The organism is Phenylobacterium sp., from assembly GCF_037189685.1.
GTDB lineage: Bacteria > Pseudomonadota > Alphaproteobacteria > Caulobacterales > Caulobacteraceae > Phenylobacterium.
In genome coordinates this window covers 329,824-387,114 of sequence record NZ_JBBCIT010000007.1, presented here as the reverse complement: position 1 = coordinate 387,114, position 57,291 = coordinate 329,824, and the positions used below count along the sequence as shown (strand labels likewise).

Genomic DNA, 57,291 nt, shown 5'->3' with positions numbered 1-57,291 from the left:
GATCGCGGCGGCCGTGGCCAGCACGCGCCACGGCAGGACGCCGGCCACGGCCAGGCCGATCAGGCCCCAGCTCCACAGCCAGCAGCCGATCTCCTGGGCCAGCCAGGGCGCGCCGCGGGCGCGGTCGAAGTCCTCGCGCGCGAACCCCGGGTTGATGACCATGCCCGAGGCCCGCGCCACAGCGAAGCGCCGCACGGCCGGTATCAGGAACCCCGCCGGCGCCAGCACCGCAAAACGCAGCACCGTCCCCACCGGCGCCAGCAGGGCTATGCCCAGGAACACCGCCAGTTCGTACAGAGGCCGGCGCGCCAGCGGATGATACTCGGGGTCGCGGGCGGTGCCGTAGCGGTCCTTGGCGTGATGCAGGATGTGGACGCCCTCATACAGCAGCGAAGGCGTCAGCCACGGCACGCCGATCGCCGCGTTCCAGGCGAAGTGGAAGAACGGCACGTCGTCCCGGCGCAGGTGCGTCAGCTCGTGGATGAAGCTGATCCCGCGGTAGAGCGCCAGGACGCAGACTGCACCTGCGATCCAAGACCAAGCGGCCGAGGTCGCGGTCGCCGCGATCCAGAAGCTGAGCCAGGTGACGGCCGCCGTGACGGCGAGGTCCGTCCAATAGACCTTCGGATCGGCCCGCGTGAGGTCGCGGGCGATGTCGTTGGCCTGGCGGGCGAGGCTCTGTCCGGCGATGTCGGCGTGCGCGTTCAAGAGGCCCGATGTAAGCCGCCGAAGGCCACCGCCCAAGCCCCAATGCGGGGCTGCGACGCCGGGGCCGTCCGAGGGCGCCCGCCCGACACTCAGCCGCGGGCGTAGACGGCGCGCTCGAAGGCGTCGAAGACGTCCAGGACCTGCGGGTCGGCGAAAGGCAGGAGCTGGGCGAACAGCACCCCGGCCATCCGGCGCTCGGGGTCGGCCCAGTAGTAGCAATTGGCCAGCCCGGCCCAGGCGAGGCTTCCGGCCGATCGGCGGCCCGGCAGCGGCGCGAGGTTCTGCAGGAAGCCCAGGGTCCAGCCGCGCTCGCCCTCGGGCAGGGGCGAGAAGTCACGGCTCATCATCGGCAGGACGCTGCGGATGTCGCCCAAAGTCGCCCCGCGGCGGACCGGCGTGCGCAGCCGGGCGCGCGTCTCCGCGGAGAAGACCCCGCCCCCGTCGTCGGCCAGGACGGCGGCCAGGAAGCGGGCGTAGTCCTGGGCCGTCGAACACAGCCCGCCGCCGCCCCGCATGTCGGGCGGCATGGCGCCCAACGGGTCCAGGGGCGCGAGGCCCCCGTCGGGCAGGCGCGCGTGCAGTCCGGCGCGACGCGCGACTTGCGCCGCGCCGGGATCGAATGCGGTGTCGGCCATGCCCAGCGGGGCGAAGACGGTCTCCTGCAGGTGCTCGCCAAGGTCGCGCCCGGCGGCCGCTTCGATCACAAGGCCCGCCGCGTCGATGCCGACGCCGTAGCGCCAGTCGTCGCCCGGCTCGAACAGCAGCGGCAGGCTCCGGCAGCCGGCGGTCATCAGGTTCAGCCCGCGCGCCTCCAGCCAGCGCACGATCTCGGCGCTGTTGAAGTCATAGGCCAGGCCCGAGGTGTGAGAGAGCAACGCAGCCAGGGTGATCGGGCGCGCGGCGGGGCGCAGGCGCGGCGTCCCGTCGGGGTCGAAGCCCTCCAGGACCAGAGGCGCCGCCAACTCGGGCACGAGGCGCCCGACCGGCTCGTCCAGCGCAAGCCGGCCCCGGGCCACCAGCTCCAGCGCCGCGGCCGAGACGATCGCCTTGGTGCAGGAAGCGATCCAGAAGACCGTGTCGGCGGTCATGGGCGCAGGGTCCGCCACGCCGCGGCCGCCCGCCTGGAACGTCGCGACCGTACCGTCCTGCCCCACGACGGCGGCGGAGAAGCCCGGCGCGGCGCCGGTCGCCACACCTTGGGCCAGCACGGCCTCCACATCCCGCGGCGTCATGGCGTTTCCCCCGTCCCCAGACCGTACTTCCCAGACCGTACTTCCCAGATCGTACTTCCCAGATCGGCCGTATTTCCCAGGCCGCGCTTGAGACGGCCGCGGCGGCGTCCTACGTTGCTTCCCGGCGGGCCCTGCTGCGGCTCTCGTCGAAGGCGAACATATTCCAGCGACCTTAATTCACTCATAGGGAGCTGTCCCTGCCGGGGATCGTGGTCCTCGGCAACACGGCGCCCACCTGGTCTATCCAGGTCGAGGGAATTGAACTGACCTTCACGGCTCTTCGCGGCGCCGCCACCCATTTCCCGTTATCGGCCGGTCCTGTTGAAGGCCGGTCCCGCCATAGGCCAGTCGTGGACCCCAAGGCCGAACTCCGATCCCGGATGCGCGCCCTGCGCCGGCGACTGGCCGCCGAAGCGCCGGACGCCGGCGGCCGCGCCGCGGCGAACCTCCCGGCCGGCTGGCCCGGCCGGCCGGTGGGCGCCTATGGCCTCTATCACCCGACAGGTTCGGAACTGGATCCGTCCGGCATCGAGCTTGAGGGCGTGCGCGCCCTGCCCGCCGTGGTCGTCCGCGACGCGCCGCTGGTCTTCCGCCCGCACGCACCCGGCGGTCTGCTGGCGCCCGACGCCCTGGGGATCGCCGCGCCGCCGGCGGCGGCGGGGCAGGTCCGGCCGGATGTGCTGTTCGTCCCCGTGCTGGCCTTCGACCGTCTGGGCGGCCGATTGGGTCAGGGCGGCGGCTTCTACGACCGCACCATCGCCGCCCTCCGCGCGGGAGGGCCTCTGCTGGCCGTGGGTGTGGCCTTTGCGGGACAGGAGCTCCCAGAAGTTCCCCTGGAGCCCCATGACGCCCGCCTGGACGCCATTCTGACGGAGACGGCCTTCATCCCCGTCGCTACAGGAACCTGATGCGTTTCGCCTTCTTCGGAGATGTGGTCGGCCGCTCGGGCCGCGACGGCCTGGCCGAACACCTGCCGAGCCTGCGTCGCCGGCTGGGCCTGGAGTTCGTGATCGTCAACGCCGAGAACGCCGCCGCCGGCTTCGGGATCACCGAAGCCACGGCGCGCGAGCTGTTCGACGCCGGCGCCGACTGCCTCACCCTGGGCAACCACTCGTGGGACCAGAAGGAGGCGCTGACCTACATCGTGCGCGAGCCGCGCCTGATCCGGCCGCTGAACTATCCGCCCATGGCCGCCGCGCCGGGCCGCGGCGCCCAGCTCTTCGACACCCCGGACGGCAAGCGCATCCTGGTCGTGAACCTGCTGGGCCGGGTGTTCATGGACGCCCTGGACGACCCGTTCGCCGCGGTTGACAGAGAGCTGGAGGCCTGCCCCCTGGGCGCCGTGGCCGACGCCGTGGTGGTCGACATGCACGCCGAGGCCACGTCCGAGAAGATGGCGATGGGCCACTTCTGCGACGGCCGCGCCAGCCTGGTGGTGGGCACCCACAGCCATGTGCCCACCGCCGACGCCCAGGTCCTGCCCGGCGGCACGGCCTACCAGACCGACGCCGGCGCCTGCGCCGACTACGACAGCGTGATCGGCAACCAGAAGGAAGAACCGCTGCGCCGGTTCACCACCCGCATCTCGGGCGGCCGCTACAAGCCCGCCGAGGGCCCGGCCACGGTCTGCGGCGTCTTCGTGGAGACGGATCCGGCGTCAGGCCTCGCCCGCCGGATCGAGCCCATCCGCATCGGCGGCCGCCTGAAGGAGACGGTCCCCAGCCCGGAACAGGCCACGGCGTCCTGAGACCGCCCGGCCCCGTCTCTGCGCAAGCGGATGGGGTCTTGGATTCAAACCGCTTCGCGGCGCCCTAAGCCGCGGCGTCCGCGCCTTCCGCCCGGGCGCTTCGGCCGGCGAGCGCCAGGCTGATGGCGCCGATCAGGGCCGCCGGCTGGACAGGCTTGTGCTGAAGGGCGTCGAAGCCCATCGCCTTCAGCCGCGCCTCCTCGCCGGCCATGGCGTCGGCGGTGAGCGCGATCACCGGCACGTCGGAGCGTCCCGCCTGGCCGTCGCGGATCCGGCCCACCGCCTCGACCCCGTCCATCGTCGGCATGTGGACGTCCATCAGCACCACGTCGAAGGCCGACAGGCGCAGGCGATCCAGCGCCTGGGCGCCGTCGGCGGCCGTCTCGACCACCGCTCCGGCCGCTTCCAGCACCGCCCGCGCCACGGTCTGGTTGATGGGGTTGTCGTCCGCCACGAGGATGCGCAGCGGCGGCAGCGACTCGGCGTTCGCGTCCGTGGGACCGGCCGCGACCTCGGCCTCGGGCAAGGGCAGCCAGACTCGGAACGTCGAACCGGCGCCGGCCGCGCTCTCGACCGTGATCTCTCCGCCCATCATCGAGGCCAGCTTGCGGCAGATGGAAAGGCCCAGGCCCGTTCCGCCGTAGCGCTTCGCCGTCGCCGCGTCGGCCTGGGCGAAGGGTCGGAAGATCTGGCTCACCTGATCGGGGCTCATGCCGATCCCGGTGTCCGCGACCGTGATCAGGACGCCCCCGTCCCCATCCGCCCCCGGCGCGGGGGTCAGATGGAGGCGCACCTGCCCATGCTCGGTGAACTTCAGCGCGTTGGAGACGAGGTTCTGGAGAATCTGGCGTACGCGCGTCTCGTCGCCCAGCACGCGTCGCGGCAGGCCGGGCCCGGCTTCGCACGTCAGCCCCAGGCGCCTGGCCGCCGCCGCCTCGGCCCAGAGCTCGACCGTCTGGTCGCCCAGGGCCGCGAGGTCGAAGGCCGCGACCTCCAGGTCCATCCGGCCCGCCTCGATCTTCGAGATGTCGAGCACGTCATTGAGGATGGCGAGCAGGCCGTCGCCCGAACGCAGGATCGTCTCCACGAAACCCTGCTGCTTCGAATCGAGCGAGGTCCGCTGGAGGGCCCGGGCCATGCCCAGAACGCCGTTCAGGGGCGTGCGCAGTTCGTGGCTCACCATCGCCAGGAACGCCGACTTGGCGTCGTTGGCCGCCTCGGCGTTGCGCTGGGCGTCGGCCAGGATCGCGGCGGTCCGCAGATTGGCCCGCGCCGAGGCCGCCACATAGGTCAGGAGGAGGAAGAGGCCGATGGTGAGCGTGACCAGGGGCGCCCCCGAATAGCCGCCGAACGCCACCGGCAGCACGAACCACAGCAGCGCCGGCAGGACGCCCAGGGCGACCAGGGCCACGGGAGAGCGGAACGAGAAGCCCTGCGCATGGACCATCATTCCGGCCAGGATCGCCATCGCCGCCAGGCGGAAGGCCTCCTGCCCGTCCAGCCAGTAGAGCGCGGCCAGCGCGCACCAGGTGGCGCTGGCCGACAGCATCGCGCCGGCATAGGCGACCCGCGCGCGCGGGCTCATCGCCCGCCCCAGACCGACGGCGCGGGTCGAGATCCGGGTCCAGGTCTCGGTGAACAGGAAGGCGGTGAGCCAGCCGGCGCCGATCGCGGGACCGTAGATGTAGCCCGTCAGCAGGGCGGCGGCGGCGCCCACGACGAGCCGCACGGCGAAGATCTGGCGCGCGGTGGCGGCCACCGCGTCCAGGCGTTCGTCCAGCAGGCTCTTCGCCTTCGCGCTCACGTCGTCCCGCCCCCTTCAACGGTCCCGACAGACAACGGCCGCGCCTCCCCCGATGCGACGGCCTGCCGCAGGACGGTGCCTCAGAAACATGAACGGAGCCTTTTCGGACCGCCGCGGGCGGGCTTCCCCCCGGCGCGCGGCGCGGTCTAGGCTCTACCGACGGCCGGTCGGAGGAGGATGGGCGGCATGGCGAAGTTCCTGATCCGGGCGGTGATCGCCGCCCTGGGCCTGTGGGTCGCGTCGAGGTTCGTGCCGGGCGTGCACATGGACGACACGGGCACGCTGGTGCTGGCGGCCCTCCTGCTGGGGATCGTGAACGCGATCGTGCGCCCCGTGGTGGTGATCCTCACCCTGCCCCTCACCCTGCTGACCCTGGGCCTGTTCCTCCTGGTGGTGAACGCCGCGATGATCGGCCTGGTGGCCTGGTTCCTCGAAGGCTTCCGGATCGACGGCCTGATCCCCGGCGTCCTGGCGGCCGTCATCACCGGCCTCGCGAGCTGGATCGGCGGGATCGCGCTCAGGGACGACCGGCGGTAGGGGCGGACCGGGCCTTAGAGCAGCCCGGCCAGCAGGTTGATGGTGAGCGCCAGGATCAGGGTGTTGAAGACGAAGGCGATCAGGCTGTGGGCCGTGCCCAGCCGGCGCAGCGCCTTGCTGGTGAACGCCACGTCCGCGGTCTGGGCGGCGACGCCGATGACCACGGCGAAATGCAGGAAGTCCCAGTAGTCGGGCGCCTCCCCGCCGGGAAAGGCCAGGCCGCCGCGGTCGGCCCCGGTGTCGGCGTGCGGCGTGTAGTATTCGTGGGCGTAATGGACGGCGAAGACGGTCTGCATCGTCAGCCAGGAAGCGGTGAGCGTCACCACCGCCCCCGCGATCCGCAGGAGGCGGCCCAGCCCCGGTTCCTGCCGCGCCTGCGACAGCTCCAGGGCGACGGCGGCGAGGCTGATGACACAGGCGGCCAGGATCAGAAGCAACACGGTCAGCCGGCCCTGGTCCTGCTGCGCGGCGCGGACGCGGATTTCCGCCGGCCCCTGGCCCGCCACGGCGTGCAGGGTCAGGCCGAGGTAGGCGAAGCAGAAGGCGTTCCAGCCCACCAGCGCCGACAGGGCTGCGCCCGGTTCCGGAGCCAGGACGGCGCAGGCGCCGCCGGCCGCCGCGCCCAGGGCCATCGCGGCCGCCAGGCGGGGCCTGGCCGAGAGCGCCGCGAACGGATGTCTCATGCCAGCGCCAGTTCGAGGACGACCCGGTTGCGCCCGCCACGCCGGCGATAGCCGGCGATGCGACACCAGGCGCGGATCAGTTCCAGGCCGGCCCCACCGCCCCTTTCCAGGTTGGGGCCGTCGAAACAGGCGCCCCGAGGATCGAACGGGCGCCCCGCATCGGTGAACGATAGCCGGACCCACGCGGCCCCGCGCACGAACCGCAGGCCGATGCGGCTGCCGGCCGGCGGCGCGCCGTGCTCGACCACATTGGCGATCCACTCCTCGACGACGATGGCCAGCCGGTCGGCCGCCTGGAGGTCCAGCGCGCCGCCGCCGGCGAACATGCGGGCGAGGTCCAGCGCACGGCGCAGCCCCGCCTCGTCGGCCGAAATTCGCGCGACAAGTGTATGGAATTCGGCTGTTGGGCGAAGCTGGTCTATGACGGGGCCTGGTTCGGAGGACTTCCATATGCGCAGAGCGCTGATCACAGGATTGCTGATGGCCGCGGGCCTGTCGACGCCGAGCGTGGCCCTGGCCGAGATCGGGCGTATCAAGAGCGTGGCAGGGACCGCCACGGTGATGCGCGACCGCGCGCCCCAGCCGGCCGCGCCGGGCTATCTGCTCCGGGTCAGCGACGTCCTGGTCACGGGCCCGAACGGCCGCATCGGCATCACCTTCGCCGACAACAGCCGCTTCTCCATCGGCCCCAACAGCCGGGTCGCGGTCAGCCAGTTCGAGTTCGACGACACCACCCACAAGGGCCGCTCGCTGACCACCGTCGACCGCGGCGCCCTGGGCGTCGTCTCTGGGCAGATCGCCAAGGAGAACAAGGACGCGATGAAGGTGCGCACCCCCACCTCGCTGCTGGCGGCGCGGGGCACGACCTTCGTGGTCGAGGTGCCATGAGCGCGCGGACGGTTCTCGCCGTCACGCTCGGGGCCGGCCTGCTGGCCGGCTGCGCCTCGTCCAGCGTGAGCCTCCTGCAGGACGCCGGCGGTGGCACGGGCGCCGTGGCGGTTCTCGACGCCCAGACGGAATCCGAGCTCGGCGCGCTCACCGAGGCCAATACGCAGGCTCGCCTGGGCGGCGGCGCGCTGTCGGTCCGGCCGGCCGACGCGTCACGCTACGCCGACCTCATGGCCTGGCTGCCCGCCCCGCCCCGCGTCTACGTGATGTACTTCAAGCTCGGGACCACGGAACTGGACCCCGGCTCGCAGCCGGTGCTGGCGGCGCTGCGCGAGATCGTGAACGAACGGTCCGACGTGCAGATCACAGGCCATACCGACACGGTCGGCGCCTCCGACGCCAACGACCGGCTGTCGCTGGACCGGGCCGTCGAGATCCGCGCCGCCCTCACCCAACTGGGCCTGCCCCTGTCCAACGCCAAGGTCAGCGGTCGCGGCGAGCGCGAGTTGCTCGTCCCCACCGCGGACGGCGTGGCCGAGCCGGCCAACCGGCGCGTCGAGGTGATCGTCCGCTAGGGTGGAGCCGCCGCGAGGCGGCCGGAGATCGTTCAGGCGACCTCGCGCCGGCGCACGGCCAGGACGGTCAGATCGTCGCTGGGTTCGCCTCCGGCTTCGAACGCGCGCACCGCCGCCACCAGCGCATCGACCGCCGAGGCCGCCGATCCGGCCTGCCCGGCCTGCGCCACGGCCTCGATCGTCCGCGCACGGCCGAACAGGTCGCCCGCCGGGCTCTCGGCCTCGGTCATGCCGTCGGTGAACGCCACCAGCAGTTCGCCGGCCTCCAGCCTGTGGGTCTCGATCGCATAGGGGAACCACGGCGCCGCGCACAGCGGCGGGCCGCCGCGCAGCTCCAGCTCCCGCACGCCGCCCCGACCATCGGCCACCAGCGGGTTCTCATGCCCTGCGCAGCATAGCTCCAGCGTCCCGTCGCCGGGGTGCAGGACGCCCACCAGCACCGAGACCGCCATCGCCTGGCGGTTATCCCGTGACAGTTCGGCGTTGATCTCGCGCACGGCCAGATCCAGCGGCGTCGCGGGCCGGACAAGAAGGCTGCGGGCCAACGCCTTCGACAGCGCCATGAAGAGCGAAGCGGGCACGCCCTTGCCCGTCACGTCGCCCACCAGGAAACAGACGCGGCCGTCGTCGAAGGGAAAGGCGTCGTAGAGGTCGCCGCCGACGGTCTTGGCAGGTTGCAGCACCGCGTCGATCTCGACAGCCGGCGAGATGCGGTCCAGTTCCACACGCGGCAGCAGCATCCCCGACTGGATCTCGCTTGCCGCGGCCAACTCGCCCGAGATGCGCGCCGCCGACAGCCGCTCGTCGTCGAGAGCGTGGCGCAGGCGGGCCTGGACGCGGCGGCCTTCCACGAACAGCAGAGTGACCACCACCGCCGACGTCGCCGCGCCGGGGACCAGCATCGGATAGGGGTCGATGATCAGGTTGTTGAGGAAGGCCAGCCAGCTCGCGCCGAACGCGGCGGTCACCTCCACCGCCGCGCCGGCCAGCACCATCGCCAGAGAGGCGCGCGGGACCGCCAGCCACGACAACAGCGCCAGGGCCAACCCCAGACCCCACTCGAGCGCGGGCGCCCAGGCCGGCCGCGCCAGGGCGGCGCTGCGCAGGATGGCGTCCACCGCCTGGGCCTGGACGAAGACGCCGTAGGTCTCGGAGTCCCGCGGCGTCGCCACCACGTCGGAGGTCCCCGCCGCCGTCAGGCCGATCAGGACGATGGAGTCGCGGAAAGCGTCGCTGGCCACTCCCTGACGGAGCAGATCCGCCGCCGACCAGGTGGGGTACGGCGACCGCGGCTGGCCGTCCGCCGCGGGCGGGCGGCTGGCGAAGCGCAGCTCCACCCGCCCGCCGGCGTCCACCTTGACCCGATGATCGCCCACCCGGATGGCCGTCAGGCCCGCCGCATTGCCTTCGAGCCGGATCTCGGAGACATCCTCGGCCACCCGCACGAGGTCGAGCGCCAGACTCGGGGTCAGCGCCCCGGCCGCCCGGCCCAGGAGCGGCACCCGGCGGATGAGGCCGTCGGCGTCGGGCGGCCCGTTGGCCAGGCCGTGCCCGAGGGCGCGGCTGTCCAGGACCTCGATGTTGGCCACCACGTCCGGATAGGCGGGGATCGCCTTCGGCTCCGGCCCGGAGAAGGTCGCCTCGGGCGGAAGCGGCGGCGGGCGTTCGGTCTCGTCGTCCCGGTCGAAGGAATCGGCGTCGACGCCTGCCCGGGCCAGGACGACCGGCTGGCGCGCGATCACCTCGCCGAAGACCGCGTCCATCGAGGGCAGCGCCGCGATCTCACCCGCGGCGGCCGGCGACAACTCGTGGCGGAAGATCGAGACGAAGTCATCCGGGGCCTGGCGGTCAGGCTCGGCGAACAGGAAGTCGAAGCCGATGGCGACCGCGCCCCGGTCGGCGATCTGTTCGGTCAGGCGGGCCAGGGCATAGCGTGACCAGGGCCACCCCCCGACGGCCGCCAGGCTCTCGGCGTCGATGGCCACGACATGGACCCGCGCGCTGGGCTGAAGGGGCGGGGACACCCGCTGGTAGGTGTCGATCAGCGGCTGGCGCAGCGCGGGACCCGCGAGCAGCAGCAGCAGCGCCCCGGCGAGCGCCGCCAGCAGCCCGGCCGCCCGCACGCGCAGACGCGCGCGAGGCTCCAGTTCGCCGAAGGGGTCAGACCTCGACGACGAGTCCGTCATAGGCGCAGATCACCGACAGGGGCGGACGTTCGCCGCGGACCAGTTCCTCGTAGCGCACCGTCTCGGCGTGCATGCGCTGGATGTCCTCGTCGGTGTAGGTCGGCTCGTGGTGGAAGAGCGCCAGGGTCCGGGCGCCCGCCGCCTGGCAGAGGTCGACCGCGACCACGTTGGACGAATGGCCCCAGTCCTGCTTGAGGCTGACGGTGTCGCCCAGGGAATACATGGTGTCGCAGACCACGAGGTCGGCGTCGGCGAAGAAGGCCTCGAACGCCTTCTCGGCGTCCATGTTCTCCACCTTGTGCTCGGAATCCGTGGAGTAGATCACCGCCTTGCCGTTCTTCTCGAACCGATAGCCGTACGAGTCGTGGCTGTGGTGCTGGGCGGCCAGCGTCACGGTCAGGCCCGCGGCCTCGAACGGGACGCCCGGCTCGTGGACCTGGAACTCGAACGTCGCACGCAACCACTCGAACGGCACCGGAAACGAGATCTCCTCCTGCTGGCGGCGCAGCGCCGTCTCGGCGTCGGGGTGGCCGGAGTGGATCACGATCGTCGCGGCGGGATTGAAGGCCGGCCCGAAGAACGGGAAGCCCATGATGTGGTCCCAGTGCAGGTGGGACAGGAAGAAGTGATAGACAGGCGGATGGCCGCCGGCGATCCGCCGGAACGAGTCGATCCCGAACTCGCGCAGGCCCGAGCCCATGTCGCAGACGATGAAGGCCCCGTCGGCGCCCTCGACCTCGACGCAGGAGGTGGCGCCGCCATAGGTCCCGTAGGTGGAGAACGGCAGCGATTCGGCGGCGAACCGTGCGGCCTCGGCCGTGTCGGCGAACGTCCGGCCTCCAGCCGCCGCGAGCGCCGCGGCGATCTTGGCCTGTACCGATCCGGCGGTCAGGGCGACCGGCAACGACCCGCGGGTTCCCCAGAATCGCACCCGCATCGTCAGACCTCGTCCACGATCTCGAACAGCATGTCGTAGCGGCTGATCTTCAGGATCTCGCGCATCTGCGCATTGGGGTTCGCCAACCGGATGGGGACGCCGTCCCCCGCCTCGCGCTGGGCCATGGTGAGCGCCCTCAGTCCCCGGGAGGCCATGAAGTCGAGGCCCGTGAGATCCACCACCAGAGCGCCGACGTCGCGCGCCTCGCGCGCGGCGGCCACGATCTGATCGGTGAAAGCATCGGCGGTGGCCGCATCCACCCGACCTGTCGGTGCGAAGATCAGACGGCCGCCAGCCTGGCGAGCCGTGGATGCGAAGCTCATTGGACATTCCGCCACGCGCGCACGGCCGCGACGGTCCCCGATATCCCGTTTCTGCGCGCCAGACTGAAGGCGCCGCCGCGGTGGGCGCAACAGGATTCGCTCGGGCGACGCCAAGTGGACGGGAACGGGCGGGTGCGTCGCATGGGACCGAGCCATTCCCTTAGGTCAGCGCATGTTGCGGCGAAGCCTCGTTCTTCGACCTTAGTTGGATGAACGTCGAGATTTGTGTAGCGGAGCCGCAACAAACGCCGCCACTATGCGCCAACTCAGGCTGGCCCGTTCCTAGAGGCTGTCGAGGGGAGGAAAGTAATGACGAAAAGCAGATTCTTCTGCGGGGCCTCTGTGCTGGCCGCGATCGTGGCGTACGGCATGCCGAACGTCGCCCTGGCCCAGGCCTCTGCGCCATCCGAAGTCCAGGAAGTGGTGGTCACCGGGTCGTTCATCCGGGGCACGCCCGAGGACGCGGCCCTGCCGGTCGAGGTGATCGGCATCGACGAGCTTCAGCGGCGCGGCTCGCCGAGCACCATCGACCTGATCAAGGCGCTGCCGGTCAGCGGGCCCGTCCTGGGCGACACCAACCAGTTCTCCACCGCCGCCCAGGGACAGGTGGGCGCGGGCACCATCAACCTGCGCAGCCTGGGCAGCCTGCGGACGCTGGTTCTGGTGAACGGCCGGCGCGTGGTCGCCTCGGCGGGCGCCGGCTCGGGCGGCGTCGACACCAACCTGCTGCCGGTCTCGGCCATCGGCCGTGTCGAGGTGCTGAAGGACGGCGCCGCGGCGACCTATGGCTCCGACGCCATCGCCGGCGTGGTGAACTTCATCACCCGCACCAACTTCGACGGCCTCGAGGTCAGCGGCGACTATCGCCTCGTCGACGGCTCGAACGGCGACTACAACCTGAACGCCATCTATGGAAAGCGCTTCGACAACGCCAGCTTCCTGGTCTCGGCGGGCTACCAGCACCGGTCCCAACTCAAGACCACCGATCGCGACTGGTCCTACCTGCCCTATCTGACCAACCCTTCCGGCTGGTCGGTCCTGGGGCAACCGCCGTCCTTCCTGCCGCTCAGCGCCGCCGGCACGCCGGTCGCCGGCGTCCAGCGCGACGCCAACTGCGACGCGGTCGGCGGCTATGCCGGCTTCACCGGCGCGACGCCGGCCTGCTACTTCACCTACATCCCGTTCGACAACCTGGTCGAACACGAGAACCGCTATCACGTCTTCGCCCAGGTCGATGTCGACCTGAACGAGACCACCAAGTTCCACGCCGAGGCCTACTGGGCCAAGACCGACATCCCGCGGATGCGGTTCTCGCCGTCGTTCCCGCCGATCCAGGGGCCCAACGGCCCGGGCAGCACGGGCGTCTTCTCCACCCCGGTCACCAACCCCGGCGCGCTCACCGCGCTCCAGCAGGCCGGTCTTTCGCAGGCGGTGATCGGCGCGACGAACCGCGTATCCCTCACCTTGTTCCGTCCGCTGGGCGCGGGCGGCAACCCGCTCTATGACGACGGCGGCCAGATCGGCTACCGCAACTACGACATCTACCGCGTCTCCGCCGGCCTGACGGGCGAACTGCCCTTCGCCGGCATCGGCTACGACCTGGGCGTCACCTACTCCCACACCCAGAACCGCCAGCACACGCCCGACATCTTCATCGACCGCCTCCAGCGGGCGCTGAACGGCCTCGGCGGCGCCAACTGCCGCACCAACACCCCCGGCGCGAACGGCTGCCTCTGGTTCAACCCGTTCTCGAACGGCTACGCCGGCAACCCGTCGCTGGGCCTGACGAACCCGGGCTACGTCTCGGCCAACGCCAACAGCGTCGAGCTGCTGGACTGGCTGTTCGAGCGCGGCTCCGAGACCCGTCAGCGTCAGGACCTCTTCGTCGTCGACCTGGTCTTCAACGGCGAGCTGGGCATCGAGCTGCCCGGCGGGACCATCGGCTGGGCGGCCGGCGGCCAGTATCGGACCACCGACTTCCAGTCCGTGCTGCGCAGCCCGTTCCAGGACGTTCGGGTCAACCCCTGCCCCGTGCCCGGCGTGACCACCTGCGCGCTGGCGACCGGCCCCTACATCTTCCTGGGCCAGGGCACGCCCCAGCAGCTGGACGACACGGTCTACGCGTTCTTCGCGGAAACCAACCTGCCGATCACCGACACCCTGAACGCCCAGGCGGCCATCCGCTATGAGGACTACGGCGGCCTCACCGGTTCGACCGTGAATCCGAAACTGGCGGTCAAGTGGCAGGTCGCCGAGGCCTTCGCCCTCCGTGGCTCGGTGGGCACCACCTTCCGCGGCCCCACCCCCGGCAACCGCTCCAGCAACGCCGTCACCGGCCTGTCGGGCATCCAGGCGGCGGGCAACAACTTCAAGTCCGTGGACTTCAGCGGCAATCCGGCGGTCGGGCCGGAGGAGGCGTTCACCTACAACATCGGCGCCATCTTCCAGACCGCCGGCCTGCGCATCATCGCCGACTACTGGCACTTCAACCTGAAGGACCAGATCACCACCGTTCCGGCCCAGATCGTGGCCACGGCGGTGGGCGGGGTCGGCAACGGCACCCAGTTCGTCAACTGCGCCAGTCCGCTCCGGGACCTGATCACGTTCAACAACAACAACGCCTGCGTCCAGGGCGTGACGGTCGGCAACGACATCCAGCGGGTTCGCTCCGACACGGTCAACGGACCGCGCACCAAGGTCACCGGTATCGACGTCAGCGTCGACTACAGGATATCCGACGTGCTCGAAGGCGACGTGACGGTCGGCGGTTCGTTCAGCCGGCTGGTGAAGTACGACATCGGCGAGTTCACGCTCAACGGCGTCTTCGTGTCGGGAGCCTACAAGGCCCTGGGCTTCACCAACTACGACCGGTTCCCCGGCACGGTGTCCAAGCTGCGCGGCGCGGCCTACGCCGAGTACGCCCGTGGCGACCACAACCTGCGGCTCGACCTCACCTACATCGGCGGGGCCACCGACAACCGCGGGCCCACCACCGTCCAGACCGGATCGTCGACGAACTGCAACGTCGCCAACGCCACCGCCGGAATCGCGACGAACTGCCAACTCACCACCATCGGCAACAAGGTGAAGGCGTTCTACACCCTGGACCTGACCTATCGGATCCAGTTGCCGTGGGACACCACGGTCACCGCGTCGGTGTTCAACATCTTCGACCGCGACCCGTCTGCGGCGCGCCTCGAAGCGGGCTACGACCCCTTCATCGGCAACCCTTACGGCCGCACCTTCAAGATCGGCGCGCGCAAGCGCTTCTGAAGGATCGACGTTAGCTGAAATGGCGGGCGCCGTCGGGGAACCGGCGGCGCCTTTTCCTTATGTCCTTTGGGATTGCTGAATTTTTGAGACACCGTCGTTTTTCCAAACATGGGTATCTTTTTACGGCAGACCGGCGGAGTATGACTTCGTATCCGGATGACGGACCCACGCCAGAGACGCGGGCCGGCCATCACGGGACGGGGAAGGAACGAAGTCATGAGAAAACGCAGTCAGTTCTGCGGCGGGTCGATCGTGGCCGTCGCATTCGCCATGGGCGCCGGCGCGCCGGCCCTGGCCCAGACCTCCGCGCCATCCGAAGTGCAGGAAGTGGTGGTCACCGGGTCGTTCATCCGGGGCACGCCCGAGGACGCGGCCCTGCCGGTCGATGTCATCGGCATCGACGAGCTTCAGCGACGCGGTTCGCCGAGCACCATCGACCTGATCAAGGCGCTGCCGGTCAGCGGGCCCGTCCTGGGCGACACCAACCAGTTCTCCACCACCGCCCAGGGACAGGTCGGCGCGGGCACCATCAACCTGCGCAGCCTGGGCAGCCTTCGCACCCTCGTGCTGGTGAACGGGCGCCGGGTCGTATCGTCGGCCGGCTCCGGCTCGGGCGGCGTCGACACCAATCTGCTTCCGGCGTCCGCCATCGGCCGTGTCGAGGTGCTGAAGGACGGCGCCGCGGCGACCTACGGCTCCGACGCCATCGCCGGCGTGGTGAACTTCATCACCCGCACCAACTTCGACGGCCTCGAGGTCAGCGGCGACTATCGTCTCGTCGACGGCTCCAAGGGCGACTACAATCTCAGCGCCATCTATGGGAAGCGCTTCGACAGCGCCAGCTTCATGGTCTCGGCGGGCTACCAGCACCGCTCCGAACTCAAGACCACCGATCGCAACTGGTCCTACCTGCCGTACCTGGAGAATCCGTCCGGCTGGTCGGTCCTGGGGCAACCGCCGTCCTTCCTGCCGCTCAGCGCCGCCGGCACGCCGGTCGCCGGCGTCCAGCGTGACGCCAACTGTGAGGCGGTTGGCGGCTATGCCGGCTTCACCGGAACCACGCCGGCCTGCTACTTCACCTATATCCCCTTCGACAACCTGGTCGAGGTCGAGAACCGCTACCACGTCTTCGCCCAGGTCGATGTCGACCTGAACGAGACCACCAAGTTCCACGCCGAGGCCTACTGGGCCAAGACCGACATCCCGCGGATGCGGTTCTCGCCGTCGTTCCCCCCGATCCAGGGGCCCAACGGCCCGGGCAGCACGGGCGTCTTCTCGACCCCGGTCACCAACCCCGGCGCGCTCACCGCGCTCCAGCAGGCCGGCCTTTCGCCGGCCGTGATCGGCGCCACGAACCGTATCTCGCTGACGCTCTTCCGGCCGCTGGGGGCCGGCGGCAACCCGCTCTATGACGACGGCGGCCAGGTCGGCTACCGCAACTACGACATCTACCGGGTGTCCGCCGGCCTGACGGGCGAACTACCCTTCGCCGGCATCGGCTACGACCTGGGCGTCACCTATTCCCACACCCAGAACCGCCAGCACACGCCCGACATCTTCATCGACCGCCTCCAGCGGGCGCTGAACGGCCTGGGCGGGGCGAACTGCGCCACCAACACCCCGGGCGCGAACGGCTGCCTCTGGTTCAACCCGTTCTCGAACGGCTACGCCGGCAATCCCTCCATCGGCGCCACCAACCCGGGCTACGTCTCGGCCAACGCCAACAGCGTCGAGCTGCTGGACTGGCTGTTCGAGCGCGGCTCCGAGACCCGTCAACGGCAGGACCTCTTCGTCGTCGACCTGGTCTTCAACGGCGAACTGGGCATCGAGCTGCCCGGCGGGACCATCGGCTGGGCGGCCGGCGGCCAGTACCGGACCACCGACTATCAGTCGACGCTGCGCAGCCCCTTCCAGGACGTGCGGGTCAACCCCTGCCCCGTGCCCGGCGTGACCAGCTGTGCGCTGGCGACAGGACCCTACATCTTCCTGGGCCAGGGCACGCCCCAGCAGCTCGACGACACGGTCTACGGCTTCTTCGCGGAAACCAACCTGCCGATCACCGACACCCTCAACGCCCAGGCGGCCATCCGCTACGAGGACTACGGCGGCCTCACCGGCTCCACCACCAACCCCAAGCTGGCGGTCAAGTGGCAGGTCGCCGAGGCCTTCGCCCTCCGGGGTTCGGTGGGCACCACCTTCCGCGGCCCCACCCCCGGCAACCGCTCCAGCAACGCCGTCACCGGCCTCTCGGGCATCCAGGCGGCGGGCAACGGCTTCAAGTCCGTCGACTACACCGGCAATCCGGCGGTCGGGCCGGAGAAGGCGTTCACCTACAACATCGGCGCCATCTTCCAGACCGGCGGACTGCGCATCATCGCCGACTACTGGCACTTCAAGGTGGAAGAGCAGATCACCCAGGTGCCACACCAGATCGTGGCGACCGCGGTGGCAGGCGTGGGTAACGGCACACAGCTTGTGAATTGCGCCAGCGCGCTGCGTGACCTGATCACCTTCAACAACAACAACGCCTGCGTCCAGGGCGTCACCGTGGGCAACGACATCCAGCGGGTGCGCTCCGACACGGTCAACGGTCCCGACGCCACCGTCCGGGGCGTCGACGTCAGCATCGACTACAAGATGCCCGACGTCTTCTCGGGCGATGTCGCCTTCGGGCTCTCGTTCAGCCGGCTGCTCAAGTACGACATCGGACAGTTCGACCTGAACGGCGTTCTGGTCTCGGCGCCCTACAAGGCCCTGGGCTTCACCAACTACGACCGGTTCCCCGGCACGGTGTCCAAGCTGCGCGGCGCGGCCTATGCGGAATACTCTCGCGGCGACCACAACCTGCGGCTGGACATGACCTACATCGGCGGGGCCACCGACAACCGTGGCCCCACCACGGTCCAGACCGGATCGTCGGCGAACTGCAACGTCGCCAACGCCACCGCCGGAATCGCGACGAACTGCCTGCTGACCACGCTCGGGAACAAGGTGAGGTCGTTCTACACCTTCGACCTGACCTACCGGGTCGAGCTGCCGTGGGACACCACGCTCACCGCCTCGGTGTTCAATATCCTCGACCGCGACCCGTCGGCGGCGCGCCTCGAAGCGGGCTACGACCCCTTCGTCGGCAACCCCTACGGCCGCACCTTCAAGGTCGGGGCGCGCAAGCGCTTCTGATCCGGACGGATCCGTTCCGAACCCGCGCGCCGCCGGCCCAGCCGGCGGCGCTTTTTTCATGCACGCGGGAAGTGTGTGCTGCGCGCAACAGGTGCGCACCGAAATTTCTAAATTCCGAAGATCGGTACGTTTCCCTAGCGGAATCCCCTTGGCCCCGCGAACGCGGTCGGACGATCATCGTTCCGCCACGGAGCGACCCTCGCACAACAGACGCGGGCGGGGCCGTGGGGGAGGAAAATCATCATGACGAGACGCAGTCATCTCTGCGGCGGCTCGATGCTGGCCGTCGCCTTTTCCCTCGGCCTGGCCGCAACGGCCGCGGCCCAGGCGTCGGCGCCCGCCGAGGTCGAGGAGGTGGTGGTCACCGGCTCCTTCATCGCCGGCACGCCCGAGAACGCCGCCCTGCCGGTCGACGTGCTGAGCGCACAGGACCTGGAGAAACAGGGCTCGCCCACAGTGGTCCAGCTCGTGAAGACCATCACCTCGTCCCAGTCGTCCCTGGGCGAGAGCAACCGCTACAACGGCGGCGCGGGCACAGCGACCATCAACCTGCGCGGCTTCGGCGCCTCGCGCACCCTCACCCTGATGAACGGCCGGCGGCTGGCCGACAGCCCCGCGGCCGCGTTCCAGGGCGGCGGCGCCAACCTCAACTTCATCCCGACCGCCGCCGTCGGCCGCATCGAGATCCTCAAGGACGGCGCGGCCGCCACCTACGGCTCGGACGCCATCGGCGGCGTCGTGAACTTCATCACCCGCCGCGACCTCGACGGCCTCGACGTGGAGGGCGAGTACTCGCTGATCGACGGCTCGAAGGGCGACTACCAGGGCAGCGTCGCCTGGGGCCGGCGCTTCGACAACGGCAACGTCCTGCTCACGGCCGGATACCGGCACCGCTCCCGGCTCGACATCCACGACCGCGACTGGGCGATCCGGGATTTCGACTTCGGCGGCTACGCCGGCGCCGGCGGCTGGACCGGCGCATCGAACCCCGGCCTGTTCCTGGCCGGCGCCAACCTGTTCCGCGACAACGGCTGCGCTGAGCTGGGCGGGACCCTGACCAACAACGTGACGTTCCAGAATCCGCTGGCCGGCCAGCTCGGACAGGGCGCCACGGCCACCATCGCCGTGCCGGTCGGCGCGCAGAACCCGGCGGCGACCAATTCCACCTGCCGCTTCCAGTTCTCGAACTTCAACGACCTCGTGAACCGCGAGGACCACTACCAGCTCTACGGCGAGGTCAACTTCGACCTGTCGGACACCATGTCGTTCCACGCCGAGGTGGCCTGGACCAAGAACGATATCCCCAAGCAGCGGATCTCGCCGGCCAACCTGACCGCACAGTACCCCTCGCCGGTCGCGATCGGCGGCACGTCGTACTCGCCGACGGCGCCCACCGGGCCGAACTTCTCGGTTCCCTACAACATTCCCGCCAATCACCCCGGCCTGGTGGCGCTGCTCGACGCCTGCCAGGCGCCCCTGACCCAAGCCCAGTGCGCCACCATCCGCGCCACGGCCAACAGCGCGGTGGGCGCCCAGGCCGGTTCGCCGCTCGGCGCCCGGGGCGTCGACATCGTCCAGCTCGGCTGGCGGGCCATCGCCTTCGCGGGCCATCCCCTCAACAAGGACGGCGCCGACCACCAGGCGGTGGTCAACGAAGGCTTCCGCATCTCGGGCGGCTTCAAGGGCGAGGTCTTCGGCGGCGTCAGGTACGACACCGCGCTGACCTACATGGAGCAGAAGAACACCGCGAACACCAACGACCTGCTGGTCCGCAACATCCAGCTCGCGCTGCGCGGGTTCGGGGCGCGGGCCGACGATCCTCAGGGCTGCACCGCCGCCGAGACCAACAACTTCACGACCGGCGCGGGGAATGCGGCGCTGGGCTGCCACTACTTCAATCCCTTCACCAACGGCATCGCGGTGAGCGCCGTCAACGGCGCCGCCAACCCCTATTTCAACTCGGCGGTGGCGAACGACCCGCAGGTGGTCGCCTGGCTCTACGGCAACTACACGAACGTGCTGACCAACAAGCTGCTGGTGGCCGACGTCGTGTTCTCGGGTGAGACCGGCATCGACCTGGGCGGCGGGCCGGTGGCCTGGGCCCTGGGCGCCCAGTACCGCTACACCCAGGAAGTCCGGAAGTACGGCGCCCTGTTCAACGCCGACGAGACTCCCTGCCCCGACCGCGCCGCTTGCGCGGACGAGAGCGGGCCGCTGCAGTTCTTCGGTTCGGCGACCGACCGCGACGACGACGCCAACGTGAAGGCGGTCTTCGCCGAACTGCAGCTTCCGGTGACCGACGCCATCAACGTCAACTTCGCGATCCGGCACGAGGCCTACCAGGGCAACATCGGCTCCACGACCAACCCGAAGGTGGCGGTGAAGTGGCAGGTCGCCGACTTCCTGGCCCTGCGGGGGTCGGCGAGCACGACCTTCCGCGCGCCGGGGCCCGGGCTCGTCGGCAATAGCTGCAACAACGGCGTGCGCGTGCTGGGCAGCGCCTATCGCGCGTTCCAGAGCTGCGGCAACCCCGACCTCAAGCCCGAGAAGGCCGACACCTACAACATCGGCGCGATCGTCGAGGTCGGCCGGTTCACGGCGACGATCGACTACTTCAACTTCAAGTTCAAAGAAGAGCTGATCGAGGAGAGCGGCGCGCGCCTGTACGCCACCATGTTCCCCGGCGCTTCGAACGTGAACTGCGGCAACCCGGCCTTCGCGGCCCTGGAGGCCCGCTTCACCTTCGCCGGAACCTGCGGGGCGGCCAACGTCGCGCGGTTGCGCAGCTTCGTGATCAACGGCCCCACCACCAACACCTCGGGCCTCGAGTTCCGGGCGCAGTACGACTGGGACGGCTGGTTCGATGGCCAGTGGGCGATCGGCGGCGAAGCGACCTACCTGATCGAATACAAGCGCGGCGCCGTCAGCATGCTGGGCGCGAACATCCCGATCTCGCCTGCGGAGGACCGGGCCGGCCTGTCGGACCTGATCAACGACTTCTTCTCGTATCCCGAGATCAAGGCCAACGCGTTCCTGGCCTATGTGCGCGGGCCGCTGTCGCTGCGGTGGCAGACCCGCTTCGCCGAGGGCACCTCGCCGGCGTTCGGCTCGCCGCTGTTCGTGACCGTGCCCAACGCGGGCGCGACGACCGGCGCGGCCGCCTGCGCCGGAGCCTCGACCTCGTGCGCCGGCCGCGACCTCGTCCCGGTCGGGAAGTCGAAGAACTTCTGGCAGCACGACCTCGTCGTGCGGTTCGAGGCGCCGTGGGACACGATCGTCACCGCCAGCATCCAGAACGTGTTCGACAAGGACCCGCCCTACGGCCCCAGCCAGTACAACTACGACTACACGTCGGGGAATCCGCTGGGCCGCGTGTTCGAGGTCGGGTTCAAGAAGACCTTCTGATCGACGGCCGTTTGAAGAGGGAGGGGCGCCGCGGGTCGGCGCCCCTTCTTTTCCGCGCCCGCGCCTACGGCTTCGCGCGCTTCGGCAGGGCGGCGATCTCGGCGTCGGTCAGTTTGCGCACGTTGGTCACCGGACAGGTCTGAGGCCCGATCGAGGTGGGCGAGATGATCTCGGCGTCCAGGCCCGAACAGATCTGCGAGCCCCCGCGCGAGCGGATGGCGATCCTGGTGTTCCACTCCACGTCGCCGCAGGGCCCCATGAGCTGGAACTGGTAGACGTCCTTCACCCCCACGCGAACGTTGACGGTGCGGCCGTCCTCCGACGCGAAGTTGTTGACCTGTCGGGTCCAGAAGCACTGGCGCGCGGGCTTTGCGGCGGCCGGCTCCTCGGGTGAACGCGCAACGGCCACGGGCGCGGCGGCGGCGGCCACCAGGCTGACGGCGGCGATGGCGAGAGCTGTCCGGATGGTCATGGTCGAGGTCCTCTGGCCCCAGTGTCTCCCCCCGGAGCGCGTATCATGGCGACGCGGTTCCAGGCTAGGAACGGCGCGCTGAACGCCGCATGAACCGGTCGGGCGCGACCAGCGCCGCGCCCGCCGAATCCAGAGGCGACGGGACGCGCACGATTTCCGCCGCCACGTGCTCGGCCAGGAGCGGCGCGAAGCTGAACCCCCGCGAACCGAGACCGGCCAGCACGAACAGGCCTTCGGTCCCCCACGCCCCCGCCAGGGGCAGCCGGTCCGGCGTGACCGCGCGGATCGAGGCCCGCCCCCGCAGCGCCTCCGGAACGATGGCCGAGGCCCGGTCCGGCAGCGCGCGCGTCAGGAGTTCCAGATTGCGGACGTGGTCGGCGGGACGGACGTCCAGCCCCGTGTCGCCCCGGTCGTGGGTGGCTCCGAACAGGATGCCGTCCCGGGTGGCCAGCACATAGCCGCCCCAGGCCGCCGCCGGGCTTTGCGCGCCGTCGACGGTCCAGCTCGCCTGACCGCGCACCGGCGCCAGGGGCAGGGGCGGCAGCGGCAGGCCCGCGGCGAGATGGCCGGCCGAAAAGGCGTTGGCCAGGACCACGGCGTCCGCCTCGCCGACAACCTGCCCCTCGGCGTCGCACAGCCGCCATCCGCATTCACCTCGCGCCAGGCTCGCGATCCGCGCCGTCGTCACCGGACCGGTCCACGCCGACAGGACCGCGGCGGGATCGACCACCAGGGCCTGCGCCTGGTCCAGCGCGGCGGGCGTGGCTTCGCCCAGGCGCGCGGCGGTCGCCTCCGGCGAGAGCAGCGTCATCGATCCGGGCTCGAACAGGCCTGCGTCGGCGATTCTCGCGAACCGCGCCGGGTCCCGCTCGGCGACGGCGAGCTGCAGTACGCCCTCCCCGATCACGGCGCCTGCGACGCCGCGATAGAGACCCACGGCCCGGCGGAACGCCTGGGCGAAGAGTTGCGCGGCGACGCCCAGGCCAGCGTCCAGCCGCGGCGTCACCAGGGCCGCGGGATTGCCCGAGCCGCCCGCTCCCGGCCGTTCGGCCTCGAACACCTGCGCCTCGATCCCCAGGTCGCGCAGCGCCCGGGCTGTCGCCGCACCAGCGACGCCCGCGCCCACGATGGCCACCCGCGACGGCGAGGGGGGATCGGCGGCGTCGCCCTGCGCCCGCGCCTCCAGCCGCTCGCGCTTGCGTCCGAAGCCGGGGCGTTTCTCCACGACGAACCCGCCCGCCGCCAGGCCCCGGCGAACCTGCCCGGCGACGGTGAAGGTGGCCGCCCTGGCGCCCGGGGCCGACCGCGCCGCCACCAGGGCGAGGACCTCGTCGCTCCACATGCCCGGATTGGCCGAAGGCGCGAAGCCGTCGAGGAACCAGGCGTCGGCCCGGCCGCTCCAGCCCGCCAGCGCGGGGACCACGTCCATCACCGCAAGGTCCAGGGTGGCCTGGAACTCAGGCAGCGACACCCGATGCCGCCCTTGCGCCCGGCCCGGCCAGCGGGCGACCAGCAGGTCGGAGACCGGACCCAGTTCGGGCCAGCGCCCCAGGGCGCGGGCGGCCTCTTCCGCCGCGAGCGGATGGGCCTCCACCGAGAAGACGTGCAGCGCGCCGCCCGGCGGCCGGTGCGCCCGCCACAACTCCAGCAGGGCGGCGACGTTGAGCCCCGTCCCGAAGCCCAGTTCGCCCACGACGAACCGGCGGCGCCCCGCCCAGGCGTCAGGCAGGCCGCAGCCCCCCAGGAAAACCGCGCGGGTCTCGGCCAACCCATCCTCGGCCGAGAAGTAGACGTCGCCGAAGAGGCGCGAGCGCGGCAGGCCGTCTTCGGTCCAGGTCAGGGGGGACCAGGTCGGGGGGAACCCGGTCAGGGGGCTGTCGGGATCGTGCGCCAAGGAATCATCCAGGCCGCGAGACGGCGGGCCAACGAAAAAGGGCCGCCCCGAGGGGCGGCCCTTCCGTAACGCTTTTCGCGTCGCGGCGCGTCTTACTTCGCGGCCGGAGCTTCGGCGGCCGGAGCGGCCGGAGCAGCAGCGTCGACGGCCGGAGCGGCGGCGTCGGCGGCGGCGCCCGCAGCGGCGGTCGCGGCGTCGGCGGCGGCGTCAGCAGCGCCGGCAGCGGCGGTCGCGGCGTCAGCGGCGGCTTCAGCGGCGGGGGCTTCGGCCGGGGCGGCTTCTTCGGCCTTCGGCTGGCAGGCGGCGACGCCCAGCAGCGAGAACGCAGCGGCGGCGATCAGAAATTGCTTGGTCATGTCCCTAGTCCTCTGGTCGGTGTGTCAGGCGCCGGCCGGAATTCCCCCGAGACAACGGGCGAACTTGACCCCCCGACGCGGCGCTAGAGATACCCCTCACGCGGCCGTGATAGCAAGGCCAAACTCACGGACTTGTGATCACTTTTTCGCCCCTCAGGAGATCGGGGCGAGCGCAGGTGGCGAAACCTAGGCTTCGGCGGGGATCGCCGACAGGGCCTCTTCCAGCTCCAGGAAGCTCGGCTGCATGCCGGAAGGCACGTTGCCGCGGCCGATCTCGACGGAGATCTGGGCGGCGTTGCCATGCAGGTGGGCCACCAGCACCGACTGGATGATCTTGTAGAACAGCCCCTCTTCCTCGACGATCTGGTTGAGGCGGTTGGCCATGGGACCGACGAGGCCGTAGGCCATGAACACCCCCAGGAAGGTGCCGACCAGCGCGCCGCCGATCATCCCCCCCAGGACCTCGGGCGGCTCGGTGATGGCGCCCATCGTCTTGATGACCCCCAGCACGGCGGCCACGATGCCCAGCGCCGGCAGGCCGTCGGCGAGCTGCTGGAGCGCATGCGCCGGCCCGAGCGCCTCGTGGTGGTGCTTCTCGAGCTGCTTCTCCATGGCGTCCTCGACCTGATGAGGGTCCTCGAGGTTCATGGTCATCATCCGCAGCGTGTCGCAGATGAAGTCGATGGCGAAGTGGTCCTTCATGATCTTCGGAAAGCGGTTGAAGATTGTGGACTCGCCAGGATTCTCGATATGGCTCTCCAGGGCGATCACGCCCTTGGACTTCATGGTCTTGGTCAGCAGGAACAGCAGCGACAGCAGGTCGCGATAGTCTCCGGCCTTCCACTTGGGCCCCGCGAACACCTTGGCGAAGCCACCCCCCGTGGCCTTGATCGTCGGAATCGAGTTGCCGATCAGGAACGCGGCCACGCCGGCGCCCAGGATCGCCATCATCTCGTACGGCAGCGTGGCCAGGATCACGCCCATGTTGCCGCCGTGCAGCAGGTAGCTGCCGAACACCATGGCGAACAGCAGGACGATGCCGATGATCTGGAACATGAAATCCCCCGGAGGTGCGGGGAAGATGCCGGTTAATGCTTAATACCCAGTGATCGGGTCGCGATGGGGAGAGCCGAAGGTGATCGCCGATCACCGGCGCACATTGCCGCCTGCCGCGTCTGCCCTTAAGCCATTCCCCGATGTCCAATCCCGCCTCGTCCCTGCCGCGGCGTTCGTTCGCCATCATCTTCGGCGTCTCGGCGGCGACCGCGATGGGAAATACCGGCCTGATCTCGGTCCTGCCGGCCATCGGGCGCTCGATCGGCATTCCCGACGCGATGGTCTCGGCGATCTTTTCGCTGTCGGCGCTGCTCTGGGCCATCTCCTCTCCGGGCTGGGCGCGCGCCTCGGACCGCCACGGCCGCAAGCCGCTGATGATGCTGGGCCTGGCGGGCTTCATGATCTCCATGACGCTCTGCGGCCTGGTGGTCAGCGCGGGCCTGGCCCACCTCGCCCCGCCGTTGCTGATCTTCGTCTTCTTCCTCCTGGCGCGAGCTCTGTTCGGCCTCTTCGGCGCCGCCGCCAACCCCGCCACCCAGGCCTACATCGCCGAGCGCACCCCGCCCGAGAACCGCACCCAGGCGATGGCCAGCCTCGCCGGCGCCTTCGGCCTGGGGACCGTGGTGGGCCCGTTCCTGGCCCCGCTCTTCATCCTGCCGGGCGTGGGGCTGGCGGGACCGCTCTATTCCTTCGCGATGATCGCGCTGGCCATGCTCTTCGTGGTCTGGCGATGGCTGCCCGACCAGAAGGTGGCCCCCGAGGCCCAGCGTCCGCGGCGGCCCGTGGTCGGCGGCGAGAAGGAGCCGAGCCTGTGGCGCGATCCCCGTGTCACGCCCTTCCTGATCTACGGCTTCATCGTCGCCACCTGCCAGACGGCCCAGGCCCAGACCCTGGGCTTCCTCATCATCGACAAGCTGTCGATGTCGCCGGCCCAGGCGCAGTACTTCATCGCCATCGCCATGATGTTCGGCGCGGTGGCCGGCCTGCTGGCCCAGTGGGGCCTGATCCGCATGTTCGAGATGACGCCCCGCCAGCTCCTGCGCTGGGGCGTGGCGGTGGCCGCGCTGGGCAACCTGGTCGTCGCGCTGTCCCCTGGCTACTACGGCGTGGTGGCCGGCTATGCGATCTCCAGCCTGGGCTTCGGTTTCGCCCGGCCGGGCTTCACCGCCGGCTCGTCCATCGCCGTGGGCCTCGGCGAGCAGGCCCGCGTCGCGGGGCTGATCGCCGCGGTGAACGGCATCAACGTCATCCTGGCGCCGCTGTTCGTCTACCTCTACCAGCACTACGGGCCGCTGCCGTTCCTCATCAACACGGCATTGATGGCGGCCATGCTGGCCTATGCGTTCCGCAACACCGCGCTGAGGAACGCCGACCCCAAGCCGGCCTCCCGCGAGGCCGCCACCATCGCCACCATCGAAAAGGCCGACGAAGGCGGCGGGGTCTAAGCTCGACGGCGCTCAGAAGCTCTTCGGCTGGCCCAGGACGTGGGTGGCCACGTGGCTGAGGATGAGGTTCGTGGAGATCGGCGCCACCTGGTAGAGGCGGGTCTCGCGGAACTTCCGCTCGATGTCGTACTCCTCGGCGAAACCAAAGCCGCCGTGGGTCTGCAGGCACATGTCGGCGGCGAACCACGAGGCCTCGGACGCGGTCAGCTTGGCCATGTTGGCCTCGGTCCCGCAGGGCTCGCCGGCCTCGAACAGGGCGGCGGCCCTGTCGACCATCAGGCTGGCGCTGGTCATCTGGACATGGGCGCGGGCCAGCGGGAACTGGACGCCCTGGTTCTCGCCGATGGGCCGACCGAACACGACGCGGTCCCGGGCGTACTGGCTGGCCCGGTCGATGAAGAACCTGGCGTCGCCGATGCATTCCGAGGCGATCAGGATGCGTTCGGCGTTCATGCCATCCAGGATGTACCTGAACCCCTTGCCCTCTTCGCCCACGAGGTTCTCGGCAGGCACCTCCAGGTCCTCGAACAGCAGCTCGGTCGTGGCGTGGTTCAGCATGGTGCGGACAGGCGTGATGGTCAGGCCGTTCCCACGCGCCTCGCGCATGTCGACCAGCAGCACGCTCATACCCGCCGACGTCTTCGCCTCGTCGCGCGGCGATGTCCGGCAGAGCAGGACCATCAGGTCGGAATGCTCGGCGCGGCTGATCCAGAGCTTGCGGCCGTTCACCACGTACCTGTCGCCGACCTTCTTCGCGAAGGTGGTGATACGGGTGGTGTCGGTGCCGGCGTCCGGCTCGGTCACGCCGAAGGCCTGGAGCCGCAGTTCACCCGTGGCGATCTTCGGGAGGTAGGCGGCCTTCTGCGCCGGCGTGCCATGCTTCAGCACGGTGCCCATAGTGTACATCTGGGCATGGCAGGCGCCGCCGTTGCAGCCGCTGCGGTGGATCTCCTCCAGCACCGCGGTCGCCGCCCCCAGGCCCAGCCCCGAACCCCCGAACGCCTCGGGGATCAGGACGGACAGGAAGCCCGCCTCGGTCAAGGCCTGGACAAAGGCGGTCGGATAGGCCCGCTCGCGGTCCAGCTCGCGCCAATAAGCGCCGGGGAAGCGCGCGCACAGCCTGCGCACGGCCTCGCGGATCTCGGGAAAGGTTTCCTGGCTCACATCGCCTGTCTGCCAGGGAGTCCCAGCGTCAGCCTAGACGGCGCGATGTTCCGGAACGCCATGTGGCCGAAGCGATGCCGGCGCCGGGTGTGGCCGCTTGTGCCCAGGTGCGATTCAACTACCATATCTCGTAGGGAACGAAGCCTGAATCGCTGGGAGTCAGTGATTCGGTCGCGATTCGTTTTGCCCCTGTTCTCGTCGAGGCGTCCCCCTCTTCCTGCGATCGTCGCACGCGGGTCTCGCGATGCGCGTCAGTCCCCGGCGTGGCTCGCCAGCGGGCGGTATTCGGCCGTGATGATCTGCTGGGCGTCGATGCGCGCGCCGCGCCGATCGATGATCTCCAGGTGCACGTGATCGGTCATGCCGCCCGGATACTTCCGCTGGAGCGACTTCGCACGGCCGATGGGACGGCCCACCGCCACCGCCTGGCCCACCTCGACCCTGGGGTCGATGTAGAAGACGCGGGCCGCCACCTGTAGCGCGGGGTTGGTCACCTCCACGAACATCAGGCTCTGCTCCCCTGGATAGGCGTAGCCGATCTTCGTCACATAGCCCGAGATGGGCGACGCCACGACCTGGCCGGGCCGGGCGACATAGTCCACGCCCTCGTGCCGCCGGACGCCGCCGTCGCGGCGGGCGCCGAAGTGGCCGAAGCCGTAGGCGTCTTCGGTGCGCGGCTCGCGCCCGGTCGGATTGACGAAGTCGCCGCGCCCGTCGCCGTCCAGGTCGAGGCCGACCCAGACCCGTTCGAGGATCGGCGGTTCCTGAGGCGCGTCGGCCGTGACATCGCCCACGGCCCGCTCCACCGCGCTGGCCAGGGCGGCGCGATTGTAGGGCTGGCTCAAAGGCGCCGCCGCCGCGGCGCCCGTGGTCACGAGCCCGATCAGGGAAAGCAGCAGAAGCGGCCTGCGTTCGGCCATATCGACAAATTTCGCACATACGCGACGCGGCATCAGGCGCCCTTCACTCGAAATGCGCCTCGCCGGACGGTCGCCGGACTTCAGGGCGGATTGACGGGGGCGTCGCGTTCGGCCGCGACGGTGCAGAGGTCCTGGCGTCGGACCGGGGCGGAAAATAGGCAGGGCGGTCAAAACGGCCATGCGACCGGTCGCCGCCCCATCGGCCGCGGCGCGAGCGTGGCGCCCGCAGATCGACGGCTTGCGACGCCGCATCGTCGGTGTTAATAACTATCCAGTCAGTTATCAGTGGAGCCCGGGCATGGACGCCGGTCAGCCGAAATTCCGCCGGCGCAAGGCCGACCGGCCCGACGAGATCGTGGCCGCGGCCCTGGAGATCTTCGCCGAAAAGGGCTTCGCCGCCGCGCGGCTGGACGACATCGCCCGGCGTGCGGGCGTGTCGAAGGGCGCGGTCTACCTCTACTTCGAGACCAAGGAGGATGTGTTCCGCGCCGTGGTGGAGCGGGCCATCGCGCCCAACCTGGGCGCGCTTCGGGCGATCCTGGGCGCACATCCCGGCCCGTTCCCCGACCTCATACGACAGCTCCTGGGCGTGCTCGTGTCGGTCGCGGGCGGCACGTCGCTGGGCGGGGTGCTGAAGATGGTGGTGGGCGAGGCGCGAAACTTCCCGGAGCTGGCCCGCATCTGGCACGACGAACTGGTGGCCCAGGCCCTGGGCGCCGCCACCGAGGCGATCGCCGCCGCCCAGCTTCGCGGCGAGGTCCGCGCGGGCGATCCGCGGGCCTACGCCCTGCAACTGGTCGCACCGATCCTGTTGGGCGTGCTGTGGCGCGAGACCTTCGTGCCCGTGGGCGCGCGCCCGTTCGAGTTGGCCGACCTGGCCGGCCAGCACCTCGAGACCTTCCTGAACGGCATCCTCAAGGAGGGCGTCCGATGAAGCCGCGTCAACGCCTGCTGGCGGCGGGCCTCCTCGTCGCCGGCGCCGCCACGGCCGCCGTCGTGATCCTGGCTCCGCGCCTGGGCGCCCCCCATACGCTCACCGGCTATGTGGAGGGCGAGGCCCTGTACCTCGCCGCGCCGGTCGCCGGAACCGTGCGCGAGATGGCCGTCGTGCGCGGGCAGGATGTAGCGGCGGGGCAGGCCCTGTTCGTCGTCGACCCCGCCCAGGTCCGGGCCGCCGCCGAGCAGGCCGCCGCCGAGGCCGCAGCCGCCGACGCCCAGGCCGAGGACGTGCGCAAGGGCCAGCGGCCCGTGGAGCTGGCCGCCCTGGACGCGGCGATCGCCGCGGCCGAGGCCCGCGCCCGCGACGCCCGCGCCGAGCTGGCCCGCGTGCGCCCCCTGGCGGACCAGGGCTGGTACGCGCCCGCCCGCCTGGACGCCGCGCGCGCCGCCGCGGAGGCGGCCGACGCCGACGTGACCCAGGCCCGTCGCCGGCGCGACGCCGCCGCCCTGGCCGCGCGCCCCGACCAGATCCGCACCGCCGACGCCCGCCTGGCCCAGGCCCGGGCCGCGGTCGCCGGCGCCAACGCCCGCCTGGCCGACGTGGCCCCGACCGCGCCCGTTCGCGCGCGGGTGGAGGAGGTGTTCTTCCAGGCCGGCGAGTGGGCCCCGGCGAACCAGCCGATCCTGAGCCTGATCCCCGACGACCGGATCAAGGTCCGGTTCTTCGTGCCGCAGGCGCAGCGGGCCGCCTATCGCGCCGGCCGTCAGGTGCGCTTCGCCTGCGACGGCTGTCCGGCCGGGCTGACCGCCACCATCGACTTCGTGAGTCCGCGGCCCGAGTTCACCCCGCCGGTGATCTACAGCCGCGAGAGCCGCGACCGGCTGGTCTACCTGGTGGAGGCCCGCCCCTCGCCCCTCCCCTCTGGCCGCCTCTCGCCCGGCCAGCCCGTGGACGTGGAGCCCCTCACGTGAGCGCCCCTGACATGAGTCCCCCGGCGGAGGAGGGCGTCGTGACCTACGCGATCGACGTGCAGGGCCTGCACAAACGGTTCGGCGACAAGCATGTGGTCAACGATGTGACTTTCCGCGTCGCAGCCGGCCGCATCTGCGGGTTTCTCGGGCCGAACGGGTCGGGGAAGACCACGACCATGCGCATCCTGTGCGGCCTGCTGACCCCGGACATGGGCGCGGGCCAGGCGCTGGGATTCGACATCGTGCGCGAGGCCGACCAGGTGAAGCGCCGCACCGGCTACATGACCCAGCGGTTCTCGCTCTACGAGGACCTTACGATCGCCGAGAATCTGGCGTTCACCGCCCGCGTCCACGGCCTGGACCGGCGGCGCGAGCGGGTGGACGCCGCTCTGGAACGCCTGGGCCTGGCCTCGCGGCGGGGCCAGCTCGCCGGCACGCTCTCGGGGGGCTGGAAACAGCGGCTCGCCCTGGCCAACGCCACCCTGCACGAGCCCGCCCTGCTGCTGCTGGACGAGCCCACGGCCGGCGTCGACCCGAAGGCGCGGCGCACCTTCTGGGACGAGATCCACGCCCTGGCCGCCGAGGGCCTGACCGTCCTCGTCTCGACCCACTACATGGACGAGGCCGAGCGCTGCCACGAGATCGCCTACATCAGCTACGGCCGGCTGATCGCCCGCGGGACGGTGGACGAGCTGATCGCGGGCTCGGGCCTGATCACGTTCCACGGCGAAGGCCCCGACGCCTATCGGCTGGCGCACGAGCTAACCGGTCGCCCCGGCGTGGAGACGGCCGCCGCCTTCGGCGCCACCCTGCACGTGAGCGGGCCGGACCGCGCGACGCTGGAGGCCGCGATCGCGCCGTGGCGGCGCGAGCCGTGGCGGTGGGTCGAAGCCACGCCGACGCTGGAGGACGTGTTCATCCAGCTCATGGACCGCAGCCAGGACAACGTACCGTGACGCCCCTCACCTTCGTCGTGGCCAGGCGTGTCCCGGCCATCCAGGCACGCTGGAAGCTGCGAACGAGGCCCCATGGCGGGCATGACGGGACAGGGGAACCGCGGTGAGCGGCTTCGCTTGGATCCGGGTGATCGCGGTGATGATCAAGGAGTTCAAGCAGCTCACCCGCGACCGCATCACCTACGCCATGATGCTGGCCATCCCGGTGATCCAGCTCACCCTCTTCGGCTATGCGATCAACACCGAGCCGCGCCACCTGCCCACCGCCGTCCTGGCCTACGAGGACAGCCGCCACGCGCGGTCGCTGATCGCGGCGCTTGAGACCTCGGCCTATTTCGACGTGGTCGCCCAGGCCCGAAATCCGGCCGAACTGGACCGGATGCTCCGGACCGGCCAGGTCCAGTTCGCCGTCACCATACCCGGCGACTTCACGCGCCGCGTCGCGCGCGGCGACAGGGCCCAGATCCTGGTGGAGGCCGACGCCACCGATCCCTCGGCCACCGGCGGCGCGGTCGCCGCCCTGGCCGCCCTGCCCGAGCAGGCGCTGGCCCGGGACCTGACCGGCGCGCTGGCCGCGCGTGGGGCGGCGACCCAGCCGTTCGAGGTGGTGGTCCACCGCCGCTACAATCCCGAGGCCGTGACCGCCTACAACATCGTGCCGGGGCTGCTCGGCATCATCCTGTCGCTGACCCTGGTGATGATGACCGCGCTCAGCGTCACCCGCGAGACCGAGCGCGGGACGATGGAGACCCTTCTGGCCACGCCGCTGGAGCCCATCGAGGTGATGATCGGCAAGCTCGCGCCCTACGTCCTGGTGGGCCTGGTGCAGACGGCGATCATCCTGATACTGGCGGCCGTGCTGTTCGACGTACCGATGGCGTCGGGCTGGGTCGGCCTTTCCCTGGGCGTGGCGCTGTTCATCTCGGGCTCGCTGGCCCTCGGCTTCCTGATCTCGACGGTGGCCCGCTCGCAGCTCCAGGCGATGCAGATGAGCTTCTTCTACATCCTGCCCTCGATCCTGCTCTCGGGCTTCATGTTCCCGTTCCGGGGCATGCCGGCGTGGGCCCAGTGGATCGGAGAGGCGATCCCGGTGACGCACTTCCTGCGGGTGGTGCGCGGCTCGCTCCTGAAGGCCCAGCCGCTGGCCGACCAGTGGCGCGAACTGTCGGCGCTGAGCGCCTTCATGCTGATCGTCACCGCGCTGGCCATGATCCGCTACCGCCGGACCCTGGACTGATGCGAATCCGGGCGCGCCGACACCTGCGCGCCGATCATCCTCCCGGGGATTCGACAACGCCTGCGGCCACGCTAGACTTCCCCGTCCCTTCGCTTGCCCGGGACATTCCTCCGCCCATGACCGCCCCCGTCCCGCCGCCCCTCGCGGCCGAGCTCCGCCGGCTTCAGGCGAACAGCCACGCGCCCTATTCGGGATGCCGGGTCTCGGCGGCCGTCGAAGGCGGCAGCGGCGAGATCCACTACGGCGTCAACGTCGAGAACGCCGCCTATCCGCAGGGCGCCTGCGCCGAGACCAGCGCCATTGGCGCGGCGGTGACGCACGGCGAGACATCCATCCGACGCGTCTGGGTGGCCTCGTCCCTGCCGGGGTTCATCTGGCCCTGCGGCGGCTGCCGCCAACGCATCTGGGAATTCGCCGCACCCGGCTGCGAGGTGGTCAGCGTCGCCGCGGACGGGGCCGTCGAGAGCCGCGCCATCGAGGACCTGCTGCCGCTGGGCTTCCGGTTGCCGGCGCCCGGCCGGGCCTGACTCCGCGCCGATCAGCCTCCGGTCGCCGCCACGTGACGGTCGACCACCCGCTCGAGCGCCGCCAGCGGGGTCCCGCCGGTGGTCACCACCGCATCGTTGAAGTCGCGCAGGTCGAACCTCGGCCCCAGCGCGGCGCGCGCCTTCGCACGCAGGCGGTCGATCTCGTTGTGGCCTACCTTGTAGGCGCACGCCTGGCCGGGGCTGGCGCAATAGCGGTCGACCTCGCTGGTGACGGCGCCCGTCGAGCGGCCGACGGCGGCGGCCATCCATTCCACCGCCTGGGCGCGGGTCCAGCGCTTGTGGTGCAGGCCCGTATCCACCACCAGCCGCGCGGCGCGGAAACGCATGGCCTGGAGATAGCCGAGCCGGCTCATGGGGTCGTCGGCGTAGAGGCCCACCTCGTCGGCCAGTTGCTCGGCGTAGAGCGCCCACCCCTCGATGAAGGCGCCGAAGTTCATCAGCGAGGCGATCGTGTGGATCTCGCCCGCCCGCTCGGCGAGGTAGGCGCCCTGCCAGGCGTGGCCCGGCAAGGCCTCGTGCATCGTCAGGCTGGCGAGGGTGTACTTCGGCCAGTTCGCCATGTCGCTGAGGTTGACGTAGTAGATCGCCGGCCGCGAGCCATCGAGGGCCGCGAAGTTCATGTAGCCCAGCGGCGCGCCGGCCTCGATCTCCTTCGGCACGGCCCTGATCTCGACCGGCGCCTTAAGACCCAGTTTCGAGAAGCGGGGAATGAACGGGCGCACGGCCGTCACCCAGCCCTCGATGTACGCGATCACGTCCCGGCGGCCCGCCTCGGTGTCGGGGAACGCGAAGCGCGGATCGCGGGTCAGCGCGCTCATCCTGTCGCCCACCGTGCCCTGGGTGAGCCCCTGAGCCTTGAGGATCGCATCCATGCCGGCGTCGATCTCGGCGCCCTGCTCCAGGCCGACACGATGGATCTCGTCCGGGCCGAGGTCGGTGGTGGTGTTGTATTTCAGGGCCCAGCGGTAGTAGTCGGCGCCGTCGGGGAACTTCCAGACGCCGGCGTCGGACGTGGCCCGCGGCTCCAGCGACTTCAGCACCGCGATCTGCCGGTCCAGGGCGGGGAAGACCTGACCCGAGACGACGGCCGACGCCCGGGCGGACCAGTTCCCCGTCAGTCCCTTCGCCGCCGCCCGCTCCACAAGCGAGGTGACCAGCCGCGTCGCTTCGGCCCGCTGGTCGCGGAGCTGGCGCGCCTGGGCGAGCGCGGTGGCGAGGATGAAGTCCGGCAGGATGACGCCCTTTCCGGCGGCGTCCTTGATGCGGTCGCTCTCCGCGTCCAGCGACCGGCCCACCTGCTCAAGCCGCGCCAGATAGGCCTCGGCGTCGTCGCGGGTCTCGATCAGGTGCTGGGCGTTGAGGAATTCGCCGATGCTGACGACGGCGCCGTCCTGCTGGCTGACGACATAGGGATTGGCGTAGTCGCGCCCGTAGCCGAACCGTCCCCCCTCGGCGCCCACCTCCTGGGCGTAGAGCACGGAATCATAGGTGGTGAGGTCCTTGCCCGAGAGGCCGTCGCGGGAGATGGCCTTCATCCGGACGGCGCGGTCGGCATAGGCCGCGATCTGCCGCGTGCGGCCGTCGCCGGAGAGGTCGTTCAGGCGGCGCTTCAGCCCGGCGCGCGGACCCTTGTCCATGCCGAGGCTGGAGGCGGTCTCGGGATCGGCGGCCAGCATCTCGTCCACGAAGGCGTCCAGCAGGGCGGCGAGCCGCGGGTCGTCCACGGGGCGCGCCCGGGCCGCGAGGGGCGAGGCGGTCAGGCCGAGGGCGGCCCCGGTCAGGAGCAGGCGGCGGCGGGAAAGGGTCATGGCGGGAATCCGTCGAGCACGAGCTTTGCCGCGACCCTAGCGTGCAGCCGCCCCCGCGCAATCACGCTTGCGCCGAACGGCTCGGGCGGAGTGGCGGCGGCGAGTTGAGACGCCGCGGCAAGAATTGGCATGCCAATACATGGCCCGGAACACCTCGATCAGCCTCGGCGAGCACTTCGCTGCCTTCATCGACACCCAGGTGACGGAGGGCCGGTACGCCTCGGCCAGCGAAGTCGTTCGCGCCGGCCTTCGCCTGCTGGAGGAACGCGAGGCGCAACTGGCCAATCTCCGGGCCGCCCTGATCGAAGGCGAAGCCAGCGGCCCCTCGCAGCCTTTCGACTTCGACGCCGTCATCGCCGAGCGGCGACGCGGCGCTTGAGGCGCTACGTCCGCCCAGCATTTGGCAGGGGGATCGCCTATGAACGGCGGACATGCGCCCGCCCCAGGATTTGGAACCGTAGAGGACGCGGAGGTCCGCGGAGATTCGAGGCTGGTGCGGCCTCTTTGCGATCTGCACGCTTCCCCGCGCCCTCCACGCTGTCTCTCTTCCGGCGCCAGCGCGCCATGGGCGACTACCCTGCATCAACACATGGATTTCGACCGTCATCCGTAGATCCGCGGCCTCCCGGCGCTTGCCCGACTCCGCCGGCCGCCCCACCTTGAGGCTATGAGCGATCGCCCGTCGGGCGCCGCGCCGCCGCGCCTGGTCGCGGTGCTCGGGCCCACCAACACCGGCAAGACCCACCTGGCGGTGGAGCGCATGCTGGGCCACGCTTCGGGCATGATCGGACTGCCGCTGCGGTTGCTGGCGCGCGAGGTCTACGACCGGATCGTCAAGGCGCGCGGGCCGCGCTGCGTGGCGCTGATCACGGGCGAGGAGAAGATCGTCCCGCCGCGGCCGCAGTATTACGTGTGCACCGTCGAGGCGATGCCGCTCAGCGTCGAGGTGGAGTTCCTGGCGGTGGACGAGATCCAGCTCTGCGCCGATCCCGAGCGGGGCCACGTCTTCACCCACCGCCTGCTGCACGCCCGCGGCCGGGCCGAGACCATGCTCCTGGGCGCCGGGACCATGGCGCCCCTGGTGCGCCGCCTGCTGCCCCACGCCGAGATCCAGACGCGGGACCGGTTCAGCCGTCTCACCTACGCCGGGCCGAAGAAGCTGACCCGCCTGCCGCGGCGCAGCGCCGTCGTGGCCTTCAGCGCCGACCAAGTCTACGCCATCGCCGAGCTGATCCGCCGCCAGCGCGGCGGGGCGGCCGTGGTGATGGGCAGCCTGAGCCCGCGCACCCGCAACGCCCAGGTGGCGCTCTACCAGTCGGGCGAGGTGGACTTCCTGGTGGCCACCGACGCCATCGGCATGGGCCTGAACATGGACGTCGACCACGTGGCCTTCGCGGGCCTGCGCAAGTTCGATGGCCGGCGCACCCGGTTCCTGCATCCGCAGGAGATCGGCCAGATCGCCGGGCGGGCGGGCCGCTACCAGGCGAACGGGACCTTCGGCGTCACCGGCGAGGCCGAGGACATGGACCCCGACCTGGTCGAGGCCGTCGAGAACCATAGCTTCGAGCCCGTGGCCGGGGCGGAATGGCGCAACTCGAAGCTGGATTTCGGGTCCCTCCCGGCGCTGCTCAAGAGCCTGGCCAGGCTCCCCGATCGCGAGGGCCTGAAGCTGTCGGCCGAAGCGCTGGACGAAACCATGCTGAAGGCGCTGGCCGGGGACGAGACGGTGCAGACCCGCGCCCGTGACCGCACAAACCTCGCGCGCCTGTGGGACGCCTGCCAGACGCCCGACTTCCGCAAGGCGCCCGCCGAGGACCACATCGCGCTGGTCAAGGCCTTCTTCCTCCAGCTCACCGAGCGGCGGCGGCGGATCGGCGACGACTGGATCGCGCGGCAGTACGATCACCTGGACCGCACCGACGGCGAGATCGACGCCCTGGCCGGCCGCCTGGCCAGCGTCCGGACCCTGGCCTACGTGGCCAACCGGCCCGACTGGCTGGTCGACCCCATCGAATGGCAGGGGCGCACGCGGGGCCTGGAGGACCGCCTCTCCGACACCCTGCACGAGAAACTGATGGCCCGGTTCGTGGACCGGCGGACCAGCGCCCTCATGCGCGGCCTGCGCGTGCGCGAGGAGATGCTCGCCGGCGTGGCCGCCGACGGCGCGGTGACCGTGGAGGGCCACTACGTCGGCCGCCTCTCCGGCGTGAGCTTCGAGGCGGCGCAGGGCGCGACGGTGCTGGAAGCCAAGGCCCTGCGGGCGGCGGCGCAGCACGCGGTCGGGCCCGAGGTGGCGCGGCGGCTGGGCCGGCTGGCGGGTGCGGCGGACGAGGACCTGTCCCTGCAGCCGGACGGCGCGCTCGTGTGGGCCGGCGCCGTGGTCGGGGTCGTCGCGGGCGGCCAGCCGTTCAACCCCCGCGTCAGGCTCCTGGGCGACCTGGGCGACGATTCGGCCCGACAGCGCGCGGCGCGACGGCTCGAGGCCTTCGTCGCCGCGGAAGCCGGCCGGCGGCTGGCGCCCCTGCGCCGGCTCGACGCGGCGGTCGCGGACGGCCGTGTCAGGGGGCTCCCGCGCGGAATTGCGTATCGCCTGATCGAAGCCGGCGGCATCCTCGACCGGGCCGAGGTGCGCGGCGAGACCCGGGCGCTGAGCCAGGTGGAGCGGCGGGCGCTTCGCGGCCTGGGCGTCCGGATCGGGGCGCACTCCCTGTTCCTACCGGGGCTGCTCAAGCCGCCGGCGCAGAGCCTGCTGCAGGCCCTGGCGGGGCGCGATGCGGCGGGCTGGCGGCCACCCGCCGATCGCCCGAGTCCCCTGCCCGAGCCGGCGCCGCCCCCTCGGGTGCTCGCGGCCTGGGGCCTGCGCGCCGTGCGGCGGCTGGCCGTACCGGTGGAGCAGCTCGAACGCCTGGACGAGTTGATGCGCGCCGCGCCGCGGCAGGGTGGCGGTATCGTCCTGCCGGATGCGACGCGCGAGACCCTGGGCTGGAGCGACGTCGAGGCGGACGCGATCCTGCGCGGCCTGGGCTATGCGCCCGCCCGCAAGCCGAAGGACGGCGAACCGCCGGCCTGGCGCCGCCGGGGCGAAAAGGGGATCGCCCCTCCGGCGGCGGCCCGGCCCCATTCGCCCTTCGCCGCGCTGGCCGCGCTCCGCGAGCCGCCGCCGCGACCGCCGGAACGTGCGGCGTCACGCCGCCGGCGTCGGAAAGCCGCCCCCAAGTGAACGACGCCGAGTCCTGCCGGGCCGACGTATGGCTGTGGCGCGCACGGTTCTTCAAGACGCGCGCGCTGGCCGCGAAGCACCTGGAAGCCGGCCGGGTCCGCCTCACCCGCAGCGGTCAGGAGACCCGGCTGGAGAAGCCCGCTCGCCCCGTGAAGGTGGGTGACCGCCTGGTCTTCGCCCTGGGCGGGCGGCTGGTGGCGGTGCAGGTGGCGGCCCTCGGCGAGCGCCGCGGTCCGGCCGACGAGGCGCGGTCGCTCTACTCGACGTTGGAAGAAAGCTGAGCCACAGTCTCGCCGGGAAGATTGGGGCGTCGCATGACCGACAGGCTGCAACAGGCCACCAGCGGCCGCGCGGGGTTGAAGCTCGGCTGGCTGTCCGGGCGGGCGAACCGCAAGGAATACTGGATCTGGATCGCCCCGCTCCTGGTCATCGAGATCCTGCTCTTCGGCCTCGGCCCGGTCGCCACGCTTGCGGTCGCGATCGTACGGCTGCTGGTCTGGATCCGCCGACTGCACGACCTGGGCTGGACGGGCTGGATCGCCCCGATCTTCAACGTCGCCGCCAGCGTGCTCGCGTTCGCGCTCCAGTTCGCCCTCGGTCCCGACCCGGCGGCTCTCGCTGCAGCGGGGGTCGTGCTCGCGGGTATCGTCGTCCTGGGGTGCCTTCCCGGACAGCCGTTCGACAACGAGTTCGGCCCACCGCCCGGCCGCAAGGCGGCGAACCCCGCCGAGACCTTCGGATAGGGCCGCATGAGCGCGCCAGGGACGTTCCTGACGGGCTGGCGCTGGTTGCGCGGCCGCGGGTCGCGGGGCGAGTACCTCCTTTGGCTGACGGCGATCCTGCCTTGGGCCTACCTGGCGGCCTGGGCGGAGAACGGCCTGGTGGAGGCCATCCTGTCCTGGGCGCTGATCTTCCAGACGATCCGTCGGCTTCACGACCTGGGGCGGACCGGCTGGTGGCTCGCCGCAGCCATCACGCTCGAAATGTGCCTAGCCATAACCGCAGCGAGGGACCCCGGCGCGTCGTGGATGTACGTCGCCGCCAGCCTCTTTCCCTGGGCCTGCCTGGTGCTGGTCGCCGCCTGGCCCGGAAGCCGCGGTGCGAACCGCTTCGGACCCAAGCCCGCCGCCTGGCCCTGGATTGGCCGCACGGCCACGCCCTGAGAGCGCCCTGGGCCGCCTTGCAGAAATCCTGACGGCCCGTCGCATTGACATCCGGCGCCCGGGCCGTGAAAAACCCGCGCCCCGAATACGAGCGCGGGACACCCGCCGGAGTTTCAAGTCGCCGCCATGACCTACATCGTGATGGATCCCTGCATCAAATGTAAGTTCATGGACTGCGTGGAGGTATGCCCGGTCGACTGCTTCTACGAGGGCGAGAACTTCCTGGCGATCAATCCGGACGAGTGTATCGACTGCGGCGTCTGCGAACCCGAATGCCCGGTCGACGCGATCAAGCCCGACACCGAAGATGATCCGGACAGCAAGTGGCTGCGCATCAACACCGAATACTCGAAGGTGTGGCCGAACATCACGGTGAAGGGCGAACCCCCCGCCGACCGGGAAGAGTTTGAGCGCGAGACGGGCAAGTTCGAGAAATACTTCTCCGAGAAGCCGGGACGCGGCTCCTGAGCCGACCTTGACCACGGGCCGGCCCAACCCTTTCATTCCGCACGTTTTTGTGTTAATGTCGCCTTCGACACGACACGAAGGCTTCGCCCAGGTCGGTCTGCAACAGATGAGCCGGCCGACGGCCTCCTTCAGAAGGGCGGTCGGCACGGGCGAAGGGTGTCTTAAGAGGTCAGCTTCCGTTCCACAGCGTTGAGGCCGCCGCGCTCCGTTCCGCGGATGGGATGGCTTTTTCGCGCTTCCGGAAGCTCTGACGGCAGTTCCGCGGTTCCGCGGGCGGTTATGAGAGGTATTTCCATGAGCAAGAGCGGTCATGAATTCCAGGTCGGCGACCATGTGGTCTATCCCGCGCACGGCGTGGGGCAGGTCCAGGGGATCGAGACCCAGGAAGTCGCCGGTCTGAAGCTTGAAGTCTACGTCATCACCTTCGACCACGAGAAGATGACGCTGCGGGTTCCCACGGCCAAGGCCAAGACGGCCGGCCTTCGCTCGCTGGCCGAGACCGGCGTGGTGTCGAAGGCGCTCACCACCCTGAAGGGCCGCGCCCGGGTGAAGCGCACCATGTGGTCGCGCCGCGCCCAGGAGTACGAGGCCAAGATCAACTCGGGCGACCTGATCTCGATCGCCGAGGTGGTGCGCGACCTGCACCGCGCCGAGAACCAGCCCGAGCAGTCCTATTCCGAGCGCCAGCTCTACGAGAGCGCCCTGGACCGCATGGCCCGCGAAGTCGCCGCCATCGAGCGCATCGACCGCGACGCGGCCATCGCCATGCTGAACAAGTCGCTGGTGAAGACGGCCGCCGCGGCCGCCTGATCCGCCAGATTCTGTTACGGACGACGGAACGCCCGGCCTCGCGCCGGGCGTCTTCCTTTGCGCGATCGCCCCTGGGCCGGTTGTCGCCCGGGCCGGTTGTCGCCCGGCTGGTTGTTATCAGGCGGTCGCCGTCTCCGGCTCCCACACCGCGGAGAGCGGCAGCAGGACCGAGCACTGCGTGCAGACGAACCCCAGGGCGGCGGGGGCCGGCCCTTCCCATCGGCGGCTGTCGGGATCGGCGGGGAGGCGCACCGGTCTCACCTTGTAGACCGGCGCCTTGCAGTTGGGGCAGAGAATCGCGTTCACGCGTGCAGTCATCCCTATGCCGCCGGGATCCGCCCCACGCCCACAGCCCGTGAGGCTGGACGATCCGGACCCGGCCGGCAGACCTGAAAAGTCCCCACCAAGCAACCGTCACCTGCGCCGGAAATTACGGCCGTTCGATGTCGCACAACTCAGGGCGGCGCCGCCGGCCCCTGCCGGCGTCGGTGCGCCAGCAGATACAGTGCGGGCAGCACCAGCAGCGTCAGCGCCGTGGACGACAGCACCCCGCCGATCACCACCGTCGCGAGAGGTCGTTGCACCTCGGCTCCGGGGCCGGTGTTGAAGGCCATCGGCACGAAGCCGAGGCTCGCGACCAGCGCCGTCATCAGTACGGGCCGCAGGCGCGTGAGCGCCCCCTCGCGGATCGCCTGCCGCAGCGGACGCCCCTGGGCCAGCAGGCCGCGGATGAAGCTGACCATCACCACACCGTTCAGCACCGCCACGCCCGAGAGCGCGATGAAGCCGACGCCCGCCGAGATCGACAGCGGCAGGCCGCGCAGCAGCAGAGCGGCCACGCCGCCGGTCAGCGCCATCGGCACGCCCGAGAAGACGATCGCGGCGTCGCGTCCGGAGCGGAAGAGCATGAACAGGAGGCCGAAGATCAGGACCAGCGTGGCCGGAACCACGAGCTGCAGTCGCCGGGCGGCCGAAATGAGCTGCTCGAATGTGCCGCCGTAGCCGACCCAGTAGCCGGGCGGCGCCGCGACCTCGGCGTCGACCTTGCGGCGCACCTCCGCGATGAACGAACCCAGGTCCCGGTCCCGGACGTTGGCGGTCACCACCACGCGGCGCTTGCCGTCCTCGCGGCTGATCTGGTTCGGGCCGATCTCGACGTTCACGCCGGCCACGTCGGCGAGGGGAACGAAGCGGCGCGGCTCGCCGGCGAGGGCCGGCAAGGGCACGCGCAGGTCCCCGATGCGGTCGACCTGGCCCCGGATGTCCTCGGGCAACCGCACCACCACGTCGAACCGGCGATCGCCCTCGAAGACCTGGCCGACGACCGTCCCGCCCAGCGAGGCCGCGACGAGGTCCTGGACATCCCTGACGTTCAGGCCGAGACGGGCCAGAGCCGCCCTGTCCGGCGTGATCTGCAGGACCGGAAGCCCCGTCGCCTGTTCGCTGCTGACGTCCTGGGCGCCGTCCACGCCGGCCACCACCCGCTCGATCGCCTTGCCCAACTCCACCAGCCGGTCCATGTCGTCGCCATAGACCTTGACCGCGACATCGGCGCGCACGCCCGAAAGCAGCTCGTTGAAGCGCATCTCGATGGGCTGGGTGAACTCGTAGTTGTTGCCCGGCGCCGTCGCGACCGCCGCCTGGATCTCGGACACCAGCTGCGCCTTGGATTTGCGCGGGTTCGGCCACGCCTTGCGGTCCTTGAGCATCACCAGGGTGTCGGCGACGTTGGGAGGCATGGGATCGGTCTGGACCTCGGCGGTGCCGATCTTGCTGAACACCCGCTCGACCTCCGGGAAGCTCTTGATGCGCCTCTCGAGGTCGGCCTGCATCTTGACGGCCTGGGTCAGGCTCGTTCCGGGAACACGCAGGGCGTGCAGGGCGATGTCGCCCTCGTCCAGGGTGGGGATGAACTCCGACCCCATCCGGCTGGCGGCGAGGCCGGACGCCAGCACCAGGGCGACGGCGGCGGCCACCACGGGCACGGGCCGCTTCATGGCCCAGTCCAGCGCCGGCGCATAGCCGCGCCGGGCGCCGCGCATGACCCGGCTGTCCTTCTCCTCGACCTTGCCGGTCACGAAGAGGGCGACCGCCGCGGGTACGAAGGTGAGCGACAGGACCAGGGCGGCGGTCAGCGCCATCACGACGGTGATCGCCATCGGATGGAACATCTTCCCCTCCACGCCCCCGAGGGCGAAGATGGGCACATAGACCAGGGTGATGATCAGCACGCCGAACAGCGACGGCCGGATCACCTCGCCGGTGGCCTCGGCCGCCAGGCCGAACCGCTCGTCGCGCGTGAGCAGGCGCCCCAGCCTGTGCTGGGTCTCGCCGAAGCGACGCAGACAGTTCTCCACGATGATCACGGCGCCATCGACGATCAGGCCGAAGTCGAGCGCGCCCAGGCTCATCAGGTTGCCCGACACCTTCGACTGCGCCATCCCGGTGATGGTCAGGAACATGGACAGCGGGATGATGGCCGCGGTGATCAGCGCCGCCCGTATGTTGCCGAGCAGCAGGAAGAGCACGACGACTACCAGGAGCGCGCCCTCCAGCAGGTTGGTCTCGACGGTCCGGATGGTGCGGTCGACCAGCTTGGTGCGGTCGTAGACCGGGGTCGCCTCCACGCCGGGCGGCAACGCTTTCGCGGCCTCCTCCAGCTTCTGGGCGGCGGCACGCGCGACCGTGCGGCTGTTCTCGCCCATCAGCATGAAGGCGGTGCCGAGCACCACCTCGCGGCCGTTCTGGGTGGCGGCGCCGGTGCGCAGTTCCTCGCCGAGGCCCACGTCGGCCACGTCGGCCACGCGGATCGGCGCGCCGCCCCGGTTGACGATGATCACCGACGCCAGGTCCTGGACGCCGTTCGCCTGGCCGGGCGCCCGCACGAGGTACTGCTCGCCGTAGCGCTCGACATAGCCCGCACCCACATTGGCGTTGTTGGCCTTCAGCGCCTCGATCACCTCGGCCATCGTCACGCCGTAGGCCGACAGCCGCTCGGGGCGGGGGGTGACGTGGTACTGGCGTTCGAAGCCGCCGATGGAGTTGACCTCGGTGACGCCGGGCGTGTTGCGAAGCTGCGGACGGATCACCCAGTCCTGTAGCGTCCGGAGGTCTTCCGGCGTGTACGCGGAACCGTCGGGCTTGCGCGCGCCGGGCCGGGCCTGAAGCGTATAATGGAAGATCTCGCCGAGGCCGGTGGTGATCGGGCCCAGTTCGGGCGACAGGCCGTCAGGCAGTCGTTCCCGCGCCGACTGCAGCCGCTCGTTCACCAGTTGGCGGGCGAAGTAGATGTCCGTGCCGTCCCTGAAGACGACCGTCACCTGCGAGAGGCCGTAGCGCGAGATCGAGCGCGTGTAGTCCAGCCCCGGCAGGCCGGCGATCGCCGTCTCCACGGGAAAGGTGACCCGTTGTTCGGCCTCCAGGGGCGAGAAGCCCGGAGCCTCTGTGTTGATCTGCACCTGTACGTTGGTGATGTCGGGCGTGGCGTCGATGGGCAGGCGCTGGAAGCTCCAGACGCCCACGACGGCGCTCAGCAGGGCCAGCGCCAGCACCAGCCAGCGCCAGCGGATGGATGTCGCGATGATCCGTTCCAGCATGGCGCGTCCCTCAGTGATCATGCGCCGCGCCGGACTTCTCGATGTCCGCGCGGATCAGGAAGGCGCCGTCGGTGACGTATTCGGCGCCGGGCTTCAGGCCGCCCAAGACCTCTGTCCACTCCGGCGTCCTGCGGCCAAGTTCCAGCAGCCGGGCTTCGTAGGTGTTCCCCACCCTCACGAAGACGGCCTCGGCGTCGCGGAAGCGCTGGATCGCCCGGGTCCGCACCGCGAGCGCAACCTGGCGCGACGCCACCTCGAAGGCGCCCTCCACGCCCATTCCGGGCTTGAACGCTCGGGAGGCGCCGGGCGGCAGGTGCACATGGGCGCGCAGCGTCTGGCTGGTGAGGTCGGCGACCGGGACCACGGCCTCCACGGGCGCGCGGACGCGGGTTTCGCCCGAGAGCGTGCGGACCTCGACTTTCTGCCCCTCCCGCACCCGCTCGGCGTCGCGCGGATAGACGAAGAATTCGGCGTGCAGCCGGTCAGGGTCGGCGATGACGTACAGCGGCCGCTCATAGGTGACGTCGCCGACGTTCATGCCCTTCTGGATCACGACGCCGCTGATCGGCGCGGGGATCGAGTAGGTCTGGAGGCTGCTGCTCGACTCCACGCGGGCGAGCACCTGGCCCTTGCGGACGTTTTCGCCCAGCTTGGCCGTCATCGACATGACCCGGCCGGGGTACCAGGCGCGCACCTCGCCCTGGCCCTCGGGGGTGATTTCCACGCGGCCGGCCATCTCCACGATCTCGGGCATGGTGGTGGGCCCCGCCGCCTCGGTCCTCACGCCGCCGGCGGTGGCGGCCTCCGGCGTCAGGGTGGTGCGGCCCTCGTACGACTCATAGGCCCACTGGTGAGACCGCCCACCCTCGGAGGCGCGCACCTTCACGTCGAAGGAATGCGGCTCCTCGACTACTCCCAGGCCGCGCAGGAAGTCCCCCTGCGGCGCGAAGGTGAAGCGATCGACCTCGCCGTCCAGGCGGCCGAGCTCGACCTCGACCTTCACCGTGTCCGGGCTGACCGGCTTGCCCTTCCGATAGGCGTAGGCGTGGAACTCCGGCGATGCGCCGGCCTCGTAGATCAGCAGTTCCAGGGCGAAATCACCGCTCCGCAGGAGGCGGCCGCCCTGAGGGCCTCTTTCGGAGTCGTGGTCCGCCTCTCCGGCGCCTTCGGCGTGACCGTGCGCATCGGCGCCCGCCTCGCGCCCCCCGTCCGTGCAACCCGCGAGAAGCAGGGCGACGGCCAGCGCCGCCAGGGTGGGTGTCGTCCTGAGCATCAGCGGCGCTCCTCGAAGGATGTCTTGGCCAGGGCGCGGTACCGGCCCGTCAGGCGGTCGAGCTCGGCCTGGGCCATGTGGAAGTCACGCAGCACCTCGACGCGGCGGGTGCGGGCGTCGGCCAGCGCGCGCTCGGCCTCGGCCACGTCGCGGAACTCGAAGCCGCCCCGGTTGAAGCCGGCCGTCACCTGCTCGACCGTCCGGATCGCATGCGGGACGACCTCGGCGCGGATGCGCTCGGCTTCGACCGCCATCGCCCGCATCCGGGCCTCGAGCCGGGCGATCCGCCGGTCACGAAGGGTGCGCTCGGCCGCGATCTCCTGTTCGGCGGCGAGATGTTCGGCGCGCGCGCGGTCGATGCCGGCGCGGGCGCTGGCGCGCACACCCAGGGGGATCGAGCCGCCGATCACCAGGGCCGCCTCGTCGCCCTCGCCGAAGTAGCGGACGCCCGCGCGCAGGGTCGGATCGGCGACCTCGCGGGTCCGGGCCACGCGCAGCGCGGCGGCGGCGACATCGCGTTCGGCTTCCAGAAGCGCCGCGTCCGGCGCCGCTCCAGCCGGGACGCCGGCGGATGGCCCGGAATCGGGAGGCGTCACGTTGAAGAAGTCGTCCAGCTTCAGGGTGAAGTCCGGCGACCCGTCCCAGGTTGCGGCGAGCTGCGCCCTGGCCGTACGGGCGGCCTCGCGCGCACGGTCGCGTTCGATCTCCGCCTGGGCGGTGAGCGCTTCGGCGCGCGAGGCGGCGAACAGGGGATCTCGGGCGCCCTTCACCCGGCGGACGACGTCGCGCTGGGACGCCTGGACGGCGACCAGTCGGGCGTCGGCGATCAGCAGCTCGGCCTCGGCGGCCAGCGCCTCGGCGTAGGTCGTCTGCACATCGCGCAGGAAGTCCAGGCGCAGCACCTCGGCGCGCAGGCGCACCACTGCGGCCTCGGCGCGCGCCTGGGCGGTGCGGGCCTCACGCTTGCCGCCGCGCTCCAGGGGGCGCTCGTAGCTCAGCGTCGTCTCGCTGCGGCCGACGACCGAATAGGGGCCGCTGCCGGCGAAGTTCTCGACCTGGAGGTCGAGCGACGCATTGGGACGGACGGCGGCCTGCCGGACGCCCGCTTCGGCGGCGGCCAGGCGGGCCTCGGCCGCCGCCGCGGACGGATCGGCCCCGCTCGCGCGGGCCAGCGCCTCGGGAAGCCCGAGGGGCGTCTGGGCGAGTCCCGGGGGCGTCTGGGCGGCCGCCGGCGCCGCAAGGGCGACGGAAGCCAGGAGGCCCGCGATCCGGGCCCCCAGCGATGGGGAAGGCATGGAGATTCCTCTGCATTGACGACGGGGCGCGGCGGGCGCGCATGGGTCGTCAGGCGCGAGGCGGACGCTTCAGGCGGTCGGTCAGGTGAGAAGGCGGCGCGGCGGCGCCGGAATGGGCGCGCCGCTCGGGAAGGGCGAAGCGCGGAGGCGCGGCCGCAGGACCGGCCGGCGCGCCAATCGCCGTGTGATGCGACTGGCAGTGCCCGCAGGCGACGCAGCCGTCCGCACAGACATCGCCGGCAGGCGCGGTGGACGCCTGGATCGTATCGTCGGCGCCGAGGGGGTCGGTCTCGGTGACCACGCCCCCGACAACTTCACCGCCGTAGGGCGTCGTCTCCCCCGCCTCGAACCGGACCAGAGGCGCGGGGTCATCGGGACAGGCGGGCGCCGCGGCCGCCGGGGCCGGGCCCAGGGGCGCGAGCAGGAGCGCGGCCATCAGGCCCGCCACCCACCGCCATCCTGTCCACGACCGCATCATCGCCGCCCCTATAGCGAGGCCGTGGGATGGCGGGAATGCGTTACAAAGTTGCGCGCCGGGTCCCGGGCGGCGCGAAGCTCGCCGCGGGCCTGGACCACGATCTGCCAGGCCGAGCGCAGGAAGACCGCCGCCAGCAGCACGCCCACGATCAGGTCGGGCCAACGCGATCCGGTCAGCCAGACCGCCACGCCCGTCAGGGCCACGGCCACGCACTGGATCAGGTCGTTGCGCGTGCAGAGCCACACCGAGCGCACGTTGGCGTCGCCGTCGCGGTAGCGCATCAGGAGCAGGGCCGCCACCAGGTTCGCCGCCGCGCCGAACAGGCCGAGGCCCGAGATCGCCACCGCTTCCGGCGGGGCGCCGGTGAACGCCCGCCAGACGGCGAATCCCAGGATGCCCATCGCCATCAACGCCAGGCTCGCGCCCTTCACCAGAGCCGCGCCGCTGCGCACCTCCACCGACCGGCCGATGGCCCAGAGGCTGATGCCGTAGGTCGCGGCGTCGGCGGCGAAATCCAGGGTGTTGGCGGCCAGCGATGCGGAGCCGGCGAGCCAGCTCCCGATCGCGACGACGACGAACGCGACCGCGTTGATCCAGATCACCGCCGTCAGGGCGCGCCGATAGCCCGGCGAGGCGCCGTCGAAGACCACGTCGTGGCCGCAGCAGCCGTGCTCGCCGGCGCCTTCGGAAGGGGAACAGCTCGACATGCGACCATCCTGCATCCTCTAGCCGCTAGAGGATCAAGCGCCTATTTTCGCCTCGCGCCGCGAGAGGATTCCCATGACGTCGCTCAGCATCGGACGGCTGGCCCGCGCCACGGACGTGAAGGTCCCGACCATCCGCTTCTACGAACAGATCGGCCTGCTGCCCGAGCCCGAGCGTACGGAGAGCGACCGGCGGCTCTACGGCGAGGCCGACGTCCGGCGCCTGGCCTTCATCAAGCACGCCCGTCAGCTCGGCTTCGCGGTCGAGGCCATCCGGTCCCTGCTGGCCCTCGCCGACGACCCCGACCGGCCCTGCGCCGAAGCCAACGCCCTCGCCGCCGAGCAACTCGCGGTCGTCGAAGGGAAGATCGAGCGGCTCCAGGCCCTGCGGCGCGAACTGCGGCGGATGGCCCGCGCCGACTGCGACGGCCGCGCCGGCGACTGCCGGGTGATCGAGGCCCTGGGCGACCACAGCCTCTGCGCGGACGATCACGACGGGCCGACGACCCTGGGCGCCCTGTGACACCCTGTGGCGCCCGCGCCTCACGGCGCGTCCGGCGCTGGAGGTTCGCGAGGTCTTCGGCTAAGCAGCCCGTCTCGCAAGCGCGGCCCGGTAGCTCAGCCGGATAGAGCAGGGCTTTCCTAAAGCCAAGGTCGGGGGTTCGAGTCCCTCCCGGGCCGCCAGCGCAGCCGCCACCTGGCCTCATGCCAGGCCGGCCAATCCCTTGAGTCCGGCGGCCAGGGCCGAGACGGCCAGGACGGCCAGCGCCGCGCGGCGGTAGAGGGTGGGCGATCCGAGCCGGAACAGCCGGGCGCCCAGCGCGGCGCCGGCCATCAGCGCGGGGAAGCCTGCCGCGGCCAGGGCCGCATCGGGCCATCCGATGACCCCGAGGGCGACGCCGGAGAGGGTCGCCAGCGCCGCCGTCGCAGCGAAGAAGACGATGAGCGCGGCGCGCGCCGAAGCCTCGCCCACCGAGGCGTTGAGCACGTGGGCGACCACGGGAGGCCCCGGGATGGCGGCCAGGCCGTTCAGCAGGCCCGACGCCAGGCCGACCCAGCCCGGATGCGCGCGGGCGGCGCCCGACCGCGCCGGGCCGCGCCACACGGCCGCCAGGGCCAGCGCGGCGGCCGCCGCGGCGATGAGGCGCGCCGGGTCGGGCGGCAGGAGGCGCAGGGCGGCCATCCCCGCCGGCGTGCCCACCACCGCGCCGGCGATCAGCCAGGGCAGCGGCGCGCGCCAGGCCTCGCCCCAGGCCTTCGGCGCGTCGGTCAGGCCGATGGCGAGCTGGAGCAGCACCACCGCCGCCACCGCGGCCCGGGGTTCGAGGACCAGCGACAGCAGCGGCACGGCGGCGATCGCAAAGCCGAAGCCGGTGAGGCCGCGCAGCACGCCCGACAGGAAGACCACCGCCAGGATGAGGCCGAGCTGGAACGGCTCCAGCCCGCTCACGCGCCGGACGCCGCCGGCCGGATCACGCGCGGGCGGCCGGGCTGGCGCGCCCCGTGCTCTCGCGCCCCAGCCAGGTGGGCCAGGTGGGCAGCACCTGTTCGCCCGCACAGCGGAGCAGGGGTTCGGCCTCGAGCGCGGCGCGCCAGGGCTCCAGCGCCATCACCGCCAGTCCGAACAGCCCCTGGATCGCCACCACCCGGCCGACCTCCTCGGCGCCGCCCGTGACGGGTTCGCCCAGCATCACCGGCACGCCCGGGCCCGACGGCTCGACGCGGAAGGGCAGCAGGCGCCGGGACACGGCTGGCGGACCGGCCTCCATCGCGGGCAGGCCCAGGGATTCCAGCCGGGCGGGGTGCAGCGCGCTCAGCCCGTGCAGGCCGGCCTCGAACACGTCCAGCCGCGCGCGGCCGAACACCTCGCTCCCGGCGACGCCCAGGCGATAGGCGTGCGCCCGCCATTTGCCCTCGTGTCGCCACGACAGGCTCTCCCGCGCCTCGACCGGCCGCAGCACGCGGCTGCCCAGTTCGTGGCGACGCGGGTCGGCGTAGCGGATGTAGGGCGTGCCGTCGTCGAACACCGACTGGTTGTTGAGCAGCCCGAAGACGCGCCAGCGGGCCGTCTCGTCGGCCACGTCCGTTCCCGCGCCGCCGCGGGCGCGGATCAGGTCGATCCAGACCGGCGCCTGCCCGCGGTCGCAGTCGATCAGCAGCTCGCCCTCGTCGGGCACGACCAGCATGTCGCCCGCCACGCGGCCGTCGGCGTCCACCACCGCCCCATAGGTCGCCGCCCGGACCCCCTCGGGGATCGCGTTGGTGAGCAGGCTCTGGAGCGCCTCGCGCCCCTTGCGGCCCCGTACGCGCAGCACCCCGCGCGAGGCTAGGTGATAGGCGTCGTCCTCCACCAGCAGTTCCGCGAAGCGGTTGGATCGCTCGCTCAAGGGGCATCGACCTGATCGTAGTCCGCGACCGGCGGAGCCGGGAAGTGGACCTTGGCCACCAGCGGGCCGTCGCCGATCTCGGAGTGATGGGTGGAGTAGCTGCAGACCTTCTGGCAGAGCCCGCAGTTGTCGACCATGTCGCGGTACATCTTGCAGCGCATACCGTCGACCTCGTAGCGCCGGCCGGGGCCGGGCGAGGAGATGGCCCCCACCGGGCAGATCTTCACGCAGTCCAGGCAGTGGGTGCAGTCGTCCACCGGATCGACGCGGACGGTGGTCTGCAACGGCGCCTCGGTCAGCACGCAGGTCAGGCGTATGCGGGTGCCGAACTCGGGTGTGATGAGGAAGCTGTGGGTGCCGACCGTGCCCATGCCCGCCGCCTCGGCGATGTGGCAATAGGACAGCGCCGCCTTGAGTTGGCCGGGCCGGAACGGCAGGCCGCGGCTGGGCAGCGCCAGAGTGCGGAAGCCCGCCTGCTTGAGCATCCGCGCCAGCATCGAGCTGGCGTGGTCCAACTCGGACGTCACCTGGACCACGTGCGGCGAGAGCAGCGCGCCGGTCTTGACCTTGCCCGCGTACTTGGCCGGCGGCTTCACCAAGTTGACCGTCTCGGACCCCATCTCGTTGGCCAGGATCACCGCCGCCTTGGCGGTCGGAAGGAAGGCCTGGACACCGTAGATGAAGTCGGGATGCGACTCGGGCGTCACGGCCAGGACCCCCATGAGATCGGCCCCGATCTCGCGCCGGGCGCGGTCGACCCAGGCGCGGCCATAGGGCTGGTGCGGCCGCTTCAGGGTGTCGATGACGTTCATGGCCTCGTCCTCCGTCAGGCGGCGCGCTTGGCGGGAAGGGCGACGCTCAGAGACTCCAGCTTGCGCTCGTCCACCTCGATGCCGCAGCCCGGGCCAGGCGGCAGGACCGCATCGCCGTCCTCGATGGTCATGGGCGACTTCAGGATGTCGTCGGTCAGCTTGTCCGAGCCGATGAACTCGGCGGCCGGCTTCACCGCGGCGTGCGAGCAGGCGAAGTGCAGCTCGGCCAGCGCCTGGAGGCTGGTGCCGATGCCCTGGCCGATCAGCACATCCACGCCCGCCGACGAACAGATGGCGGCGATCTGCTGGCTGCGGCGGTAGCCGCCGGTCTTGGCGATCTTGATCTTCACCGCGTCGGCCGCGCCGGCCTTCACCACCCGCATGGCGTCCTGGACGCTGTGGACCGACTCGTCGGCCATCAGGGGCGCGCCGATCTTGGACCGGATCTCAGCCATGCCGTCCACGTTCCAGCCCGGCACCGGCTGTTCCACATGCTCCAGGTCGTACGGCTCCAGCTTGCGGATCAGGCGGATGGCCTCGGGCACGGTGAAGACGCCGTTGCCGTCCAGCCGCAGCTTGACGTCCGGGCCGATCTCCTCGCGCACCGTACGCACGCGGACGACGTCGAACTCGGGGTCGGTCTTGGCGCCGATCTTCAGCTTGATGGTGCGGAACCCCCGGTCGACCAGCGTCTTCGCGGTCGCCGCCATGCGGTCGGGCGTGTCGTGCCCGACGCCGCCCGACAGCGCGAAGCGGTCGCGCACCCGGCCGCCCATCAGGTCGCAGACCGACCGGCCGATGCTGCGGGCGGCCGCGTCGTGCACGGCCAGCTCGACCGCCGACTTGGCGAACAGGTTGCCCAGCTCCCAGGCCTTGTCCATCACGGCCACGACGCGCTCGGTGTCCATGACGCACACGCCCTCGAGCGCGGGCGCAAAGGTGCGCTCGACGATCCCGATCATCCCCATCGGCGTGTCGGGCGCATACCAGCCGGGCGTCAGGAACACCTCGCCGTATCCCTTGACGCCCTGGTCCGTCGTCACGGTGACGACGAGCCCGAAATAGACGTCCCCCCCGTCCTCCATGGGCCCCATGCGGTAGGGGATCTTGGCGGCGATGCGGACGATGCGGGCGGTGATGTCGGCGATGTTCATTGGGGCGCTCCCTGGGACGCGAAGGCTTTGCGGGTTCGGATCGGGGTCACGGGTTGCGGAGCGCCGCGTCCACGATGGCGCGGAACACGGCGTTCTCCTCGGCGTCGGTCGGCGGCTTGTCGCCGTTGGCGGCGATCTGGGCGACGACGACCCCGCGCTTGCGGTCGACCCACAGGATCTGGCCGAAGGCGCCCAGCGCCATCGACTCGTCCTGGTGGCCCTGCGGGACCCAGAACTGCATGGCGTAGCCGCGGGGCTTCTCGCCGGGCTCCTGGAAGGGCGCCGACGGTCGGGTGACGAGGTCGGCCCACCCCTTGGGCGTCAGGGGCTTCCCGTCCACGACGAGGTCGTCGAGGTAGAGCTGGCCCAGGTGCGCGAAGTCCTGGAGCGTCGCCTGCAGGCAGCAGTGGCCGAAGTTCACGCCCTCCGGCCCCCGCGCATGCTTCGACCAGGACGCCCCGCTGGAGAAGCCGGCCGGCGTCCACAGCTTCTCCTGCACGATGTCGGCGTAACGCTTCCCGTAGGCGCCGCGCAGAACGGCCGACAGCACATGGGTGTCGGTCGCCAGGTAGTTGAAGTCGGTCCCTGGGGGGACCCGCGGCCCGCGCTCGGCGGCGAAGTCGTCGAGGTTCTTGCCGCCCAGCAGGGCCAGGTACATGTCGTTGCGGTTCGGGCGGCCCCGGTCGTGGAAGAACTGGATCCCTGACGACATCATCGCCACGTGCCGGATCGAGACGGATCCGTAGGCCGTGCCCTTGAACTGCGGCGCGTACTTTTCGACGGGATCGTCGATGCTGCCGATCCTCCCTTCCCGCACGGCGACGCCGAGGACGGTGATCGTGTAGCTCTTCGACGCCGACCACAGGGAATGCTGGGTCGCCGGTCCCACGCCGTTGCGATAGGCCTCGAACACGACCTTGCCGCCCTTCAGCACCATCAGGCCGTTGACGTTGGCGCGGGCCATGTAGTCGCCAACGGTCGCCTCGCGCCCCTCGAACTCATAGGCCACCGGCTCGAGCGGCCGCACGTCGCGGGCGTAGGCGCGCGGCCGGGACGACGGCGTCAGGCGATCGACGGGGAAGATCCGGTCGTAGTGGGTGAAGACCTCGACCCGGTCGTCCGGCCGGGCGATCCGGAACCACTGGCTCGGATCGTTCCTGGGCTCGTCCGCCTGCGCGGCGCCGGCCAGCACCAAGGCCGAACCCGCCGCCGGCGCCGCACGGCCCACACCCAAACCTCGCCTCATGACGCCTCCCTCCCGCAGTCCGCACGTTATCGTGCATTCAGATAACTGTCTTCTGTTGACAGTTTTATGCGGCAAGGCGATGGTCCACGCAACAGGAATAAGAGTCCCGGTTCACATTCAAACGAAGCCGGGCCATGATGGGGGAGGAAAGACGTGACCTACAGATCGCGGCTGTTTGCTTCGTCGGTCGGGCTGGCGGCCTGCGGGCTGCTGTGCGGCGCCGGATCGGCTCAGGCCCAATCCGAGTCGCGCGCCACGGTGGAGGAAGTGGTGGTGACAGGCTCGTACATCCGGGGAGGCGTGCAGACGAGCGCCCTGCCCGTCGATGTGCTGACCGCCGAAGACCTCCAGCGCCGCGGCTCGCCGACGGTCGTCGACCTTCTGAAGTCCCTGCCCGCCAGCAGCGGCGTCCTGGGCGAGAGCAACCAGTTCGACAACCGCGCCCTGGCCTCGGAGGGCACGGGCAGCGTCAACCTCCGAGGCATCGGCCCGCAGCGCACCCTGGTGCTGCTCAACGGGCGGCGGATGCCGATCAACCCCGCAGGCCAGGGCGGCACGGGCATCGTCGACACCAACATGATCCCCGTGGCCGCGATCGGCCGCCTGGAGGTTCTGAAGGACGGCGCCGCCGCCACCTACGGCTCGGACGCCATCGCCGGCGTCGTGAACTTCATCACCCGGCGCGACTTCAGGGGCCTCGAGGTCAATGCGGACTATTCGGCGATCGAAGGCTCCAGCGGCAATTGGGGCCTGTCGGCGACCTACGGCTGGGTCGGCGAGCGGGCCAACGCGCTGATCAGCGCGGGCTGGCAGCACCGCTCCGAGCTGTCGGTGCGCGACCGCGACTGGGCGGTGAAGTCCTATGCCGAGAACCCGGAAGGGGGCTGGAACCCCATCTCGAGCCCGCACAGCTTCCTGCCGTTGGCGGCCAACGGGCTGAACCCCGCGGGCGCGCCGCAGCGCGACGTGGCCTGCGCGCTGCTGGGCGGCTTCGCCGGCTTCGCCAACGCCACGACCCCGGCCTGCCTCGCCCAGGCGACCCCCTTCGACAACCTCGTCGAGAAGGAGGAGCATTATCAGGTCTACGCCGAGGTCAATCTCGACCTGCCCGGCGGCGCCCTCCTGCACGTCGAGGGGCTCTGGGGCCGCACCGAGGTGCCGCGCTGGGCGACGGCGCCGTCCTATCCGGCCCTGGGCGTGCCGACGGCGGAAGCCCAGGCCATCCCCGCCCAGGCGGGCGCCTACTACGTCCCCGCCAGCCACCCGGGCCTCATCGCCTACTACGCCGCCAACAACCTGGGGCCCGCGCCCGCCGGCGGCGTGCGCCTGCTGCTGAACCGGCCCTACGGCCTGGGCGGCAACCCGATCTTCGAGGGCGGCGGCGCCAAGGGGGTGCGCGAGTACGAGCTGTTCCGGATCTCGGCCGACCTGCGTGGCCGGGCGTTCGGCGACAGGCTGGGCTGGAACCTGGCGGTCACCTACGGCGAGGACGACGCCTACAACACCGCCTACGACACGCTCATCAACCGCTACCAGCTGGCCCTGCGGGGCCTGGGCGGACCCAACTGCAACCGCGCGCTCAACACGCCGGGCCAGAACGGCTGCCTCTACTACAACCCGTTCTCCAACGCGATCGCGGGCAATCCGAACACCGGCGTCGTCAACCCGGGCTACAATCCCGCCGTCGCGAACAGCGAGGAGGTGACGGCCTGGTTCTTCCAGGAAGGGTCGGCCAGCCTGCTCGCCACCACCCTCGTGCTGGACGCCGTGTTCGACGGCGAGACGGGGATCGACCTGCCCGGCGGCCCCTTGAGCTGGGCGGCGGGGGCGCAGTTCCGCCGCAACACCCACGAGACGGCCTTCAGCACGTTCCGGGACAACCTCGTTTCGCCGTGCGTCAATACGCCTGAATTCGGGGTCACGAACTGCACCGGCAACGCCCGCGTCGGCCCGTTCGCTTTCACCCCCACCGGCCGGCCGCAGGAGATCTCCAGCGAGGTGAAGGCGGTGTTCGCCGAGCTGCAGCTCCCCATCTCCGACCGGCTCCAGGCCCAGCTGGCCGCCCGCTTCGAGGACTATGGCGGCCAGGCGGGGACCACCTTCGACCCGAAGTTCGCCGTCCGTTTCCGCGCCACCGACTGGCTGGCCTTCCGCGGCTCGGCCTCGACCACCTTCCGCGCGCCGCCGCTCACCCAGCGCAATTCCGACGTCGCCAGTTCGCTGCAGAGCATCCTGGGCTCGTTCCGCACCATCGACATCCAGGGCGACCCCACGCTCAAGCCCGAGACGGCGACCACCTATTCGGTGGGCGTGATCCTGACGCCGGGGAATCTGCGCGCCACCGTGGACGTCTGGCGCTTCGACTTCGAGAACCCGATCGCCACCGAGCCGGTCGCAGGCCTGGTCTCGGCCGTGTTCCCGAACGGCGCCGCCGGGGCCAACAACTGCGCGAACCCGGCCTTTGCGGAACTGGTCGCACGGTTCACGTTCAACGGCGCGTGCGGCGCGGCGAACATCAGCCGCCTTCTGGTCCGGAACGCCAACGGCGCCGACCAGACCCTGGCCGGCGTGGACGTGGGCGCGGAGTACCGCTGGCGCGATATCTGGGGCGGCGACATCGCGCTGGGCGCCAGCCTGACCCACGTCTCGAAGTTCAAGGTCGACAGCACGCGCATCGCCGGCATCGAGGTGGCCCCCGCCTTTGACGGCGCGGGCGCGCTGAACGCCCAGACCAGCATCTATCCCATGCCCGACCTCAAGGGCTCGGCCTTCGCCGAGTGGAGCAACGACCGGCTGAGCGTGCGCTGGACGCTCAACTACATCGGCGAGATGGAGGATCGGCGCTCGGGGGTCTTCGATCCCCTGATCTATCGCGATGAGCGCAACCAGCTCTTCACCGTCACCGCCGGCCGGACCGTGAAGGCCTTCATCACCCACGACCTCGCCGTGCGCGCCGAACTGCCGTGGGAAACCCGGGCGTCGCTGTCGGTGACCAACCTGTTCGACGAGGCGCCGCCGTTCGCACGCCTCAGCCTCAACTACGACCCCTTCACCGCCTCGGCCGTCGGCCGGGTGGTGAAGCTCGCGATCAGCAAACGCTACTGACGAGGAAAGAGCGTCCCATGATGAGCTACGGAACGCCCAACACGGATTACATCCGGGGCTGGCGGCAGAGGACGGACGACACCCGTCCCATGTGGGCGCTCAACCTCATGCGCTACCATCCCGTGGCGCAGTATCCCGACGGGCGTCAGACCACCCTCTCCGGCTCGGAAGCCGACGACCTCTATTCGCCGCAGGAGGAACTGGGCAAGGTGGGCGCGATGGGCGCGTTGCGCGCGCCGGTCGTCCACCAGCTCGTCGGCGACGGCGCCCGCTGGGACCGCGTGGCCATCGCCAAGTACCCGACCCGCGTCTCGCAGCTCGACATGCAGCGGCTG

50 protein-coding genes, 1 tRNA gene and 1 other RNA gene (2 of these 52 cut by a window edge) are annotated in these 57,291 nt (G+C 70.9%); 26 read left to right on the top strand and 26 right to left on the bottom strand.

Annotated features, from left to right (window positions below; translation table 11 throughout):
- Both WG212_RS05420 and WG212_RS05415 read right to left on the bottom strand, forming a co-directional pair.
- Positions 1–708 carry the 5' portion of a fatty acid desaturase gene (locus tag WG212_RS05420; protein WP_337186045.1) on the bottom strand. Its footprint begins 333 nt before the window's first position, so only the first 708 of its 1,041 coding nucleotides appear in the window; the start codon lies at positions 706–708; the stop codon falls past the left edge of the window.
- A gap of 89 nt (positions 709–797) precedes the next feature.
- Entirely contained in the window at positions 798–1,940 is a 1,143-nt protein-coding gene (locus WG212_RS05415) for a serine hydrolase domain-containing protein (RefSeq protein ID WP_337186044.1), read from the bottom strand.
- Between the two features lie 128 nt (positions 1,941–2,068).
- Here WG212_RS05415 and ssrS point away from each other — a divergent pair.
- From ssrS to WG212_RS05400, 3 genes are all read left to right on the top strand, one after another.
- Positions 2,069–2,233, top strand: a non-coding RNA gene (ssrS, locus tag WG212_RS05410) — 6S RNA.
- A gap of 57 nt (positions 2,234–2,290) precedes the next feature.
- Entirely contained in the window at positions 2,291–2,848 is a 558-nt protein-coding gene (locus tag WG212_RS05405) for a 5-formyltetrahydrofolate cyclo-ligase (RefSeq protein WP_337186043.1), read from the top strand.
- Positions 2,848–3,687, top strand: coding sequence for a TIGR00282 family metallophosphoesterase (locus WG212_RS05400; RefSeq protein WP_337186042.1), 840 nt, complete (start codon positions 2,848–2,850; stop codon positions 3,685–3,687). The genes WG212_RS05405 and WG212_RS05400 overlap by 1 nt, the downstream gene beginning before the upstream one ends.
- Positions 3,688–3,751: 64 nt before the next feature.
- On the opposite strand, the gene WG212_RS05395 is transcribed toward WG212_RS05400, so the two are convergent.
- Positions 3,752–5,491 (bottom strand): ATP-binding protein, encoded by a 1,740-nt coding sequence (locus WG212_RS05395; protein ID WP_337186041.1) that lies wholly within the window; start codon positions 5,489–5,491, stop codon positions 3,752–3,754.
- 186 nt (positions 5,492–5,677) lie between these two features.
- On the opposite strand from WG212_RS05395, the gene WG212_RS05390 reads away from it, so the two are divergent.
- Positions 5,678–6,028: a phage holin family protein gene (locus WG212_RS05390; protein ID WP_337186040.1), complete on the top strand. Its 351-nt coding sequence runs from the start codon at positions 5,678–5,680 to the stop codon at positions 6,026–6,028.
- A gap of 14 nt (positions 6,029–6,042) precedes the next feature.
- Here the strand turns inward: WG212_RS05390 and WG212_RS05385 are convergent, their stop codons facing one another.
- Both WG212_RS05385 and WG212_RS05380 read right to left on the bottom strand, forming a co-directional pair.
- Entirely contained in the window at positions 6,043–6,711 is a 669-nt protein-coding gene (locus tag WG212_RS05385; protein ID WP_337186039.1) for a DUF1345 domain-containing protein, read from the bottom strand.
- Positions 6,708–7,181: an ATP-binding protein gene (locus WG212_RS05380; RefSeq protein WP_337186038.1), complete on the bottom strand. Its 474-nt coding sequence runs from the start codon at positions 7,179–7,181 to the stop codon at positions 6,708–6,710. Before WG212_RS05380 ends, WG212_RS05385 begins: the two co-directional genes overlap by 4 nt.
- On the opposite strand from WG212_RS05380, the gene WG212_RS05375 reads away from it, so the two are divergent.
- Entirely contained in the window at positions 7,162–7,599 is a 438-nt protein-coding gene (locus tag WG212_RS05375; protein WP_337186037.1) for a FecR family protein, read from the top strand. The two genes, WG212_RS05380 and WG212_RS05375, sit on opposite strands and share 20 nt — an antisense overlap.
- Positions 7,596–8,174: an OmpA family protein gene (locus WG212_RS05370; protein ID WP_337186036.1), complete on the top strand. Its 579-nt coding sequence runs from the start codon at positions 7,596–7,598 to the stop codon at positions 8,172–8,174. The genes WG212_RS05375 and WG212_RS05370 overlap by 4 nt, the downstream gene beginning before the upstream one ends.
- Before the next feature lie 32 nt (positions 8,175–8,206).
- On the opposite strand, the gene WG212_RS05365 is transcribed toward WG212_RS05370, so the two are convergent.
- From WG212_RS05365 to WG212_RS05355, 3 genes are read right to left on the bottom strand one after another with little or no spacing between them, the layout of a single operon-like run.
- The gene (locus WG212_RS05365) at positions 8,207–10,360 is read right to left on the bottom strand and encodes a CHASE2 domain-containing protein (protein ID WP_337186035.1); all 2,154 of its coding nucleotides are present in this window, start codon (positions 10,358–10,360) and stop codon (positions 8,207–8,209) included.
- The gene (locus WG212_RS05360; protein ID WP_337186034.1) at positions 10,335–11,297 is read right to left on the bottom strand and encodes an MBL fold metallo-hydrolase; all 963 of its coding nucleotides are present in this window, start codon (positions 11,295–11,297) and stop codon (positions 10,335–10,337) included. Before WG212_RS05360 ends, WG212_RS05365 begins: the two co-directional genes overlap by 26 nt.
- 2 nt (positions 11,298–11,299) lie before the next feature.
- The gene (locus WG212_RS05355) at positions 11,300–11,620 is read right to left on the bottom strand and encodes an STAS domain-containing protein (protein ID WP_337186033.1); all 321 of its coding nucleotides are present in this window, start codon (positions 11,618–11,620) and stop codon (positions 11,300–11,302) included.
- Between the two features lie 309 nt (positions 11,621–11,929).
- Between WG212_RS05355 and WG212_RS05350 the strand changes: the two genes are divergently transcribed.
- From WG212_RS05350 to WG212_RS05340, 3 genes are all read left to right on the top strand, one after another.
- Entirely contained in the window at positions 11,930–14,893 is a 2,964-nt protein-coding gene (locus tag WG212_RS05350; RefSeq protein ID WP_337186032.1) for a TonB-dependent receptor, read from the top strand.
- A gap of 216 nt (positions 14,894–15,109) precedes the next feature.
- A complete protein-coding gene (locus WG212_RS05345) occupies positions 15,110–18,073 on the top strand; it encodes a TonB-dependent receptor (RefSeq protein WP_337186031.1) in 2,964 nt (987 codons plus the stop codon).
- 243 nt (positions 18,074–18,316) lie between these two features.
- Entirely contained in the window at positions 18,317–21,478 is a 3,162-nt protein-coding gene (locus WG212_RS05340; RefSeq protein WP_337186030.1) for a TonB-dependent receptor, read from the top strand.
- 64 nt (positions 21,479–21,542) lie between these two features.
- Here the strand turns inward: WG212_RS05340 and WG212_RS05335 are convergent, their stop codons facing one another.
- From WG212_RS05335 to motA, 4 genes are all read right to left on the bottom strand, one after another.
- Complete coding sequence (locus WG212_RS05335) at positions 21,543–21,950, bottom strand: DUF6491 family protein (RefSeq protein ID WP_337186029.1); 408 nt, start codon at positions 21,948–21,950, stop codon at positions 21,543–21,545.
- Positions 21,951–22,014: 64 nt separating this feature from the next.
- Positions 22,015–23,844 carry a tRNA (5-methylaminomethyl-2-thiouridine)(34)-methyltransferase MnmD gene (mnmD, locus tag WG212_RS05330; protein ID WP_337186028.1) on the bottom strand — a complete coding sequence of 610 codons (1,830 nt, stop codon included), beginning with the start codon at positions 23,842–23,844 and terminating at the stop codon, positions 22,015–22,017.
- Between the two features lie 92 nt (positions 23,845–23,936).
- Positions 23,937–24,200, bottom strand: coding sequence for a hypothetical protein (locus WG212_RS05325; protein ID WP_337186027.1), 264 nt, complete (start codon positions 24,198–24,200; stop codon positions 23,937–23,939).
- Positions 24,201–24,386: 186 nt separating this feature from the next.
- Positions 24,387–25,256 carry a flagellar motor stator protein MotA gene (gene motA, locus WG212_RS05320; RefSeq protein ID WP_337186026.1) on the bottom strand — a complete coding sequence of 290 codons (870 nt, stop codon included), beginning with the start codon at positions 25,254–25,256 and terminating at the stop codon, positions 24,387–24,389.
- Between the two features lie 140 nt (positions 25,257–25,396).
- On the opposite strand from motA, the gene WG212_RS05315 reads away from it, so the two are divergent.
- Positions 25,397–26,701, top strand: coding sequence for an MFS transporter (locus tag WG212_RS05315; protein WP_337186025.1), 1,305 nt, complete (start codon positions 25,397–25,399; stop codon positions 26,699–26,701).
- Positions 26,702–26,713: 12 nt separating this feature from the next.
- Here the strand turns inward: WG212_RS05315 and WG212_RS05310 are convergent, their stop codons facing one another.
- Positions 26,714–27,865, bottom strand: a complete 1,152-nt coding sequence (locus tag WG212_RS05310) for an acyl-CoA dehydrogenase family protein (RefSeq protein WP_337186024.1) — start codon at positions 27,863–27,865, stop codon at positions 26,714–26,716.
- A 251-nt stretch (positions 27,866–28,116) separates the two neighbouring features.
- A complete protein-coding gene (locus tag WG212_RS05305; RefSeq protein ID WP_337186023.1) occupies positions 28,117–28,785 on the bottom strand; it encodes a peptidoglycan DD-metalloendopeptidase family protein in 669 nt (222 codons plus the stop codon).
- A gap of 298 nt (positions 28,786–29,083) precedes the next feature.
- Here WG212_RS05305 and WG212_RS05300 point away from each other — a divergent pair, with 298 nt between their 5' ends.
- The 5 genes from WG212_RS05300 to cdd all read left to right on the top strand — a co-directional run bounded on the left by WG212_RS05300 (position 29,084) and on the right by cdd (position 33,416).
- The gene (locus WG212_RS05300; protein WP_337186022.1) at positions 29,084–29,719 is read left to right on the top strand and encodes a TetR/AcrR family transcriptional regulator; all 636 of its coding nucleotides are present in this window, start codon (positions 29,084–29,086) and stop codon (positions 29,717–29,719) included.
- Complete coding sequence (locus WG212_RS05295) at positions 29,716–30,696, top strand: HlyD family efflux transporter periplasmic adaptor subunit (protein WP_337186021.1); 981 nt, start codon at positions 29,716–29,718, stop codon at positions 30,694–30,696. The genes WG212_RS05300 and WG212_RS05295 overlap by 4 nt, the downstream gene beginning before the upstream one ends.
- A 38-nt stretch (positions 30,697–30,734) precedes the next feature.
- A complete protein-coding gene (locus WG212_RS05290) occupies positions 30,735–31,652 on the top strand; it encodes an ABC transporter ATP-binding protein (RefSeq protein ID WP_337186020.1) in 918 nt (305 codons plus the stop codon).
- A gap of 103 nt (positions 31,653–31,755) precedes the next feature.
- Entirely contained in the window at positions 31,756–32,889 is a 1,134-nt protein-coding gene (locus WG212_RS05285; RefSeq protein WP_337186019.1) for an ABC transporter permease, read from the top strand.
- Positions 32,890–33,005: 116 nt separating this feature from the next.
- Positions 33,006–33,416 carry a cytidine deaminase gene (cdd, locus tag WG212_RS05280; protein ID WP_337186018.1) on the top strand — a complete coding sequence of 137 codons (411 nt, stop codon included), beginning with the start codon at positions 33,006–33,008 and terminating at the stop codon, positions 33,414–33,416.
- Between the two features lie 11 nt (positions 33,417–33,427).
- On the opposite strand, the gene WG212_RS05275 is transcribed toward cdd, so the two are convergent.
- Positions 33,428–35,245 carry a DUF885 family protein gene (locus tag WG212_RS05275; protein ID WP_337186017.1) on the bottom strand — a complete coding sequence of 606 codons (1,818 nt, stop codon included), beginning with the start codon at positions 35,243–35,245 and terminating at the stop codon, positions 33,428–33,430.
- Positions 35,246–35,384: 139 nt separating this feature from the next.
- Here WG212_RS05275 and WG212_RS05270 point away from each other — a divergent pair, with 139 nt between their 5' ends.
- The 7 genes from WG212_RS05270 to WG212_RS05240 all read left to right on the top strand — a co-directional run bounded on the left by WG212_RS05270 (position 35,385) and on the right by WG212_RS05240 (position 40,906).
- Complete coding sequence (locus WG212_RS05270) at positions 35,385–35,624, top strand: type II toxin-antitoxin system ParD family antitoxin (RefSeq protein ID WP_337186016.1); 240 nt, start codon at positions 35,385–35,387, stop codon at positions 35,622–35,624.
- A gap of 288 nt (positions 35,625–35,912) precedes the next feature.
- On the top strand, positions 35,913–38,465 hold the full coding sequence (locus WG212_RS05265; RefSeq protein ID WP_337186015.1) for a helicase-related protein: 2,553 nt from the start codon (positions 35,913–35,915) through the stop codon (positions 38,463–38,465).
- Complete coding sequence (locus WG212_RS05260) at positions 38,462–38,746, top strand: RNA-binding S4 domain-containing protein (protein WP_337186014.1); 285 nt, start codon at positions 38,462–38,464, stop codon at positions 38,744–38,746. The genes WG212_RS05265 and WG212_RS05260 overlap by 4 nt, the downstream gene beginning before the upstream one ends.
- A 33-nt stretch (positions 38,747–38,779) precedes the next feature.
- A complete protein-coding gene (locus tag WG212_RS05255) occupies positions 38,780–39,208 on the top strand; it encodes a DUF805 domain-containing protein (protein WP_337186013.1) in 429 nt (142 codons plus the stop codon).
- Between the two features lie 6 nt (positions 39,209–39,214).
- Positions 39,215–39,628 (top strand): DUF805 domain-containing protein, encoded by a 414-nt coding sequence (locus tag WG212_RS05250; RefSeq protein ID WP_337186012.1) that lies wholly within the window; start codon positions 39,215–39,217, stop codon positions 39,626–39,628.
- 126 nt (positions 39,629–39,754) lie between these two features.
- Positions 39,755–40,096 (top strand): ferredoxin FdxA, encoded by a 342-nt coding sequence (fdxA, locus tag WG212_RS05245; RefSeq protein ID WP_337186011.1) that lies wholly within the window; start codon positions 39,755–39,757, stop codon positions 40,094–40,096.
- Positions 40,097–40,390: 294 nt separating this feature from the next.
- Positions 40,391–40,906, top strand: a complete 516-nt coding sequence (locus WG212_RS05240) for a CarD family transcriptional regulator (RefSeq protein WP_337186010.1) — start codon at positions 40,391–40,393, stop codon at positions 40,904–40,906.
- A gap of 117 nt (positions 40,907–41,023) precedes the next feature.
- Here WG212_RS05240 and WG212_RS05235 read toward each other — a convergent pair whose 3' ends face one another.
- The 6 genes from WG212_RS05235 to WG212_RS05210 form a co-directional block, all read right to left on the bottom strand.
- Positions 41,024–41,212 carry a hypothetical protein gene (locus WG212_RS05235; protein WP_337186009.1) on the bottom strand — a complete coding sequence of 63 codons (189 nt, stop codon included), beginning with the start codon at positions 41,210–41,212 and terminating at the stop codon, positions 41,024–41,026.
- Positions 41,213–41,361: 149 nt separating this feature from the next.
- A complete protein-coding gene (locus WG212_RS05230) occupies positions 41,362–44,502 on the bottom strand; it encodes a CusA/CzcA family heavy metal efflux RND transporter (RefSeq protein WP_337186064.1) in 3,141 nt (1,046 codons plus the stop codon).
- 10 nt (positions 44,503–44,512) lie between these two features.
- The gene (locus WG212_RS05225; protein WP_337186008.1) at positions 44,513–45,775 is read right to left on the bottom strand and encodes an HlyD family efflux transporter periplasmic adaptor subunit; all 1,263 of its coding nucleotides are present in this window, start codon (positions 45,773–45,775) and stop codon (positions 44,513–44,515) included.
- Entirely contained in the window at positions 45,775–47,070 is a 1,296-nt protein-coding gene (locus tag WG212_RS05220) for a TolC family protein (protein WP_337186007.1), read from the bottom strand. Before WG212_RS05220 ends, WG212_RS05225 begins: the two co-directional genes overlap by 1 nt.
- Before the next feature lie 49 nt (positions 47,071–47,119).
- The gene (locus tag WG212_RS05215) at positions 47,120–47,518 is read right to left on the bottom strand and encodes a hypothetical protein (protein ID WP_337186006.1); all 399 of its coding nucleotides are present in this window, start codon (positions 47,516–47,518) and stop codon (positions 47,120–47,122) included.
- Between the two features lie 38 nt (positions 47,519–47,556).
- Positions 47,557–48,255 carry a cation transporter gene (locus tag WG212_RS05210; RefSeq protein WP_337186005.1) on the bottom strand — a complete coding sequence of 233 codons (699 nt, stop codon included), beginning with the start codon at positions 48,253–48,255 and terminating at the stop codon, positions 47,557–47,559.
- Between the two features lie 73 nt (positions 48,256–48,328).
- Here WG212_RS05210 and WG212_RS05205 point away from each other — a divergent pair, with 73 nt between their 5' ends.
- Together WG212_RS05205 and WG212_RS05200 are read left to right on the top strand one after the other, a co-directional pair.
- Positions 48,329–48,775, top strand: coding sequence for a helix-turn-helix domain-containing protein (locus tag WG212_RS05205; protein ID WP_337186004.1), 447 nt, complete (start codon positions 48,329–48,331; stop codon positions 48,773–48,775).
- A gap of 84 nt (positions 48,776–48,859) precedes the next feature.
- Positions 48,860–48,936, top strand: a tRNA-Arg gene (locus tag WG212_RS05200).
- Between the two features lie 19 nt (positions 48,937–48,955).
- Here the strand turns inward: WG212_RS05200 and WG212_RS05195 are convergent.
- Genes WG212_RS05195 through WG212_RS05175 form a run of 5 tightly spaced genes read right to left on the bottom strand, consistent with a single transcriptional unit; the run spans position 48,956 to position 53,851 of the window.
- Positions 48,956–49,702: a sulfite exporter TauE/SafE family protein gene (locus WG212_RS05195; protein WP_337186003.1), complete on the bottom strand. Its 747-nt coding sequence runs from the start codon at positions 49,700–49,702 to the stop codon at positions 48,956–48,958.
- A 22-nt stretch (positions 49,703–49,724) separates the two neighbouring features.
- Entirely contained in the window at positions 49,725–50,639 is a 915-nt protein-coding gene (locus tag WG212_RS05190) for a hypothetical protein (RefSeq protein WP_337186002.1), read from the bottom strand.
- Complete coding sequence (locus WG212_RS05185; protein ID WP_337186001.1) at positions 50,636–51,451, bottom strand: 4Fe-4S dicluster domain-containing protein; 816 nt, start codon at positions 51,449–51,451, stop codon at positions 50,636–50,638. The genes WG212_RS05190 and WG212_RS05185 overlap by 4 nt, the downstream gene beginning before the upstream one ends.
- A 14-nt stretch (positions 51,452–51,465) precedes the next feature.
- A complete protein-coding gene (locus tag WG212_RS05180; protein ID WP_337186000.1) occupies positions 51,466–52,605 on the bottom strand; it encodes an enolase C-terminal domain-like protein in 1,140 nt (379 codons plus the stop codon).
- Positions 52,606–52,651: 46 nt separating this feature from the next.
- The gene (locus WG212_RS05175; RefSeq protein WP_337185999.1) at positions 52,652–53,851 is read right to left on the bottom strand and encodes a serine hydrolase; all 1,200 of its coding nucleotides are present in this window, start codon (positions 53,849–53,851) and stop codon (positions 52,652–52,654) included.
- Positions 53,852–54,004: 153 nt separating this feature from the next.
- Between WG212_RS05175 and WG212_RS05170 the strand changes: the two genes are divergently transcribed.
- Together WG212_RS05170 and WG212_RS05165 are read left to right on the top strand one after the other, a co-directional pair.
- Entirely contained in the window at positions 54,005–56,956 is a 2,952-nt protein-coding gene (locus tag WG212_RS05170) for a TonB-dependent receptor (RefSeq protein WP_337185998.1), read from the top strand.
- A gap of 17 nt (positions 56,957–56,973) precedes the next feature.
- A protein-coding gene (locus WG212_RS05165) for a hypothetical protein (protein WP_337185997.1) crosses the window boundary here: on the top strand, positions 56,974–57,291 show its 5' portion. It continues 375 nt past the right edge of the window; the window shows 318 of its 693 coding nt (coding positions 1–318); the start codon lies at positions 56,974–56,976; the stop codon falls past the right edge of the window.

Coding starts and splice junctions, on each gene's coding strand:
- WG212_RS05225 (WP_337186008.1), bottom strand. CDS start 45,775: ATGCTCAGGACGACACCCACCCTGGCGGCGCTGGCCGTCGCCCTGCTT.
- WG212_RS05180 (WP_337186000.1), bottom strand. CDS start 52,605: ATGAACATCGCCGACATCACCGCCCGCATCGTCCGCATCGCCGCCAAG.
- WG212_RS05400 (WP_337186042.1), top strand. CDS start 2,848: ATGCGTTTCGCCTTCTTCGGAGATGTGGTCGGCCGCTCGGGCCGCGAC.
- WG212_RS05370 (WP_337186036.1), top strand. CDS start 7,596: ATGAGCGCGCGGACGGTTCTCGCCGTCACGCTCGGGGCCGGCCTGCTG.
- WG212_RS05325 (WP_337186027.1), bottom strand. CDS start 24,200: ATGACCAAGCAATTTCTGATCGCCGCCGCTGCGTTCTCGCTGCTGGGC.
- WG212_RS05220 (WP_337186007.1), bottom strand. CDS start 47,070: ATGCCTTCCCCATCGCTGGGGGCCCGGATCGCGGGCCTCCTGGCTTCC.
- WG212_RS05300 (WP_337186022.1), top strand. CDS start 29,084: ATGGACGCCGGTCAGCCGAAATTCCGCCGGCGCAAGGCCGACCGGCCC.
- WG212_RS05355 (WP_337186033.1), bottom strand. CDS start 11,620: ATGAGCTTCGCATCCACGGCTCGCCAGGCTGGCGGCCGTCTGATCTTC.
- WG212_RS05270 (WP_337186016.1), top strand. CDS start 35,385: ATGGCCCGGAACACCTCGATCAGCCTCGGCGAGCACTTCGCTGCCTTC.
- WG212_RS05210 (WP_337186005.1), bottom strand. CDS start 48,255: ATGTCGAGCTGTTCCCCTTCCGAAGGCGCCGGCGAGCACGGCTGCTGC.
- WG212_RS05265 (WP_337186015.1), top strand. CDS start 35,913: ATGAGCGATCGCCCGTCGGGCGCCGCGCCGCCGCGCCTGGTCGCGGTG.
- WG212_RS05205 (WP_337186004.1), top strand. CDS start 48,329: ATGACGTCGCTCAGCATCGGACGGCTGGCCCGCGCCACGGACGTGAAG.
- WG212_RS05375 (WP_337186037.1), top strand. CDS start 7,162: ATGCGCAGAGCGCTGATCACAGGATTGCTGATGGCCGCGGGCCTGTCG.
- WG212_RS05275 (WP_337186017.1), bottom strand. CDS start 35,245: ATGACCCTTTCCCGCCGCCGCCTGCTCCTGACCGGGGCCGCCCTCGGC.
- WG212_RS05240 (WP_337186010.1), top strand. CDS start 40,391: ATGAGCAAGAGCGGTCATGAATTCCAGGTCGGCGACCATGTGGTCTAT.
- WG212_RS05305 (WP_337186023.1), bottom strand. CDS start 28,785: ATGGCCGAACGCAGGCCGCTTCTGCTGCTTTCCCTGATCGGGCTCGTG.
- WG212_RS05230 (WP_337186064.1), bottom strand. CDS start 44,502: ATGCTGGAACGGATCATCGCGACATCCATCCGCTGGCGCTGGCTGGTG.
- WG212_RS05335 (WP_337186029.1), bottom strand. CDS start 21,950: ATGACCATCCGGACAGCTCTCGCCATCGCCGCCGTCAGCCTGGTGGCC.
- fdxA (WP_337186011.1), top strand. CDS start 39,755: ATGACCTACATCGTGATGGATCCCTGCATCAAATGTAAGTTCATGGAC.
- WG212_RS05185 (WP_337186001.1), bottom strand. CDS start 51,451: ATGAACGTCATCGACACCCTGAAGCGGCCGCACCAGCCCTATGGCCGC.
- WG212_RS05295 (WP_337186021.1), top strand. CDS start 29,716: ATGAAGCCGCGTCAACGCCTGCTGGCGGCGGGCCTCCTCGTCGCCGGC.
- cdd (WP_337186018.1), top strand. CDS start 33,006: ATGACCGCCCCCGTCCCGCCGCCCCTCGCGGCCGAGCTCCGCCGGCTT.
- WG212_RS05360 (WP_337186034.1), bottom strand. CDS start 11,297: ATGCGGGTGCGATTCTGGGGAACCCGCGGGTCGTTGCCGGTCGCCCTG.
- WG212_RS05365 (WP_337186035.1), bottom strand. CDS start 10,360: ATGACGGACTCGTCGTCGAGGTCTGACCCCTTCGGCGAACTGGAGCCT.
- WG212_RS05390 (WP_337186040.1), top strand. CDS start 5,678: ATGGCGAAGTTCCTGATCCGGGCGGTGATCGCCGCCCTGGGCCTGTGG.
- WG212_RS05315 (WP_337186025.1), top strand. CDS start 25,397: ATGTCCAATCCCGCCTCGTCCCTGCCGCGGCGTTCGTTCGCCATCATC.
- WG212_RS05415 (WP_337186044.1), bottom strand. CDS start 1,940: ATGACGCCGCGGGATGTGGAGGCCGTGCTGGCCCAAGGTGTGGCGACC.
- WG212_RS05385 (WP_337186039.1), bottom strand. CDS start 6,711: ATGAGACATCCGTTCGCGGCGCTCTCGGCCAGGCCCCGCCTGGCGGCC.
- WG212_RS05250 (WP_337186012.1), top strand. CDS start 39,215: ATGAGCGCGCCAGGGACGTTCCTGACGGGCTGGCGCTGGTTGCGCGGC.
- WG212_RS05175 (WP_337185999.1), bottom strand. CDS start 53,851: ATGAGGCGAGGTTTGGGTGTGGGCCGTGCGGCGCCGGCGGCGGGTTCG.
- motA (WP_337186026.1), bottom strand. CDS start 25,256: ATGTTCCAGATCATCGGCATCGTCCTGCTGTTCGCCATGGTGTTCGGC.
- WG212_RS05350 (WP_337186032.1), top strand. CDS start 11,930: ATGACGAAAAGCAGATTCTTCTGCGGGGCCTCTGTGCTGGCCGCGATC.
- WG212_RS05255 (WP_337186013.1), top strand. CDS start 38,780: ATGACCGACAGGCTGCAACAGGCCACCAGCGGCCGCGCGGGGTTGAAG.
- WG212_RS05345 (WP_337186031.1), top strand. CDS start 15,110: ATGAGAAAACGCAGTCAGTTCTGCGGCGGGTCGATCGTGGCCGTCGCA.
- WG212_RS05340 (WP_337186030.1), top strand. CDS start 18,317: ATGACGAGACGCAGTCATCTCTGCGGCGGCTCGATGCTGGCCGTCGCC.